This window comes from Dubosiella muris, assembly GCF_004793885.1.
Lineage (GTDB): Bacteria > Bacillota_I > Bacilli_A > Erysipelotrichales > Erysipelotrichaceae > Dubosiella > Dubosiella muris.
On record NZ_SRYG01000018.1, the window covers coordinates 1 to 56,154 of the forward strand.

The 56,154-nt window shown below is 51.0% G+C and carries 58 protein-coding genes, 1 pseudogene and 1 other annotated feature (1 of these 60 only partly in view); of the genes and pseudogenes, 42 read left to right on the forward strand and 17 right to left on the reverse strand.

Annotated features, from left to right (window positions below):
- Window positions 1-45: 45 nt before the first annotated feature.
- Together E5336_RS08735 and E5336_RS08740 are read right to left on the reverse strand one after the other, a co-directional pair.
- Window positions 46-1,200 (reverse strand): pyridoxal phosphate-dependent aminotransferase, encoded by a 1,155-nt coding sequence (locus E5336_RS08735; RefSeq protein WP_135980797.1) that lies wholly within the window; start codon window positions 1,198-1,200, stop codon window positions 46-48.
- A complete protein-coding gene (locus E5336_RS08740; protein WP_135980739.1) occupies window positions 1,200-1,694 on the reverse strand; it encodes an Lrp/AsnC family transcriptional regulator in 495 nt (164 codons plus the stop codon). Before E5336_RS08740 ends, E5336_RS08735 begins: the two co-directional genes overlap by 1 nt.
- A 159-nt stretch (window positions 1,695-1,853) precedes the next feature.
- Between E5336_RS08740 and gap the strand changes: the two genes are divergently transcribed.
- The 12 genes from gap (at window position 1,854) to rnr (ending at window position 10,591) form a co-directional block, all read left to right on the forward strand.
- Complete coding sequence (gene gap / locus E5336_RS08745; protein ID WP_135980740.1) at window positions 1,854-2,870, forward strand: type I glyceraldehyde-3-phosphate dehydrogenase; 1,017 nt, start codon at window positions 1,854-1,856, stop codon at window positions 2,868-2,870.
- Between the two features lie 124 nt (window positions 2,871-2,994).
- On the forward strand, window positions 2,995-3,171 hold the full coding sequence (locus tag E5336_RS12440; RefSeq protein ID WP_168353619.1) for a hypothetical protein: 177 nt from the start codon (window positions 2,995-2,997) through the stop codon (window positions 3,169-3,171).
- Window positions 3,168-4,505 (forward strand): cysteine--tRNA ligase, encoded by a 1,338-nt coding sequence (cysS, locus tag E5336_RS08750; protein WP_135980741.1) that lies wholly within the window; start codon window positions 3,168-3,170, stop codon window positions 4,503-4,505. The genes E5336_RS12440 and cysS overlap by 4 nt, the downstream gene beginning before the upstream one ends.
- On the forward strand, window positions 4,505-4,894 hold the full coding sequence (locus tag E5336_RS08755; protein WP_135980742.1) for a ribonuclease III domain-containing protein: 390 nt from the start codon (window positions 4,505-4,507) through the stop codon (window positions 4,892-4,894). Before cysS ends, E5336_RS08755 begins: the two co-directional genes overlap by 1 nt.
- Window positions 4,891-5,616, forward strand: a complete 726-nt coding sequence (rlmB, locus tag E5336_RS08760; protein WP_135980743.1) for a 23S rRNA (guanosine(2251)-2'-O)-methyltransferase RlmB — start codon at window positions 4,891-4,893, stop codon at window positions 5,614-5,616. Before E5336_RS08755 ends, rlmB begins: the two co-directional genes overlap by 4 nt.
- 4 nt (window positions 5,617-5,620) lie before the next feature.
- Window positions 5,621-6,226, forward strand: a complete 606-nt coding sequence (locus E5336_RS08765; RefSeq protein WP_135980744.1) for an RNA polymerase sigma factor — start codon at window positions 5,621-5,623, stop codon at window positions 6,224-6,226.
- A gap of 38 nt (window positions 6,227-6,264) precedes the next feature.
- Window positions 6,265-6,414 (forward strand): 50S ribosomal protein L33, encoded by a 150-nt coding sequence (gene rpmG / locus E5336_RS08770; RefSeq protein ID WP_135980745.1) that lies wholly within the window; start codon window positions 6,265-6,267, stop codon window positions 6,412-6,414.
- Window positions 6,415-6,425: 11 nt separating this feature from the next.
- The gene (gene secE, locus E5336_RS08775) at window positions 6,426-6,623 is read left to right on the forward strand and encodes a preprotein translocase subunit SecE (RefSeq protein WP_135980746.1); all 198 of its coding nucleotides are present in this window, start codon (window positions 6,426-6,428) and stop codon (window positions 6,621-6,623) included.
- A gap of 150 nt (window positions 6,624-6,773) precedes the next feature.
- On the forward strand, window positions 6,774-7,322 hold the full coding sequence (nusG, locus tag E5336_RS08780; RefSeq protein ID WP_277820832.1) for a transcription termination/antitermination protein NusG: 549 nt from the start codon (window positions 6,774-6,776) through the stop codon (window positions 7,320-7,322).
- Window positions 7,323-7,346: 24 nt separating this feature from the next.
- On the forward strand, window positions 7,347-8,132 hold the full coding sequence (locus E5336_RS08785; protein WP_135980748.1) for an HAD-IIA family hydrolase: 786 nt from the start codon (window positions 7,347-7,349) through the stop codon (window positions 8,130-8,132).
- 38 nt (window positions 8,133-8,170) lie between these two features.
- A complete protein-coding gene (gene secG / locus E5336_RS08790) occupies window positions 8,171-8,401 on the forward strand; it encodes a preprotein translocase subunit SecG (RefSeq protein ID WP_135980749.1) in 231 nt (76 codons plus the stop codon).
- Window positions 8,402-8,446: 45 nt separating this feature from the next.
- Window positions 8,447-10,591 carry a ribonuclease R gene (gene rnr, locus E5336_RS08795; RefSeq protein WP_135980750.1) on the forward strand — a complete coding sequence of 715 codons (2,145 nt, stop codon included), beginning with the start codon at window positions 8,447-8,449 and terminating at the stop codon, window positions 10,589-10,591.
- Window positions 10,592-10,603: 12 nt separating this feature from the next.
- Here rnr and E5336_RS08800 read toward each other — a convergent pair whose 3' ends face one another.
- Complete coding sequence (locus E5336_RS08800) at window positions 10,604-11,419, reverse strand: MerR family transcriptional regulator (protein WP_135980751.1); 816 nt, start codon at window positions 11,417-11,419, stop codon at window positions 10,604-10,606.
- A 74-nt stretch (window positions 11,420-11,493) separates the two neighbouring features.
- Here E5336_RS08800 and E5336_RS08805 point away from each other — a divergent pair, with 74 nt between their 5' ends.
- Window positions 11,494-12,117 carry a GNAT family N-acetyltransferase gene (locus E5336_RS08805; RefSeq protein WP_135980752.1) on the forward strand — a complete coding sequence of 208 codons (624 nt, stop codon included), beginning with the start codon at window positions 11,494-11,496 and terminating at the stop codon, window positions 12,115-12,117.
- Between the two features lie 41 nt (window positions 12,118-12,158).
- Here the strand turns inward: E5336_RS08805 and E5336_RS12760 are convergent, their stop codons facing one another.
- The 4 genes and pseudogenes from E5336_RS12760 to E5336_RS08820 all read right to left on the reverse strand — a co-directional run bounded on the left by E5336_RS12760 (window position 12,159) and on the right by E5336_RS08820 (window position 15,236).
- On the reverse strand, window positions 12,159-12,917 hold the full coding sequence (locus tag E5336_RS12760) for an MATE family efflux transporter (RefSeq protein WP_479682361.1): 759 nt from the start codon (window positions 12,915-12,917) through the stop codon (window positions 12,159-12,161).
- Between the two features lie 80 nt (window positions 12,918-12,997).
- Window positions 12,998-13,549, reverse strand: a pseudogene (locus E5336_RS12610) (MATE family efflux transporter); the annotation flags it as partial.
- 137 nt (window positions 13,550-13,686) lie between these two features.
- Entirely contained in the window at window positions 13,687-14,457 is a 771-nt protein-coding gene (locus E5336_RS08815) for a Cof-type HAD-IIB family hydrolase (protein ID WP_135980753.1), read from the reverse strand.
- Entirely contained in the window at window positions 14,454-15,236 is a 783-nt protein-coding gene (locus E5336_RS08820; RefSeq protein WP_135980754.1) for a Cof-type HAD-IIB family hydrolase, read from the reverse strand. The genes E5336_RS08815 and E5336_RS08820 overlap by 4 nt, the downstream gene beginning before the upstream one ends.
- A gap of 289 nt (window positions 15,237-15,525) precedes the next feature.
- Here E5336_RS08820 and E5336_RS08825 point away from each other — a divergent pair, with 289 nt between their 5' ends.
- Both E5336_RS08825 and fusA read left to right on the forward strand, forming a co-directional pair.
- Window positions 15,526-16,197 (forward strand): ankyrin repeat domain-containing protein, encoded by a 672-nt coding sequence (locus E5336_RS08825; protein ID WP_135980755.1) that lies wholly within the window; start codon window positions 15,526-15,528, stop codon window positions 16,195-16,197.
- A 12-nt stretch (window positions 16,198-16,209) separates the two neighbouring features.
- Entirely contained in the window at window positions 16,210-18,282 is a 2,073-nt protein-coding gene (fusA, locus tag E5336_RS08830) for an elongation factor G (protein ID WP_135980756.1), read from the forward strand.
- A 48-nt stretch (window positions 18,283-18,330) separates the two neighbouring features.
- Here the strand turns inward: fusA and E5336_RS08835 are convergent, their stop codons facing one another.
- Window positions 18,331-18,870 carry a TetR/AcrR family transcriptional regulator gene (locus E5336_RS08835; protein ID WP_168353620.1) on the reverse strand — a complete coding sequence of 180 codons (540 nt, stop codon included), beginning with the start codon at window positions 18,868-18,870 and terminating at the stop codon, window positions 18,331-18,333.
- 112 nt (window positions 18,871-18,982) lie between these two features.
- Here E5336_RS08835 and E5336_RS08840 point away from each other — a divergent pair, with 112 nt between their 5' ends.
- Window positions 18,983-19,843, forward strand: a complete 861-nt coding sequence (locus E5336_RS08840; protein WP_135980758.1) for a DegV family protein — start codon at window positions 18,983-18,985, stop codon at window positions 19,841-19,843.
- 9 nt (window positions 19,844-19,852) lie between these two features.
- Here E5336_RS08840 and E5336_RS08845 read toward each other — a convergent pair whose 3' ends face one another.
- The 4 genes from E5336_RS08845 to E5336_RS08860 form a co-directional block, all read right to left on the reverse strand.
- The gene (locus E5336_RS08845; RefSeq protein ID WP_135980759.1) at window positions 19,853-20,437 is read right to left on the reverse strand and encodes a TetR/AcrR family transcriptional regulator; all 585 of its coding nucleotides are present in this window, start codon (window positions 20,435-20,437) and stop codon (window positions 19,853-19,855) included.
- Window positions 20,434-21,012, reverse strand: coding sequence for a TetR/AcrR family transcriptional regulator (locus tag E5336_RS08850; RefSeq protein ID WP_135980760.1), 579 nt, complete (start codon window positions 21,010-21,012; stop codon window positions 20,434-20,436). Before E5336_RS08850 ends, E5336_RS08845 begins: the two co-directional genes overlap by 4 nt.
- A 176-nt stretch (window positions 21,013-21,188) precedes the next feature.
- Complete coding sequence (gene cptIN / locus E5336_RS08855; protein ID WP_135980761.1) at window positions 21,189-21,701, reverse strand: type III toxin-antitoxin system CptIN family toxin; 513 nt, start codon at window positions 21,699-21,701, stop codon at window positions 21,189-21,191.
- Window positions 21,702-21,964: 263 nt separating this feature from the next.
- Window positions 21,965-22,444 carry an LURP-one-related/scramblase family protein gene (locus E5336_RS08860; protein WP_135980762.1) on the reverse strand — a complete coding sequence of 160 codons (480 nt, stop codon included), beginning with the start codon at window positions 22,442-22,444 and terminating at the stop codon, window positions 21,965-21,967.
- Between the two features lie 111 nt (window positions 22,445-22,555).
- On the opposite strand from E5336_RS08860, the gene E5336_RS08865 reads away from it, so the two are divergent.
- Complete coding sequence (locus E5336_RS08865) at window positions 22,556-23,341, forward strand: nucleotidyltransferase domain-containing protein (protein WP_135980763.1); 786 nt, start codon at window positions 22,556-22,558, stop codon at window positions 23,339-23,341.
- Window positions 23,342-23,406: 65 nt separating this feature from the next.
- On the opposite strand, the gene E5336_RS08870 is transcribed toward E5336_RS08865, so the two are convergent.
- Window positions 23,407-24,624, reverse strand: coding sequence for a mechanosensitive ion channel (locus E5336_RS08870; protein WP_135980764.1), 1,218 nt, complete (start codon window positions 24,622-24,624; stop codon window positions 23,407-23,409).
- A gap of 240 nt (window positions 24,625-24,864) precedes the next feature.
- Between E5336_RS08870 and E5336_RS08875 the strand changes: the two genes are divergently transcribed.
- Together E5336_RS08875 and E5336_RS08880 are read left to right on the forward strand one after the other, a co-directional pair.
- Entirely contained in the window at window positions 24,865-26,214 is a 1,350-nt protein-coding gene (locus E5336_RS08875; RefSeq protein ID WP_135980765.1) for a hypothetical protein, read from the forward strand.
- Between the two features lie 72 nt (window positions 26,215-26,286).
- Window positions 26,287-26,811, forward strand: coding sequence for a hypothetical protein (locus E5336_RS08880; RefSeq protein WP_135980766.1), 525 nt, complete (start codon window positions 26,287-26,289; stop codon window positions 26,809-26,811).
- Window positions 26,812-26,996: 185 nt separating this feature from the next.
- Here the strand turns inward: E5336_RS08880 and E5336_RS08885 are convergent, their stop codons facing one another.
- Complete coding sequence (locus E5336_RS08885; RefSeq protein WP_135980767.1) at window positions 26,997-27,347, reverse strand: hypothetical protein; 351 nt, start codon at window positions 27,345-27,347, stop codon at window positions 26,997-26,999.
- A 217-nt stretch (window positions 27,348-27,564) separates the two neighbouring features.
- Window positions 27,565-27,663, reverse strand: coding sequence for a DUF3800 domain-containing protein (locus E5336_RS12735; RefSeq protein WP_353885359.1), 99 nt, complete (start codon window positions 27,661-27,663; stop codon window positions 27,565-27,567).
- Between the two features lie 439 nt (window positions 27,664-28,102).
- Here E5336_RS12735 and E5336_RS08890 point away from each other — a divergent pair, with 439 nt between their 5' ends.
- From E5336_RS08890 to E5336_RS08955, 14 genes are all read left to right on the forward strand, one after another.
- Entirely contained in the window at window positions 28,103-28,651 is a 549-nt protein-coding gene (locus E5336_RS08890) for a helix-turn-helix domain-containing protein (RefSeq protein ID WP_135980768.1), read from the forward strand.
- A 12-nt stretch (window positions 28,652-28,663) separates the two neighbouring features.
- A complete protein-coding gene (locus tag E5336_RS08895) occupies window positions 28,664-29,551 on the forward strand; it encodes an MBL fold metallo-hydrolase (RefSeq protein ID WP_135980769.1) in 888 nt (295 codons plus the stop codon).
- 54 nt (window positions 29,552-29,605) lie between these two features.
- A complete protein-coding gene (locus E5336_RS08900) occupies window positions 29,606-31,348 on the forward strand; it encodes an ABC transporter ATP-binding protein (protein WP_135980770.1) in 1,743 nt (580 codons plus the stop codon).
- 79 nt (window positions 31,349-31,427) lie between these two features.
- Complete coding sequence (recQ, locus tag E5336_RS08905; RefSeq protein ID WP_135980771.1) at window positions 31,428-33,206, forward strand: DNA helicase RecQ; 1,779 nt, start codon at window positions 31,428-31,430, stop codon at window positions 33,204-33,206.
- A gap of 175 nt (window positions 33,207-33,381) precedes the next feature.
- A complete protein-coding gene (locus tag E5336_RS08910; protein ID WP_135980772.1) occupies window positions 33,382-34,008 on the forward strand; it encodes an ECF transporter S component in 627 nt (208 codons plus the stop codon).
- A 131-nt stretch (window positions 34,009-34,139) separates the two neighbouring features.
- Window positions 34,140-35,021 carry a substrate-binding domain-containing protein gene (locus tag E5336_RS08915; RefSeq protein ID WP_135980773.1) on the forward strand — a complete coding sequence of 294 codons (882 nt, stop codon included), beginning with the start codon at window positions 34,140-34,142 and terminating at the stop codon, window positions 35,019-35,021.
- Window positions 35,018-35,869, forward strand: a complete 852-nt coding sequence (gene pstC / locus E5336_RS08920) for a phosphate ABC transporter permease subunit PstC (RefSeq protein ID WP_135980774.1) — start codon at window positions 35,018-35,020, stop codon at window positions 35,867-35,869. The genes E5336_RS08915 and pstC overlap by 4 nt, the downstream gene beginning before the upstream one ends.
- Window positions 35,870-35,892: 23 nt before the next feature.
- Window positions 35,893-36,744: a phosphate ABC transporter permease PstA gene (gene pstA / locus E5336_RS08925; protein ID WP_135980775.1), complete on the forward strand. Its 852-nt coding sequence runs from the start codon at window positions 35,893-35,895 to the stop codon at window positions 36,742-36,744.
- Window positions 36,737-37,483 (forward strand): phosphate ABC transporter ATP-binding protein PstB, encoded by a 747-nt coding sequence (gene pstB / locus E5336_RS08930; protein WP_135980776.1) that lies wholly within the window; start codon window positions 36,737-36,739, stop codon window positions 37,481-37,483. Before pstA ends, pstB begins: the two co-directional genes overlap by 8 nt.
- A complete protein-coding gene (locus E5336_RS08935; protein WP_168353621.1) occupies window positions 37,483-38,097 on the forward strand; it encodes a phosphate signaling complex PhoU family protein in 615 nt (204 codons plus the stop codon). The genes pstB and E5336_RS08935 overlap by 1 nt, the downstream gene beginning before the upstream one ends.
- Window positions 38,098-38,237: 140 nt before the next feature.
- Window positions 38,238-39,938 (forward strand): phosphoenolpyruvate--protein phosphotransferase, encoded by a 1,701-nt coding sequence (gene ptsP, locus E5336_RS08940; protein WP_135980778.1) that lies wholly within the window; start codon window positions 38,238-38,240, stop codon window positions 39,936-39,938.
- 57 nt (window positions 39,939-39,995) lie between these two features.
- On the forward strand, window positions 39,996-41,738 hold the full coding sequence (locus tag E5336_RS08945; RefSeq protein ID WP_135980779.1) for an ABC transporter ATP-binding protein: 1,743 nt from the start codon (window positions 39,996-39,998) through the stop codon (window positions 41,736-41,738).
- Window positions 41,716-43,488, forward strand: a complete 1,773-nt coding sequence (locus E5336_RS08950; RefSeq protein ID WP_135980780.1) for an ABC transporter ATP-binding protein — start codon at window positions 41,716-41,718, stop codon at window positions 43,486-43,488. The genes E5336_RS08945 and E5336_RS08950 overlap by 23 nt, the downstream gene beginning before the upstream one ends.
- 92 nt (window positions 43,489-43,580) lie before the next feature.
- On the forward strand, window positions 43,581-44,489 hold the full coding sequence (locus E5336_RS08955; protein ID WP_135980781.1) for a hypothetical protein: 909 nt from the start codon (window positions 43,581-43,583) through the stop codon (window positions 44,487-44,489).
- Between the two features lie 29 nt (window positions 44,490-44,518).
- On the opposite strand, the gene E5336_RS08960 is transcribed toward E5336_RS08955, so the two are convergent.
- Window positions 44,519-44,872 carry a GNAT family N-acetyltransferase gene (locus E5336_RS08960; protein WP_277820834.1) on the reverse strand — a complete coding sequence of 118 codons (354 nt, stop codon included), beginning with the start codon at window positions 44,870-44,872 and terminating at the stop codon, window positions 44,519-44,521.
- A gap of 1,101 nt (window positions 44,873-45,973) precedes the next feature.
- On the opposite strand from E5336_RS08960, the gene abc-f reads away from it, so the two are divergent.
- The 8 genes from abc-f to E5336_RS09000 all read left to right on the forward strand — a co-directional run bounded on the left by abc-f (window position 45,974) and on the right by E5336_RS09000 (window position 53,876).
- Complete coding sequence (gene abc-f / locus E5336_RS08965) at window positions 45,974-47,467, forward strand: ribosomal protection-like ABC-F family protein (protein WP_135980783.1); 1,494 nt, start codon at window positions 45,974-45,976, stop codon at window positions 47,465-47,467.
- Between the two features lie 10 nt (window positions 47,468-47,477).
- Window positions 47,478-47,679: a binding site (T-box leader), on the forward strand.
- Between the two features lie 34 nt (window positions 47,680-47,713).
- Window positions 47,714-50,326, forward strand: a complete 2,613-nt coding sequence (locus E5336_RS08970; protein ID WP_135980784.1) for a valine--tRNA ligase — start codon at window positions 47,714-47,716, stop codon at window positions 50,324-50,326.
- Complete coding sequence (locus E5336_RS08975) at window positions 50,319-50,783, forward strand: MarR family winged helix-turn-helix transcriptional regulator (RefSeq protein WP_135980785.1); 465 nt, start codon at window positions 50,319-50,321, stop codon at window positions 50,781-50,783. The genes E5336_RS08970 and E5336_RS08975 overlap by 8 nt, the downstream gene beginning before the upstream one ends.
- Window positions 50,764-51,063, forward strand: a complete 300-nt coding sequence (locus E5336_RS08980) for a hypothetical protein (RefSeq protein ID WP_135980786.1) — start codon at window positions 50,764-50,766, stop codon at window positions 51,061-51,063. Before E5336_RS08975 ends, E5336_RS08980 begins: the two co-directional genes overlap by 20 nt.
- A 129-nt stretch (window positions 51,064-51,192) precedes the next feature.
- Complete coding sequence (locus E5336_RS08985) at window positions 51,193-52,131, forward strand: DnaJ C-terminal domain-containing protein (RefSeq protein WP_135980787.1); 939 nt, start codon at window positions 51,193-51,195, stop codon at window positions 52,129-52,131.
- A 167-nt stretch (window positions 52,132-52,298) separates the two neighbouring features.
- Complete coding sequence (locus E5336_RS08990) at window positions 52,299-52,685, forward strand: hypothetical protein (RefSeq protein ID WP_135980788.1); 387 nt, start codon at window positions 52,299-52,301, stop codon at window positions 52,683-52,685.
- Between the two features lie 58 nt (window positions 52,686-52,743).
- Entirely contained in the window at window positions 52,744-53,337 is a 594-nt protein-coding gene (locus E5336_RS08995; protein ID WP_135980789.1) for a hypothetical protein, read from the forward strand.
- A gap of 101 nt (window positions 53,338-53,438) precedes the next feature.
- On the forward strand, window positions 53,439-53,876 hold the full coding sequence (locus E5336_RS09000) for a hypothetical protein (protein WP_135980790.1): 438 nt from the start codon (window positions 53,439-53,441) through the stop codon (window positions 53,874-53,876).
- A 36-nt stretch (window positions 53,877-53,912) separates the two neighbouring features.
- On the opposite strand, the gene typA is transcribed toward E5336_RS09000, so the two are convergent.
- Complete coding sequence (typA, locus tag E5336_RS09005) at window positions 53,913-55,748, reverse strand: translational GTPase TypA (RefSeq protein ID WP_135980798.1); 1,836 nt, start codon at window positions 55,746-55,748, stop codon at window positions 53,913-53,915.
- Window positions 55,749-55,880: 132 nt separating this feature from the next.
- Here typA and E5336_RS09010 point away from each other — a divergent pair, with 132 nt between their 5' ends.
- Window positions 55,881-56,154 carry the 5' portion of an esterase family protein gene (locus E5336_RS09010; protein WP_168353622.1) on the forward strand. It continues 473 nt past the right edge of the window, so the window shows 274 of its 747 coding nt (coding positions 1-274); its start codon is at window positions 55,881-55,883; the stop codon falls past the right edge of the window.

The following is a 56,154-nucleotide window of genomic DNA, read 5'->3' on the forward strand; positions in this document are numbered from 1 at the left end:
ACGCGGCGTAAGAACCAAAAATTTCTTACGCTGCGTTTTCTTTTTTTAAATGCGCTTCAGGAAGGCCTCAATGCGGTCACAGCCCTCTTTAATGTCATCCAGGGAACATGCATACGACATTCGCATGAATCCTTCTCCATGCTCGCCAAATGCGTTTCCGGGGACACAGGCGACATGCTGGTCTTCGAGAAGACGGGAACAAAACGTTTCGCTATCCAGTCCGGTTCCGGAAATGTTAGGAAATACGTAAAAAGTCCCTTTCGGCATATTGGTTTTTAAGCCCATCCGGTTAAGCCGGCTTACCAGCAAATTACGCCGGTTCAAGTACTCCGCTTTCATGCTAGACACATCCGGAAGTCCATGAAGAAGCGCTTCGATCGCGGCGTATTGCGCCGGTGTAGGAGCGGACATGATAATGTATTGATGAATCTTTGTCATTTGCGAACTCAAAAACGGATTCGACAAAACGTAGCCTAAACGCCATCCGGTCATCGCGAAGGCTTTGGAAAAGCCATTGATGACAATGACCTGATCACGAATTTCAGGGAACTGCGCCAACGACGCGAATTCGCCATCAAAAGTAAGCTCCGCGTAGATTTCATCGGAAATCACGTAAATTCCGGCTTCCAAAATGATGGGCACGAGCTTTTCATAGTCTTCGCGCGTCATGACCCCTCCGGTTGGATTGCTTGGAAAATTGAGGATGATCGCTTTTGTTTTAGGGGAAATCGCCGCCAGCAGCGCTTCCGGTTTGAGCTTAAACTCGTTTTCCTCTGTCAAGGTAATCGGGACCGGGATCGCTTTCGCCATTTCCACAGCGGGTAAATACGCCACATAGTTTGGATCCATGACGATGACTTCATCGCCTTCCTCCACCAAGGTGCGCATCGCCAAGTCGATGCCTTCCGATCCGCCAACAGTCACGACGATTTCTTTTTCGGGATCGTAAAACTGGTTGTAGCGCACTTCGTGAAATTCCGCGATCAGTTTTCGAAGCTCCAGCAAGCCGCGGTTGGCTGTATAGTGCGTTTTGCCTTTGGAAAGGGAATACACCGCGTTTTCGCAAATGTGCCACGGCGTGTCGAAATCGGGCTCGCCGACACCAAACGAAATCACGTTTTCCATCGTGTTGGCCAAATCAAAAAATTTTCGGATTCCACTCGGCTTCAGCTTTTCGATCGTTGGGTTGATTGGCTTCATCATGGAGTCACCACCAATCGGTTCGGCTCATCGTTTTCGGCGTCTTTCATGATGATGCCGTTGGTTTTGTACTGCTTGAGAACAAATAAGGTTTTCGTGCTGCGCACATCTTCCACGCAGGCGATTTTGTCTGAAACAAAGCGGGCTACTTCAAACATCGTTCTACCTTGCACCAGGCAGAGGAAGTCACAGTCGCCCGACAACAAGTACATCGTGTCGATTTCGGGGTAATTGGCGATTTTCATCGCCGTTTTGTCGTATCCTTTATGGCGTTGCGGCACGCAGTCCACTTCGATAAAAGCCATGACTTTTTCATTTTTCAAAGCCCGGTTGTAGTTGATGACCGTGTGGTAGCCGCAAATGATCTTTTCGTCTTCCAGGCGCTGTATTTCTTCTTTGACTTCGGTTTCCTCTTCCAGAAGAATGTCCGCCAGATCACGCGAGGTGAGTCTCGCGTTGTTTTCAAGAAGGTCGAGCAGGACATTTGTGTTCATATAAATTCCTCCTTTTTCAATCATTTTACATGATTTACATTTATTGTCAAAACTTTGCATATGAACTTGAAAACGCTCTCAATTCCCCGATTAACATTGACAATTAATTCACATACTTCTATAATTACAGTGAATTAAATAAAAGGAGGATTTACTGACATGACAGTAAAAGTTGCAATCAACGGTTTTGGACGTATCGGACGTTTGGCGTTCCGTCAAATGTTTGACGATCCGAACTATGAAGTAGTTGCGATCAACGATTTGACGAGCCCGGATATGCTGGCCCATTTGTTGAAATACGATTCGACACAGGGAACTTACAAATTGGCCGACACAGTAGAGGCTGGTGAAGATTCGATTACAGTTGACGGAAAGAAAATCACCATCTACAAAGAAGCAGACGCTTCCAAACTGCCTTGGAAAGATCTTGGTGTAGACGTAGTTCTTGAATGTACAGGATTCTACACTTCGAAAGCAAAAGCACAGGCTCATATCGACGCTGGTGCGCGTAAAGTCGTAATTTCGGCTCCAGCCGGAAACGATCTTCCTACAGTTGTTTACAATGTTAACCAGGAAGTATTGAAACCATCGGATCAGATCATCTCTGCGGCAAGCTGCACGACGAACTGCCTTGCTCCTATGGCAAAAGCATTGAACGATCTTGCTCCAATCAAAGGCGGAATCATGACAACGGTTCACGCTTACACTGGCGACCAGATGACTTTGGATGGTCCTCAGAGAAAAGGCGACAAACGTCGTAGCCGCGCGGCAGCTGTAAACATCGTTCCAAACTCGACAGGTGCTGCCAAAGCGATCGGTCTTGTTATTCCTGAATTGAACGGAAAACTGATCGGTTCCGCACAGCGTGTTCCTGTTCCTACAGGTTCGACGACTTTGCTCGTTGCAGAAGTTGAAGGCGCCGTTACTGTTGATCAAGTAAACGAAGCCATGGCCGCTGCACAAACTGAATCTTTCGGATACAACACGGAAGAAATCGTTTCGAGCGACGTTATCGGTATGAAATACGGATCCCTGTTCGACGCAACACAAACAATGTGCACGCCTACAGGAGACGGAAACACACTTGTTCAGGTCGTTAGCTGGTACGACAACGAAAACTCCTACACGAGCCAGATGGTTCGTACAATCAAATACTTCTCTGAATTAGGCGACTAATTCCGGGTTGGAGATTGCTTAAAAGGCATCGAATCGTTCTCGATGCCTTTTTTTTGCCGTGGAACCATTCTTGAAAAATGAAAGGGACTAAGGTATTCTAAAAGAATGAATGTGAGGTCAGATTATGCCGTTAAAACAACGATTAACCGATGAAGACCGCGACGAGATCACCAAAGACGTGGACGATCTTGACGCCAATTATATCCAACAAATGAAAGAAGCTGGAATCGACGAAGATCTGCTCCAGCAATTTAAAGATTTAACAATCGAACTCGGACAGGAAAGAGGGAATAAAGGATGAAGCTTTACAACAGCTATACTCAAACGATCGAACCGCTTCAGCCAATCGAAGAAGGAAAGGTTTCCATGTATGTATGCGGACCTACCGTGTACAACTATCCACACATTGGCAATGTGCGTCCGATCATCGTATTCGATACATTGAAAAAGGCGCTTCAGGCGCAAGGAATGGACGTGACCTACGTGTCGAACTATACGGATGTCGACGACAAGATCATCAACACCGCGATTGAAAACAACACGACCGAAAAAGAAATCACCGCCAAGTTTATCGAGGCGTACGACCAGACCCGCGCCGACCTCCATGCCGACCGCCCGGATGTCGCGCCCAAAGTCACAGACACGATGGACGAAATCATCGCGTTTATCCAAAACCTCGTTCAAGCCGGCGCCGCCTATGAAGTGGATGGCGATGTGTATTACCGCGTCGATTCCAACGAGAAGTATGGCGAGCTTTCTCACCAAAAAGTCGAGGACTTGATGGTAGGCGCGCGCATCGACGAAAACGAGAAAAAGGAAAACCCACTGGATTTCACCCTTTGGAAAAAAACGGATAAGGGCATCCAATGGGACTCGCCTTGGTCGAAAGGAAGACCGGGATGGCATACGGAATGCGTCGTCATGATCAACGATGTGTTCCAGAAGCCGCTGATCGACATTCATGGCGGCGGACTGGATTTAAAATTTCCGCACCATGAAAACGAAATCGCGCAAAACGAGTCGCTGCACCACACGCATCTGGCGAACATGTGGGTATACAACGGAATGATCAACATCGACGGAATCAAAATGAGCAAGTCGCTCGGCAATGTCTGGTGGGCAAAAGATCTTATCGCTCTGTATGGAGGAAACGTGATTCGCTGGGTTATGATTTCCGCCCAGTACCGCGCTCCGTTGAATTTGAATGAAAAAGCGTTTGAAAGCGCACAAAAAGAGCTTAAAAAGATTTTCACGGCTTACAAGCAGGCCAAGATCCTGCTGCAAGTCAACGAGGAATCCACAACCGATGCGACGCTGGACAGCGGACTGTGGCAACCGTTTATCGACGCGCTCAACGACGATTTAAACACGCCAAATGCAATCACAGCCGTGCTGGAATGCGTGAAAAAGATCAATCAGACCCAGCGTCAGAAGCCGCTGGATTGCGCCGCGCTGGCCGCGCAAACCGCGACGCTGGAAAAGATGATGGACGTTTTAGGCATCTGTCTGGAATTTGTGCACATGACGGCGGAAGACAAAGCCGTTTACCGGGCGTGGAAAGAAGCCGTCCAGGAAAAAAACTACGAACAAGCCGATTTGTACCGGGCCCAGCTGCTGGAAAAAGGGATTCTCTAATGGAAATCGTTACCGAAAACGCCACGAGTCTTGCCTGGATGGGGGACGCGGTAATGACCTTGGCGGTGCGTCGTCATTTGCTTGATCTTGGATTTTCCAAAGCCAACGTTCTGCAAAAAAAGAGCGCGAAAATCAACAGCGCCAAAGGGCAGGCGGCCATTTTGGCCCAGCTGGAGAAAGAGAATTTTTTCAATGAAGAGGAAAAGGAAATCCTTCGACGCGGACGGAACGCCACGATCCACTCGAAGGCGAAAAACGCCGACGGAAAGACGTATCTGCGTTCTACAGCGCTGGAAGCCGTGATCGGATACTTGTATTTGTACAAACACGAAGATCGAATGGACCAGCTCATAAAACGCATCATAGAACTAGGAGATACAATACAATGATCGTATATGGGAAAAACGTTTTTAATCAAATCAAAGAAGATCCTCAACAAATCCAGGAAGTGTACGTTTTAAACAACATCAAAGACCAGAGCGTGCTGAAGGCGGTTCGCCAGCTGAAGTGCCCGGTCAAGACCGTGTCGCGAAAAGAGCTGGAAAAAATGACAGACCAGGGCATTCACAACGGAATCGCGGCCAAGGTAAAAGACATCCCCACCTACACGCTCGACGAGCTGCTGCAACGAAAAAAAGGAGATCGTCCGGGATTGTACGTGGCGCTTGACAACATTCAGGACCCGCACAATGTAGGCTCGATTTTGCGAAGCGCCGACTGCACCGGCGTGGATGGCGTCATTTTATGCAAACACAACAGCGCTGGTCTGACGCCGACCGCCATCAAGGCGAGCACGGGAGCGGCCTACACCGTCCCGGTCGCCATTGTCAACAACCTCTCCCAGGCATTAAAACAAATGAAGGAAGCCGGTTATTGGGTGGCAGGCGCCGATATGGACAACGCCCGCGATTATCGCGAAGGTATGTACGACTCCCCGACCGTGCTTGTGATCGGGTCCGAAGGAAAAGGCATTTCACCGCTGGTCAAAAAGCAATGCGACTATATGGTCAAACTGCCGATGGTTGGCTCGATTTCCTCCCTGAACGCTTCGGTTGCCTGCGCCGTGCTCCTCTACGAAATTTTGAATCAGCGCCAGCCGGTCAAGAGGTAGTCGTTTGAAAGACAACATCAACGAGCTGATTTACCGTTATTTCCAAAAAGACGAGGAAGCGCTGGCTGAATTGATCGCCATGTTGCGTCCGGGCGTGATGAACGTGTACCAAAAAAAGATGGAATACAAAAAAACCGAGCCGGTTTACCGGGAGGAGTTTTTGAGCATGGCCGATTTGCTTTTGGTCGATTGTCTGGAAAAATACCGGTACGACCACAAGGTGTCGTTTTTAACGTTTTATTTGCGGGCGCTCCACAATCGCCTGATTGACGCGGGCCGGACGGCGTTTCGAAACGATCCGCTCCTCACGCAGGAGCACATCGTGTATTTGGACCGGCGTCCGGGTGAGGACGCCAGCGTTTCCATGCAGGATCTGATCGAGGATCGCAGCGCGAGCAGCGGCAGGCTGATCACAAGCAAAATCAGCCTGGAGATGGCTTTGGAAAAAATTGATTTGAAGCCGCTTCAAAAGCAGGCGGTTCGAATGTATTTGGATGGATATTCGCAGCGGGAGATCGCGCGTCATTGTGGTTGTTCAATCAAGTCCATTCGACGGCTCCTGGAAAAATTTGAAGCTTTCAGTCGCCAGGAATTGACAGTGGATGAATAATCATTGTATATTATTATGATGTAAGGAGCGTGATTTATATGGCTGAAAAGGTTACTTTGACTTGTACAGAATGCTTTTCGAGAAATTACTCGACTTCAAAAAACAAGAAAACAAGCACGCAACGTCTTGAAATGAGAAAGTTTTGTCCAAAATGCGGGAAGCACACTTTGCACCGCGAAACGAAATAGAGGGAAAGATCATGAGCAACGAAAAAAAAGAATGGACGTATTCTCCAAAAGGAGTCTGGTCCGAATTGAGAAAGGTCCAGTGGCCTACGTTTAAAGAATTGATGGGAACAAGCGGTTCCGTGATCCTGTTCACGGTTTTATTTGGCTTGTACTTCTTTCTTTGCGAGCTGGCGTCGTCCAGTCTTGTCAGCTGGATCGTAGGACTCTAAACCAAAGAGCGCCGACCGCGCTCTTTTTCGAATGGAAAAGAAAAAGGGAATCCATATGGATTTTTCCATGAATACGATATAATGGAAACGGTCAAGAAGCAGCCGGCTGAAGACGAGGCTGCATGAATATAAGGAATGGAGCAGAACAACATGGATAGTAATTTAAAAAAAGAGTGGTATGTCGTCAACACATACGCAGGACAGGAAAACCGCGTAAAGGAAAATCTGGAGCGCCGTATTAAAACAATGGGCCTGGAAGATTCCTTGTTTCAAGTCGTTGTCGCCGAGGAAAAAGTAACGGAATACAAAAACAACAAAAAAGTGGAAAAGACTCACAACTTGTTTTCCGGGTACGTGCTCGTGCAAATGATCATGACCGACGAGGCGTGGTACGTCGTGCGAAACACGCCAGGCGTGACCGGATTTATCGGATCCAGCGGAAAGGGCGCCAAGCCGTTCCCTGTTTCGCAGGAAGAAATTGATTCCGTTCTTTCCAGACTTGGAAAGCTGGAGCACAAACGGGAAGTCGACTTCAAGGTAGGCGACACCGTTCGTATTTTGCGTGGTGGTTTTGAAGACTCCGAAGGTGAAATCGTGGCGATGAACGACGAAAAGGAAGAAGCAACCGTTCTCGTGATTTTCGCCAACCGCGAAACGCCAACCGACATTTCCTATGCCGATATCGAGAAAGTCGCCTAGACTTTCTTTTTAGGGAGAGTGAACATGAAGACAATCGTATTGGACCTGGATGGAACGATGTATCGGGGGACGCAGCCCATCGAAAGCGCCAAAGCGTTTATCGACCTGTGCGCGGCCCGGAATGTTCCGTATGTGTTTTTGACAAACAACTCGATGCGCACGCGCCAGGAAAACGCCCAGCACATGCTGGACATGGGCTATGAGCATGTGGAAGCCGGCCAGTTTTTCAATTCCGCGATGGCGAGCGCCCGCTACGTGCGAAAAAGTGAAACCGGACGAAAAGCTTGTTTTATTGGAAAAAACGGCATGAAAGAGGCGTTGCTGGACGAAGGGTTTGAACTCGTCGACCACGATCCGGATTTCGTGTTTATCGGATTAAACAAAGAGATGGACTACGCCGGATACTCGCGAATGCTTGGTCATCTTTTGAACGGAGCGAAACTGATTGGCACGAATACCGACCGCATCCTGGCCAAGGAAAACGGCTTCGAGGTCGGGAACGGCTCGGTCGTCGCGCTTTTTGAATACGCCACCGGGCAAAAGTCGCCGCAAATCGCCAAGCCGTACGCGCCGATTCTCGATTTATGTCTGGAGCATTTCGGACTGGACAAGGAAAGTATCATCCTTGTGGGCGACAACTTGGAAACCGATATTGCTTTGGGGTACAATACGGGTGTAGAAACGTTTCTTGTCGAAACGGGTGTCCATCGTCGGGAAGACGTGGAGCGCCTGGGAATTTATCCGACCCACGTCGGTCAAAGTTTAATGGATTTTGATTGGAATTGGCTGGAAAACGACGAGGAATGCTGATACAATTAGAAAGTTAGTGGAAAGAGTGGAATAAAACTATGGAACAAACATTAGACATACTATTAATGGTCTTATCAGGAATTATTATTATTTTGACACTGCTTCAAGGTGGAAAATCCGATGGTCTTTCTTCCGCGTTTACCGGAAGCGGGGACTTGAACTTGTTCGCCGTGACAAAAGAACGAGGACCGGAAAAGGTTATCAGCCGCGCCACACTCGTGTGCGGGATCCTCTTTTTCGCACTTGTTATCGCACTGCAAATTGTGTAATTCAAAAGGCCGGCAGGCCTTTTTTCTTTGAAAAGGAGGAACATCATGCGTCAGGAAATCAATGCACTGCTACAAAAAAATGAAAAGATGACGCTTCAACAAATCGAGCAGGCGCTCGATTTGCATACAAGCGCCCAAATCAAGGAATTGATGGAAACGCTTCAAACGCTTGAAGATGAAAGAAAAATTTATAACGACCACACCCATTATATTTGGATCGACAACGACCAGTATTTTATTGGGCGGGTCAAAGACGTTTCGAAATTCGAGCTGGCCATCATCAATCCGGAAGGGAAAATTTACGTTCCAAAATCCAACGCGAAAGATGCGTTTGACCGCGACGAGGTTCTTGTCCACAAGACAAAAGAAGGCAATCGGGTCGTTCACATTTACTCGCGTGGCGTGAAAAACATCACCGGAACGTTTTATCGGGACCGGGATGGATGGCGCTTCCGCTCGGATGTCGATTTGCATACCTCCTTTAAAGTGACAAACCTAAAACAATTCTCGTTGTCCAACAACGTGAAAGCGGTCGTGGAAATCGAAAAATACTCGCGTCCGCTGGAAGTGAAAATCATTCGACTCATCGGCCCGGCCAACGAAGCCGGCGTCGATGTGACCGCGCTGCTTTACGAAAACGAAGTCCGTCAGGAATTCCCGGAACCCGTCATTGAACAAGTCAAAGAAGTGAGCGACCATGTGACGGAATCCGAATGCCAAGGACGAACCGACTTCAGAGATTTGCTGACCGTCACCATCGACGGCGACGATTCGAAAGACTTCGACGACGCGATCTCGCTGGAAAAAACGAAAGACGGATACCGTCTGTATGTCCATATCGCCGATGTATCCCATTATGTGCAGGAAAACAGCGCGCTCGATCAGGAGGCGTATTTGCGGGGAACGAGCGTGTATGTCGTGGACCGCTGCGTCCCGATGCTTCCATTTGAGCTAAGCAACGGCATCTGCTCCTTGAACCCGGACGTGGATCGCCTCACCTTGTCTTGCGTGATGGATATCGACAACAACGGAAAAGTCGTCAAATACGATATCGTGCCTTCCATCATCCATTCCGACAAACGGTGTACCTACAACAACGTCAACCGTGTGCTGAAAGGGGACACGGAAGTGCAGGCGGAATACGCGGACGTCAAAGAAATGCTGCTGAACTTTGAACAGCTGACGAAGCTGCTTCAAAAACAAACGAAAAACCGCGGCTCAATCAACTTTTCAACGAAAGAGCCGAAAATTATTTTGAATAAAAAAGGAAAGCCAATCGACGTTCAGGTCAAAGAGCGCGGCTACGCCGAGCAAATGATCGAAGAAGCGATGGTGCTCGCCAACGTGTGCGTGGCCAACTATTTGAACCAGCACAAGTTCCCGGGCGTGTTCCGGGTTCACGAAAAACCAGATCCGGAAAAAGTCGAAACGCTGTATCAAATCGCGAAAGTGTTCAATGTGCCGGCTGATTTGCCAAAAGATGTCAGCGCGTTGGAAATCCAGCGGTTCCTGGAAACGATTGACGACGAAACAGCGCAAGAAGTGCTTTCGCTTGTCGCGCTGCGCACGATGCAAAAAGCCCGTTACGACGCGGACTGCATCGGTCATTTCGGATTGGCGCTCGACGAGTACTGCCATTTCACGTCGCCGATTCGCCGTTACTCGGATCTAGTCGTGCACCGGATGCTGCGCCGTTACTGCTTCGACAAAAACAAGGACGCCCGCCAATACGAGAAGGACAAGCTGAAAGTCCGCACGCAATCCGCCCATATTTCTGAAAAGGAAAAAGACGCGGTCAACGCGGAACGGACGGTCAACGACTACAAGATGGCGCAATTTATGGAAAACAAAATCGGACAGAAGTTTTTAGGAACGATTATCAGCGTCATGAATTTTGGTTTCTTCGTTGAACTGGATAACACGATTGAAGGTCTTGTCCCAATGCATACGCTCATGGACGACTACTATAACTACGACGAGGATACGATGTCGCTTGTTGGCGAAAACAACGGCAAAGTATTCCAAATCGGGCAAAAAATCAACGTGCTTTGCACCGATGTGGACGCCGCCAAAGGACAGGTGACGTTCGGAATCGAACAAAACAGCACCCGCAAGGCGAAGGAAATTCCATTTGAAAAGAAATTTCCAAAACGGGGCCGTGAAAAAGCCAAAGCCGGCGCGAAACGCTAAAAAAGACCACGCTTAGTCGTGGTTTTTTTCATGGAGGATCGGAATGAAAATGCACGTCACATACTCGTCCATGGAAGCGATGGCGAACTCGTTCAAGCCAAACTCGTACGCGTTGGTGCCAAGGGTGAGGCGGTTGGCTTTCACGAACGAGAGAATGCGCTCGTAAAACGAGGGCAGCTCGTTCCAGTCGCCTTTGTGGCACGCGAAGACATAGGGACCCTCAGGAAGGGACACGCATTCATGATCGGGCGCGTCGTCCAGCGCGATCGAGTAAATGCCGTCGTAGGTTTGCCAGTCGTGCGCCATGATCTTGTTGACGCGGATGTACTCGCCCATGCCCATGCGGATTTGCGCGCTGCCCCAGTTTTCTTTCGCCAGCGCGTACACTTGTTCGATGTCGTTTTGATCGTAGTGGAACGGGAGCACGCGCAGCCGCATAGCCGGAAGCGTTCGGACCTCGATGGTGGAATGGACAAGCTGATCATAAAACGAAAGACGGCGTTTTAAAGACTCGAGGACGTTTTGCGTTTCTTTGAGTTTTCGAATGGCCGCTTCCACCTCGGTTTGTTTTTGGGTGAGGATGGAAAGCAAGGCGTCGGCGTTGGGATGGCGCTGGTACGCCCGAATCTCGTCGATGCGCATGCGCAGCTCTTTGAGCATCTGGATGTATTCAAAGTCGATATTTTGCCGGAAATCGTACAGGCGGTAGCCGTTTTCACTTTTCGTGTTGGGCGAAAACAAGCCGATCTCGTCATAGTAATGCAATGTGCGCTTATTGACATCGTGCAGACGGGCGAATTGGGAAATCGTCATTTTTTTATCGTTCATCTCTGTTTCTCCTCTTGACTTTACAGTTACTGTAACCTTTATGATGGGTTTGTCAAGAAAAAGGAGGATAAACGATGGCAGTTTATTTTAGACAATACAAGGAACAGGATTTCGAAGCGCTCGAAGACATTGTGCGAAAGACGTGGCACTACGACGATTTATGCTCGCCCAAAACGGCGAAACAGCTTGCGCGCGTCTTCCTGACGAGCTGTTTGACGAACTACACGTTTTCGCGGGTGGCAATCGTGGACGGGGAAGTGCAAGGCGTGATTTTGGTCAAAGACGCGGCGAGCCACCGGCCAACGTTTCAAAGTTGCTGGCGGCAGTCCATGGCGATCTTTCGACTGCTTCTGAGCGCGGAAGGAAGAAAAGTCATGGACATTTTTGGCTCGGTCAGCCGTGTGGACGAGGAGCTGCTAAAGGAAGCCGGAACGAAATACGCCGGCGAGCTGGCGTTGTTCGCGTTGAGCGAGTCGTGCCGGGGACAGGGCATCGGGAAAAGGCTGTACGAGGAAGGGATGCGTTATCTTTCGTACAACGGGGTGGACAACTTTTACTTGTTTACGGACACGTCGTGCAATTATGGCTTTTACGAGCATCAGGGCTTGAAGCGGCGCGTCCAGCGGCAAAAGGAAGTTGTCGTCAACGGGATGAAGCAGGGGATGAATTTCTTCATTTACGACAACGTGCAAGGATAGGAAAAAGCTGTGCGCAACGAGGCGTACAGCTTTTTGCCTACTCAATCGGAAGATAGCTGGCGATTGATGCGCCAAACCGCGACCGCCACAAAACAGCCAGTCACCGCGTCGGCAAGCGGCATGGAGAACAGCAGTCCCGTCAATCCAAAAAAGCAAGGAAGCAGCAGGGCGAAACCAATACCGAACACGAGTTCGCGTAAGATAGAAAGAATCGTGGATTGCCACGCTTTGCCCATCGCCTGCAAAAAGATGAATACGGCCTTGTTAAGACAGGCGATCACGATCATGCTAAAATATATTCGAAACGCGCGCAAAGCGAAAGTCGTGTAATAGACGCTTTCGTTGGCGCTTCCAAACAACCGAGCAAGCGGACGCGGAAACAGCTCGGCGACGCAAAACGCCGCGATTCCCACCACGGCTTCGGCAAAAAGAAGCTTGTGGAGAAGCTGTCGGACCCGGTCATAAGCGTTGGCTCCCATATTGTAGCCAACGATTGAATGCATCCCGCCGCCATGCCGATGACAATGCTTATAACGATTTGGAAAAACTTCATGACGATTCCAATGACGGCAATCGGGATCTGGGCGTAAGCAGGATTGGAGAAAACCGGATCGAGCGCGCTGTATTTGCCCGCCATACGGTTGATGACGGCCATGGAGGCGACAATGGAAATTTGCGCAAGAAAGCTCGTCATGCCAAGCTTCAGCGTCCGGAAAATGATCTTTTTTTGCAGGCGAAAGCTCGCCGCAACCAGCTGGATGGTTTGGAAGCGGAGCGCGTAGCCAAACGACAGAAGGCATGTAACGGCTTGCCCGAGAATGGTTGCCATGGCCGCTCCGGCCATGCCCAGATGGAAAGCGAAAATAAAAATCGGATCCAGAACGAGGTTGATCAGCGCGCCGGAAATGGCGGCCATCATGGCGAAGCGCGGACTGCCGTCGGCGCGGATAATGGGATTCATCATTTGTCCAAACATATACAGCGGGATCCCCCAGGTAATGATGGAAAAATATTCTTTGGCGAAAGTGAAGGTGCGTACGTTGACGGCACCGCCAAACATTTTTAAAATCGAGTCGCCAAGCCACAAATATGTCGCAAGAAGAAGCAAAGAGAGAACGGTGTTGACAACGATGGAATTCCCGACAGACACCGCAGCCGATCGTGGCTGCTTGCTTCCAAAAGCGATAGACAAAAAGGCGCAGCAGCCATCGCCAATCATGACGGAAAGCGCCAGCGCGACGACTGTCAACGGAAAAACGACCGTATTTGCCGCGTTGCCGTACGAGCCTAAATACGTGGCGTTGGCGATGAAAATCTGGTCGACGATGTTGTAAAGGGCGCCAATCAGCAAAGAGAGAATGCAGGGAAGCGCGTAGGCGCGCATGAGGACTTCGATTTTCTCCGTCCCAAGAGCAGATTGTGAATGATTCATAAAACCTCCTAAAACGCAAAAAAGCGCAAGCCTGACTAGACTTACGCAAATTTTTTTTTGCTACATGTACCCATTTTATAGCATAAAGCTACATGTACCCATTTTATAGCATAAAAAATGCAGGATTTCAATTTTTTTCAATCGGGAAGCAACCCAAAATGACGCAGCGCGAAGGCCACGCCTTCCTCTTCGACGGTTCGCGTGACGTAATCGGCCGCGTTTTTCAATCCTTCCATCGCGTTGCCCATCGCCACGCCGATACCAGCTTTGCGAAGCATATCCAAATCGTTGAGGCCGTCGCCAAACGCAATCGTCTCCGAAGGCTCGGCGCCAAAATGGCGGGCGACTCGAAGGAGTCCCTGGTCTTTGCCACCATCCTTTGGGATGACGTCCAGACCATAGTCGCACCAGTACGTCACTTTTGTTTGGCGGGTTGCCGGTAAAAGAACCGGCGCGTCGTCGTAGTGCATGCCGACTAGGATTTGATACACCGTCTCCTGGCGCATTTGCTCAAAGCGCGCCAAGTCGACGAGGGAATCGTTGTTGACGTAGCGGCGCAAGTTGGCGTTGGCGAAATTGATCGCCATGCCGTTTTCGGTCGCGAGGCAGACGCCGTATCCTGCCTGTCGCGCGTTGGCGATCACCTGCTCGACTTCCTGCGGATCCATCGGAATTTGAAAGACGCACTCGTCGTTGGCGAAAAACATTTGGCCGTTGAAACATAAAATCCCGTCAAATCGGACATTGTCGAATACGGGAACGACGGAAAGCGGCCGGCCGGTGGCGATGACGAGCTTCACTCCGTTTTTTTGCAGCGCGTTCAAGGCGCGGGCGCAATCGTTTGAAAGGCGGGAAGCGCCAAAGGGCAGCAGCGTGCCGTCGATATCGAAAAAAGCGACTTTGATCATGCGAGCACCTCGAAATGGCGCAGCGCGTAGGCGATCCCGTCCGCTTTGACAGAACGGGTCACAAAGCGAGCCGCCTGCCGGACAGCCGGGGTCGCGTTGCCCATGGAAACCGGAAGACCGACGGCTTGCAGCATTTCCAAATCGTTGTCCCCGTCGCCAAACGCCATCGCCTCGGCTTTGGAAAACCCGAAATACGCCAGAACCTTTTGGACGCTTGCGCCTTTGGAACTGCCTTTGGGAACGAGATCGCTTGCGGTTGGGTACCAGCCAACCATGTCAACGCTTTCTAGTCCGTCGAGAAGAGTTTCTTTTTCCGTAACCGGCATGGCGATCATGCCTTGGTAAATCGGCTGGTCGAGAAACGTTTCCAAATCACGTTCCGGCTCGATGACTTCGCAATGCTGGCGGGCGATCGCCATGTACTCTTCCAAGAGCGGATCGAAAAAAGGGGCGCGCATTTCCTGTTTGGCGGCGAATAAAACCGGCTTGCCGTTTTTTTGGCTCCAATGGCGCAGCTTTTCAATGTCGGCGGGGGAAATCGTGGTTGCGTGGACGATCGTGTCGTGCACGAAGGCGAGGGAACCGTTAAAATGAATCGAAGCGTCCCATTCCACACCGGGGAAGCGGGGCGTGGCGTAAGGCGGCCGGCCGGTGGCTACGACGATTTTGACGCCTTTGTCTTGCAAGGCGCGCAAGGCGAGCATGGTGGAGGCAGACGGCATGTCGGCGCCGTAATCGAGCAGCGTGCCGTCCATATCGAAAAAAACGATTTTGATCATATCTTTTCCTTCTTTCTTGACTTTCAGTCGGTTTCATTATACAGAAAAAAAGTTTGGCGAGCCATATGGTGGAATCGGTAAAAAAAATGTCCTTTCCCGCTCTTGATTTGACGCCAGAATGAGAGCGGTTACAATAGAACCAGTAACAGGAAGAGGTGGTTAAAATGACAAAATACAATGTTGCGAACACATCGAGAATCAATGAAACCGCCTCTTTTTTGAGGCCATAACTGGGATGCGACCAAACCATTCCAGTTTTTTGTTGGAACGTATAGGGAGGAACACAATCATGGATCAAAATTTTAACAAAGTATTTTGGGACGCCTGCGCAAATGGCGATTTCCCGATGGTATGCGCGCAAATCAAGACCGGCGCGGATGTCAACTACCAAAACGGCGACGGCAGAACGGCGCTCATGCGCTCGGCGAAACGCGACCGCAAAGACGTCGTGCAGGTGCTGATCGACAATGGCGCGGACGTGAACGCCTCGGATAATAAAGGAAAGACCGCGCTTATGGCCGCCGCGAAAAAAGGAAACAAAACCATCTGCAAAGCGCTGCTCGATGCCGGCGCGGACGTGAACGCCAAAGACGACAACGGGCGCACGGCGCTGATGCGCGCGGCTCTTCTCGGGCAGGATCGCTGCGTGGAAACGCTGCTGGACTACGGAGCGGACATCAACGCCCAGGACGAGGCAGGACGAAGCGCGCTGATGGAGGCGTGCATCGCGTTCAAACGGGATACGATCGCGATGCTGCTCGAGCGCAACGCGGATGTCAACTTGTTCGACAACAACGGCTGCACGGCGCTGATGCGCGCGGCGTACGGGGGATACCCGTCGCTTGTTGAAAAGCTGCTCGCCTTTGGCGCGGACAAAGATATGGAAGACAAACAAGGAAATGTGGCGCTCGATTACGTGCGCGAACATTGCAGAGCTCAACTTGAGCCGATCTTGAAATAGGAGGAAACCATCATGAAAGACTATTTGAGTTCTGAAGTTAGAAACGTAAGTGTCGTAGGACACAGCGGAGCCGGCAAGACGTCGGTTTTGGAGGCCATGCTTTATTATACCGACGCGACCGACCGGTTCGGAAAAACGAGCGAGGGAAGCTCGCTGATCGACTTTGACGCCGAAGAGATCCGGCGCGGCTTGTCCGTCTACACGTCCATCGTTCCGATCGAATGGGACGGCTGCAAAATCAATTTTATCGACACACCGGGCTATTTGGATTTTATCGGCGAAAAAGAAGCGGGCGAAAAAGTCGGCGACAACGTGCTGATCGTCGTGGACGCCAAAAATCCATTGGAGCCAGGCACGCGTATTTCCTTTAAAAAGGCGATCGCGGACAAGAAGCCGACGATTTTCTTCATCAACAAGCTTGATGAGGAACACACGTCATTTGAAAAAGCGTATTCCGCTCTGCATGAGGAATTTGGAAAGAGCGTCATTCCGTTCGAGGTGCCAATCATTGAAAATGGCGTCTATGTCGGAACGGTCAACATTTTAAAAAACAAAGCGTGGTATCATCACGGACCGAAAGCGTCGGATTCCGTGGCGCAGCCGGTTCCGGAATCCATGCTGGAGGAAGTGGCGATGTACAAAGACCAAATCGCCGAGGCGGTCGCGATGGGCGACGACGAGCTGATGGAAAAATTTTTCTCCGGTGAGGAATTTACCGACGCCGAGTTGACGCGCGGCGTGCGCATTGGCGTTCGCAATGGCGAAATCATTCCGGTTTTCTCCGGCTCCGCGATTGAGTCGCGCGGAATCGGACGATTAATGGATTTGATCGTGACGTATTTCCCGACGTATTCGGAAAAAGGCCTTTACACAGCCACCACGCCAAACGACGTAAAAGTCGAGCTGCTGACGACCGAGCAGGAAGTGCTGACCGCACAAGTGTTCAAGACGATCGTCGATCCTTTTGTCGGACGGATCTCGTACATTAAAGTGCTTTCAGGCGTGCTGGCTTCGGATTCGAGCGTCGTGAACGCGAACAACGGCAAACCGGAAAAAATCGCCCAGATCTTCATTATCAAAGGAAAGCATCAAACCGCGACTGGAAAACTGTTCACGGGCGATATCGGTGCCTTGACCAAGCTGCAAAATACGCAAACCAACGATACGCTTTGCGAAAAAGGCAAACTGCTGATCGCGGATCCGATTTCGTTTACCGAGCCGCTTTACGGGCAGGCCGTCACGCCGAAAACGAAAAATGACGAGGACAAGCTAAGCAATGGTCTGGCCCGCCTTCAAGAGGAAGATCCGACATTCAAAGTCGTACAAAACAAGGAAACGAAGGAAACCGTCATGTATGGTATTGGCGATCAGCATCTGGAAGTGATTGTCAACAAGCTGAAAAACAAATTCAAAGCCGACGTCCTGCTGTCGGATCCAAAAATCACATATCGCGAAACGATCACGAAAACCGCGATCGGCGAGGGGCGCCATAAAAAACAATCCGGCGGTCATGGACAATTCGGACATGTGTTCGTTGAATTCGCGCCGAATCCGGACGCGGAGGAAATGGTTTTCGCCGAAAAGGTGTTTGGCGGCGCCGTTCCAAAACAATACTTCCCGGCTGTGGAAACGGGACTTCGCGAATGCACGGCGGAAGGAACGCTGGCCAACTACAAGATGGTCAATGTGAAAACGACGTTGCTTGATGGAAAATACCACGATGTCGATTCCAGTGAAATGGCGTTCAAGCTGGCGGCACGGCTGGCGTACAAGGACGCGATGGAAAAATGCCGTCCGATCCTGCTTGAGCCGATTATGAACGTGACGGTCCGGGTACCGGATGAGTACACCGGCACGATTATCGGCGACTTGAACAAACGCCGGGGCGCGATCATGGGCATGACGCCGGATGAAAACGACCAGATCATCGAGGCGCAAGTGCCAATGGGTGAAATGGCGCGCTACTCCGTGGAGCTTCGCTCCATGACGCAAGGTCTGGGAACGTACACGATCGAAATGGACCGCTACGATCCGGTTCCGGACAACATCGCGCAGCGCATTATCGCAAACGCGAAAAAAGACTAAGACGAAAAAAAGACGAATCAAAAAGCATTCGTCTTTTTTTGGTGGAGATTAATGGCCAAACGCTTTCTCGCAAATGGCATGCGCTTCCTCGATCAAGTCATTCAATGGCTTCTTTCGACCGCCGTCCTTCCACGCGATGTACAGATTATACAGCATTCCGACGTAGGCGGTCAGTTGGATTTGCAGCTGCGGATCGCGTTGCGGATTCCAGATTTTCCAGGCCAGCGCGGTGAGTTCGTTTAAAAAGAGAATCCCGAAGCCGCATTGAATCAAGCCGTCGATGAAGTCGCGGTACTGATCGAAGTAACGCAAAGAGTGGGCGACGTGGAGAGAGTCGTAAAACGTGCCGCCATGTTGTTGTCCGTTGGCGTGGGTTTGGATATAGTCGCCTAAAATGTCGTGAATGTACGAGGTCAGCACTTCCTCTTTGCTCGTGTAGTTGCGATAAAACGTGACGCGGGACACACCGGCCTTGGCGGTGAGCTCGGAAATCGAAATCGAGGAAAACGGCTTTTCCTTGATGAGTCGCAAAAGCGCCATCACAATGCATTCCCGGGAAAATAAATTGCGCTGGTTTCTTTTTTCCATGTTACACAATCCTTCCTTTCTGTTACTGTTCGCGCGGATCGAATTGAAAATCAATGTGTTCACTGATACACTTTGTAACATATAAAAAAGAAAATGAAAAGAGGAATAGACAATGCGTTACGCAGTAGTGACAGATACGAACAGTGGTTTTACAAGCGAGGAAGCGAAGAAGCACGGTATCGAGCTCATTCCGATGCCAGTCATCATCGACGACCAGACGCGCTATGAAGGCGTGGACATCGACGAGGCAACGTTTTACGACTGGCTTGCTTCCGGACAAAAAGCCACGACGTCCCAACCCGCTCCCGGGGATGTCCTGCGGCAGTGGGATGCGCTGCTGGAAAAAGGCTATGACGCCATCATCCACATTCCAATGACTTCGGGCTTGAGCAATTCCTGTCAAACCGCCACGATGCTCGCCCAGGATTATGATGGAAAAGTGGTGGTGGTGGACGACCACCGGATTTCCATTCCGCTCCAGGAATCCGTTCTCAAAGCGAGAAGGCTGGCCGATGAAGGGATGGATCCGCAAGAAATTAAAAAGATTTTGGAAAGCGATGGATTGCGTTCCTCGATTTATCTGGCGGTCAACACGCTGGAATATTTAAAAAAAGGCGGCCGGATCACGCCGGCGGCGGCTTTGCTTGGCTCCGTGCTTGGCATCAAGCCGATTTTGACGATCCAGGGGGAAAAGCTCGACACGTTTTCCAAGGCGCGCAGCATGCGACGCTGCAAAACGAAAATGATCGAAGCGCTAAAAAAAGACTATGAAGAAAGGTTTTCCATGTTCGACTGGAGCGAATTGTGTGTCGGCGCCGCCGGAACGCGGCTGAGCCAAGCCGAAATCGACGAATGGACCGCCATGCTGCAGGAAGCGTTTCCGAAAACCGTGGTTCGATACGCCCCGCTTTCTTTAAGCATTGGAACCCACACGGGACCGGGTGTCGTGGGATGCGCGATCTGCCTAAAATAAAAAGACGTCTCAAAACGTCTTTTTTTGCTGATGGTCGTCGACTTGCAAAATCGCCGCGAAATCGGCGCGGCATCGGTCGATCAAGTCGAACGCGCCATTGGACATGCACCATTTCAACGCGTAGCCAAGACCGACGTTTCGGCAAGTCAAATAAAGAAGCGCCGGATCACTCGGATTTTTGATTTGTCCTGCTTTCTGGCCTTTTTGAATGGCCTCGATCGTCATCGTGCGGGCTTCGCTCATATAAGGCGGGGCCTCGCTTTTTTCATTGAAATTCAGGATCCAGTAGCGGGAATAGAGCCCGGGTCCCAGCCGGACGCTTTTCTGCATCGTAAAGGTCAATCCGGTGCAAACGATTTCCCAGTAATTGGTCGGGTCCATCGCCCGGATGCAGGCACTCAAATCCTCCACGGTCCCGCGAAAATAATATCGAAGAAGCTGCTCCTTCGAAGTCACGTATTTATAAAACGTCGGTTTGGTGATCCCGCAAGTTTTGCAGATGTCCATGACGGATACCCGGTCGTAGCCCTCTTTAAGGAACATCGCCAAAGCGGTTTGGATAATCAGATTTTTTTTGTCTTCCTGTTTGTTCATCGCACCTCCTCCGGTTCGGCACAAAGAATGGCTTTGAGCCCACTTTGAAACAAATTGTTCATACTTTGGTCAGGATCGGCATACATGCACCGGTAGGCGCCATTGCCAAACGAAAGGGCGATGAGGGAGCTCATCAGGCGATGCGGATCAGACGGATTTTTGATTTGTCCGCTTTCCTGTCCCAGGCGGATCAAATCCTCGATCCACGCGTTGAACCGGAACACGTCGTTGAATGCGCCTTGATATTCTTTCAAGTTGGCGGCGAAGACTTCGGTATACAAGTCGATACCCAATTCCTCCGTATGAAAATAATAAAGATCAAACACGTCGATAATTTGCTGTAGATGATCCGTCGAAGAACCGATATGAAACCATTCCTCCGGGATTTGCGCAGTCAAAGTCGAAGAAAAGTACTTCAAAAGACTGTCTTTTGAATCAATGTACTTGTAAAAGGTCGGTTTCGTGATGCCACAGGCATTGCAAATGTCCATTACCGAGACGGATTTATAGCCCTTTTCACGAAACAGATCAAAAGAAGTGTCAATAATGCGTTGCTTTACGTTGTTTCTTTGCATAGGGGTTTACCTCGGTAAAGTTCTTACCTGTACCTATTTTACCACAGTTAATTGCGAATGAAAACGGAAGAATTCATGGAGTGAAAAAACTTTTCATTTTATGAAAAATGACATAGAAAAGAGAGATCATTTCAAACGACAAAATGGAAAGAGCGAAAACAAACAAAGCGCCCTCATTAAGCGGAAGGCGCTTTGCTTGTTTTCGCTCTTTCGAGCATGTCGTGTTTGATCTTCATTACATTCGAAAATGTGATTCGCTTTCCCTGGCCTTCCAGCAAAAGGATGCGGCGGACTTTCTTGGAAAGTGTTTTCTCAAGCCGATACGGGATCCGTACCGGATAATGGTTGTGATCCATATATTCGTTTTCGATGTAACGTGACGTGATCGGACACATGTTCTGAATCAAAAATGCGCATTCATGACCGAGAATATCTCCAAATACGATCGTGTCGCAACGACCGAATTTTCTTTTTTTCTCTTCTGCGATCCGTTTATATTTCGATATTTTAGAAGAGATAGGGATGAACCATAAGATCTCAGGGTCTGTGGAATCGCGCAAGGCAAAATATGCCGGACGATCATGGACAGCGTTGTTGACGATGATCTTGTTCGGCATCAGACCGGCTTCCGGAAAATCCCGGAAATACGAGTCTTTCATGAAGTAAAAATGATTCTCTTCAACAAACATCGGTAAATCTCCTGGAAGAGCTTCATAAAGAAGCTCTGCATGTGACCACGAGCATTTGTATGCCGCGTCTCGTGCAGCGGCTCACATTTGAACACGAGCATTTATCCATCGCGTCTCGTGCAGCGATACACATGCGGGACCGGAGTCCCATTTTTATTATACTGTGTTTTCGCTCCAAGAAAAGCGGTTTTAAATGAAAAGTTACAGTTTTATTTAATAAACCGAAGTAAAGCTCAGAATTGGTATGATCAAAAAGATACATTTCAACCCTGCGAAGCGGAGTCCTGCAACGCGTCAATCGCCAAAACAAGCATGAGAAGCGGCAACGCGTCTTCCTCCCGCTCGTAATGGATAGAAAAATGGTCGCTCAAGTGCCAAAGCTCGGTTTGAATCGTGCCAACGAGCCCTCCGGCATCGTCGCGCACCTCGTAATCCCAGCCCCACACATTGCCATCCGCCTGCCAGCCCATGTAATTCATAACGAGCTTGGGCCGAAGCAAGGTAAGCTTTTGCTGAATCGTCCCCAGCTTCTCCCCGTTGCGGATGATTTCAAAGCAGGGCAGCAAGGACAGGAAAGCCTGATGGACCAAACCAACCGGCTGGCCATTTCCGTCATAAATCGTGAGTTTCCGGGTCAGAGAAGGCGAGCCTTTGATCGTATACGCGATCGTTCCATCCTCACGTGCCACGTCGTACGTTCCCCATAAAGAAAAAAGCTTTTGCGCGATGTACAAAGAACGCAATTTACCACCACCTTTTTCTCCATCATCGGCGATAAAAGGTGTCTTGTCAAATTTTTTTCTTCAAATCCGGAAGAAAAGGTATAATAAAAGGCAAACAAAGGAGGAGAAAAAATGAAGGAAAAGGAAGCGTTTTCGGAACTTGTCGACCGGTTTCGCGCGTGTGAAAGCGTGGAAGCCATCGGGCTTGGCGGCTCGAGAGCGACCGGAAAGGCGGACGCGGGCTCCGACTACGATCTTTACGTCTACGTTCGCGCCGATATCCCGATCGCGCAGCGTGAAGTGATCTTCGCCGGTTTGTTCCAGATCATGGAATACGACAACACGTTTTGGGAACGGGAGGACGACGGCGTTTTCACGGACGGGACGCCCATCGACATTTTGTACCGGCGTATCGACGACCTCGATCAGAGCGTGCGGCACGTCGTGATCGACCACCAGGCGCAAAACGCCTACACCACGTGTTTGTGGAACAACCTTCTCAACACGAAGATCTTGTTCGACCGCCATGGACGACTTGCCGCTCTGCAAAAAAAATACACGGTGCCATATCCTGCCGAATTGAAGGAAAACATCGTTCGCCGGCAAAAGGCGCTGTTGTTTGACGGACTGCCTAACTACGCCGGCCAGATTAAAAAGGTGATTGCGCGCCGTGACACGCCCGCGATAAATCACCGGGCGGCCGCGTTCGTGGAGTCGTACTTCGACTTGCTGTTTGGACTCAATGGAACGACGCATCCCGGAGAGAAGCGGATGCTGCGCGAAGCCAAAAAGCTGCCAGTCGTCCCGGAGGCGTTCGAAACCGACATCGAGTCGTTGTTTGCGGACTTGTTCGTCGATTTTGACGCGGCCATCCACGATCTCGAGCGGATCGAGCGGCGGCTGAAAGCGATTTTGTAAAAGAAAAGGACGGCCGCGACGGATCGTCCTTTTTCGATGGTAAAAAGATAGGAAATCAAGAAGATTTATTTGTCTTCGTCGATTTTTTTCGGAGCCTCTTCGATATCCAGTTTTTTCTGGAAGTGGCTCAAAACGTTTTTCGCGAAGTCGCGGCCACCGACGCCAAACGAGATCGCGAAGGCGATGCCGAGGGCGAGAATGGCGATGACAAACGCGCTGTCAACCAGTTCCTTGGCGATGCCGAGTTCATTCAAAATCATGAACGCGCCAATCGTGTAAATCAGGTACTGAACCAAAATCGCCAGCGAAGGATGTTCGTTGTTTCGAAGCGCTTTCGAGCAAATGCCCGCGATAAAGACGCAAGCGATCAAAATCAGGAAGGCGCTTAATGCGTATGGCATGTAGTCGATGACAGCCAGGCCGATGCTTGTCAGGATACCAAGATGCAGGGCGCTAAAGCTTTCAACGACAAAGAAGATAACCAAAATGACTTCGACTGTTTTTCCTGTAACTTTCGAAAGGATGAAGTTTTTATTTTTGGAACCCATCAGGTTCTCGACTTTGGCATCCAGTCCGGACGCCTCGATTAGACGGGCCACGATGTTGCCAATAAACTTCGACAAAATCCAGCCAATGACGATAATGACAAGGGCCGCGAAAATGTTCGGAATGTAGTTGAAGATAATGCTCAGCATCGCGATGGCCGGATCGGTAATCGCGCGGATGTTCAGCACATACAACGCCGCGATAATGATCGGGATCAAAATGAGAACATAGACGATGTACGCGATCGTGTTGGACAGTTTGCCTTGGTCGTCCACCTGGATACCGGCAAGATTTTGGAGCTTGTTGATTTCCAGCTTATTTAAAACCGGGATCAAAAGTTCGCGGACGAGTTTGGCGATATAGAAGCCAACCCACAATACGATGACGGAACCAATGATGTTTGGAACATAAACCCATACGTTATTGAGCATGTTCAAAATCGGCGCTGAAACCTGCGTCATGCCCAGCGTTTCAAAAATACCAGGAACAAAGAGCAGGAACACGATTAGCTGCGCGAGTTTGGCAATCAGCTCAATCGCTTTCGCCCCCTGATTGCCTTCGCCTTCTGGCGACTTGGCCTGGGCGAGTTTCGTTTTCGACAGCAGCTTCACGATAATCGACTTCACGATCGCCGCCACGATAAAGGCGACGATCAAAAGGATGACAGCTTTGACAGCTGCGCCCAAATCTGTTTCAAAGAAATGGGATACATCGGAATAAGCGTTAATTTTTAGCATATTATTTACCTCATGTTCGGTTTTCAAAGAGCGCTCTGACGAATTGTCTTCGTGTTGTTCACATAGACCTTAAGGTTGATTTTACATTAGCATGATATTTGCGGTTTTTTCAATTTTGATGCAATGCGGAATGATTGTGGGAGACAAACTTTTAAATTTCAAAACATTTTGGTATAGCCGGCCATAAGTAGCAAGCTAGAAAAAGCGGGCGATTCCCGTTAAAATAAAACCATGAAACTTATGCAGTCAATTTCTCTTCACCAAATCACGAACTGGCGGCGGGCCATCGCCGTGTTCGGGATTCTCGTTCTTTCCGGAACCGGCTTGACGTGTCTTGTTTTGCCGGAGTTCAACGCCGACATTTTTTTGTATGTGTGCGCCGCGATTTGCTCGCTTTCCGCGCTGTTCGTCTGGTATCAGGCATTCGTGAAAAAAAGGGGATTCGTTTTTTTGGAAGCGGCCTTGATCACGGCGTTCACGGTTTTTTTATGGATCCACCGCCAGTCGGGGGAAGTCGTCATCGTCGGCGTGTTCGCGGTTTACCTGCTTGTCAACGTGGTGGCGTTTCTCGTGCAAACCGTGTTGGACTTGCAGGACAAAGCGGCCTCCTGGTGGTACGACGCCTTGCGGCTCATCGTCTACGCGCTGCTGTTGTTCGCGACCATTCGCAGCGGCTTGGGCTCGCTGAAATACATTCAATACATTGTCGGCTTGTATTTGATCGTCCAGGCCGGACAGCTTTATTTTGAGATGGTTTCGTTTTCGCATCCTCAGTCGACGCGCTACTACTCGTTTCGACACTGGAGCTCGCTGCCCGTCGCGCTGGTCGCCGTCTTGCCGTTTTTCGTGCTGGAAGTCATCACGCACGCCCAGCTTCAAATCAAACCGGAACGGAAGGCGGAACGAAAAAACGAGGAGCCGGTCGATTTGCGCGTCTTTGTCCATACAGGCCTGTCGGGCGTTCATGTGTTCGGCCACATGACGATTGCCTACGAAGGTATGACGTATTCATACGGCAACTACGATACCGCCAACGAAAAGCTGTTTCGCTCGATTGGACCGGGCATCTTGTTTTTGTGTCCAGATCGCGACTACATCAACAACACGTGTCTGTACGAGGGGGTGACGATGTTCGAATATGGCTTGACGCTGACCGAAGCTCAAAAAAAAGAGCTACACGCGCTGATGGATGAAATCCACGAGCAGACATACCATTGGCAATCGCCTTACGAGCAAGCGCTCCAAGCCGATCCCGACACGTCGTTTTCCGCCTATGAAAACGACTACGCCAGCCGGTTGTGGTACCGGACCGGGAGCCAGTTTTACAAGTTCAAAAGCGGGGAATGGAAGACGTATTGGATCCTTGGCACGAATTGCTCGCTTTTCGCCGCCGACTTGCTCAATCGAATCGACCCGGCGATTCATGGCAGCAAAGGCATTGTGACGCCCGGCGAGTTTTGGGAATATTTCGAGGAAGCGTTCGCGGATCCCAAAAGCAATGTCATCTACAAGGCGTGGCATTCGAGCAGCGATCCTTCCACCTTGTACGACTTGGGCGACGAAAATCCGGTCCGGGACGCGGATTCCTGATTTGAGAATCACTTCATTGGTGTTTCCCGGTTGAGTGCACTACAATAAAAACAACGATGGAGGTAGGAGCATATGGATTACGAACAATACAAAGACGATAAAAAAGAAGTAAGAGCCGACGAAAAAGCGGCGATCGACGCAGCGCGCGAACAACGCAAAGACGGCAAGGAAGCCGAACGCGACGAAATCAAAGCGGCACGCGATGAACGAGACGCGGAAGTCGATCTCGCAAAAGAAGACGTTAAAACGGCGCGCGAAGCCAAACGTGAAATCGCGAAAGAGGATCGCGAAGAAATCCGTCAAGTCCGCAAGGATACGCGCGGGGAAGACCGGGAAACGCGCCGCGAGGAAATCGACGCCGCCAAGGCCGAGAAAAAAGCGGAAGTCGACTTGGCTAAAGACGGCATTAAAGTCGCCAAAGACGCCGAGCGTGAAATCCGCAAGGAAGGACGCGAGGATCTGCACGATATGAAGGAAGCCGCTCGCGAAGGATACGAAGAAGTCAAGGAAAATGTCCGCGACGAAATCAAATCCGCACGCGAAGCAGCTGAGGAAAAAATCAAGGATCTCAAAGACGAATTCAAAAAAGACGAATAAATCTTTATGAAAACGACCAGACGGACGTGCGCCGTCTGGCTTTTTTTCGTTCGATGCAAAGGTGTGAATTGCTGAATGGACTGCCCTTGTTATGTTTGACAAAGACGCGTTTGTTTTATCGTCTTGAATTTACGCTTTAAAAGTTTTTTCTGGCCTGAAGACGATTGAAATTTATATGTATTGATTTATATCTTTTTTGATTTGACGACTCTGAAGTAATTTTTCTTGAAATCTCTATTTGACTTGAAGAATCTTTTTTCTGAATTTGACATTTTGTTTTGCTCGATTTTTCGGGCAATGAGTTCAAAAGTGTATACTACATCGGCAGCTTGAAATAATTTATAGTTTTCAGGAGATACTTTTTCTTTAAATTTTATTGTTTTATCTGGAAAAACTGTACTGAAAACAGAGCATAATATTTTTGTTACTTGGGACTGCCCTCTGTCGTAATAAATGATTAAATTGTCAAATTCATTTAGGTAATTTTTATTTCTGCAAAGTGAGGAAGTTAAAGATTTGGATAGTTGAGAAATCATATCAAGTTCATTCGTGTAGTTTTTTTTCTCAAACTCTATAATGGAATAATGAATTTTCAATTTTTTTAAAAAGAAATAAAATTGGTTTAATAGCTGGATTCTTTGGCCAATATGTAAATGTTTATATTCTTTTTCTCGGCGGAAGACAATGGTTAGGAAAACCGAAGTTCCGTAAATCGAAATTGAGTCGTTCTACAGGGGAAGAAATATCAATATTTTAATTGTGATAAATCAAGGCTATTAGGTAATAAGGAGAACAAGGGTCATATTTACCAAAATCACCTGATTCATCAACAAAGATGCTAAGTTCTTTCATTCTCTTTCCTTTCTTAAATTAAAAATAGCGGAGAACCTCTCCGCCATCTGGTGGGACCTAGACCTTTCGGACAGCCCGAATGGTATTTCTACCTGTGTTTTTAATGTATCATGTAGTGATAATAATATCAAATCAATGGAGATATAAGAAAAAACGCCTTTCGACGAATATTTTTGATCGTTGTGCTTGTTTCAGTTGTTAAAATAATAATTGATTAGCAATTCTGTTCTCTTCGATTTAAAGATTTCAAATCGCAAAAAGGAAACGCGAACAATCATTGGAAGCTACACGCCCCCCCAGGTATCTGAAATAAGCGCATGAGATGGAGAAGAGGGTACATGACGACTGGTTTGGATATTCACGAACTGGTTTTTTCTTTTCTCTTCTTTTTATTCAAAATATATAATAATATAGAATATAGATAAGAAAGGATATAATCATGAGTAAGAAACCGGATTTTATTGGCACACGGGTACGTCAAATTCGTCGAAGCAAGGGCTGGACGCTGGACACCGCCTTCCGTCAATGCGGTGTCAGCGCCGTGATGCTTGGAAAAATCGAACGTGGCGAGGCGTCGCCCACGATCCAGACGCTTTGGAAGCTGGCGACCGGATTTCGCGTGCCCCTCACGACACTCATCGAGCCCGAACCGCGCGCCATCGAACTGGCCACGCCGGACCAAACAAACGCCATCGAGGAGGAGGCAGGCGCCATGATGGCGTGTCCGTTGTTCGCCTATGATCCAATCCAAAACTACGAGATGTTTTGGATCCGGTTCGCGCCCGGATGCCGGCATGCATCGTCCGCCCACGACCAGGGCGTCGTCGAGCTTGTCAGCGTCATCGCCGGCACGCTTCAAATCGAGCTGCCGGAGCGAACCGTCATCGTGCACCCCGGCGAGGCGGCGCGCTTTTCGGCCGATGTCGAGCATACGTACGAAAACATCGGCGACACGGATTGCGAAGTGTACGATCAAATTTTTTATTAGGAGGAAGGGAATATGGAAATCAAACAACTGGGGGCGAACACGTTTTACGTGCCGGGCCCGACCAACATCGGCTTGTGGAGGCAAAACGAAACCGACGTGTACTTGATTGACGCCGGTAACGACAAGGACGCGGGACGCAAACTCAAAAAGCTGCTCGACGCCCACGGGTGGACGTTGAAAGGCATTTTATGCACCCACTCGAACGCGGACCACATTGGAGGCAACGCCTATTTGCAGCGGCAGTATGGATGCCCCGTGTTTTCGGCGGGGATGGAAAAAGCGTTCATTTCGCATCCGGTGCTCGAGCCTTCGCTGCTCTATGGCGGGTTTCCGTGCAAGGCGCTACGTCACAAATTTTTGATGGCCAAGCCAAGCGATGTCGTCGACGTGTCGAATCCGGGCTTTCCAAAGGAAATCGAGATCATCGCGCTCCCGGGCCACTTTCTGGATATGATCGGGTTTCGAACGCCCGACGATGTCCTGTTCGTTGCCGACTGCCTGTCCAGCGAGGAAACCTTGTCCAAATACAAAGTCGGCTTTATTTACGACGTGAAAGCGTACAAGGAAACGCTGGAACAGCTAAAAACGGTCAAGGCGAAGTGGTTCGTTCCAAGCCACGCCGCCCCGGCCGCCGATTTGCGGTCTTTGATTCAATGTAATTTAGACGTCGTACAGGAAATCGAAACGACGCTTTTGGACATCCTTTCCGACTGGACTGGCTTTGACGAAGCGCTAAGGCGCCTGTTCGACACCTATGGTCTAGTCATGAGCATCGAACAATACGCGTTGGTCGGCAGCACGATCCGCTCTTATTTGGCGTATTTCGCCGACGAGGGAAAGGCGGTTTACCGCTTTTCAAAAAACCGGATGGAATGGAAACGCCACGAAGGCGCGCGATGAAATCCGCCTTGCAAAAGCTTGCCTTTTTTTGGATAATGGTTCACGAGGTGAATTATGAAAACCATTCGTCATTTTATTTCGTATTATCGACCTTATAAAGTCGTTTTTTCCATCGACTTGCTGTGCGCGCTAACCATCTCGATCATCGACATCGTGTTTCCGCTGATTTTGGATTACTGCTCGACGACGCTGTTCGCGCAGGACGCCACCCACATTTTGCGACTGGTGGGATTTGTCGCGCTCGGTCTGGTTTTGCTGTATGGATTGCGCAGCGTGTGCCGCTACTATGTGTCGGCCCAGGGCCATATCATGGGCGCGCGCATGGAAAGCGACATGCGCCGGGATTTGTTCGAACAATACCAGCGACTGTCGTTTTCTTACTATGACCGGCACAATACCGGCATCATGATGTCGCGCGTGACGAGCGATTTGTTCGACATTAGCGAGTTCGCCCATCATGGACCGGAAAACTTGTTTATTTCCCTGGTCAAAGTCGTTGGCAGCTTTCTTATTTTGTTTTTTATCAACTGGAAGCTTGGACTCGCCTTGCTGGCGGTCACGATCGTCCTCTTCGTTTTCTCGCTTTTTCAAAACAAGAAAATGAAGCGCGTGTTCATGGACAACCGCCGCAAGATCGGAGAGGTGAACGCCTCGCTGCAAGATTCGCTGGCCGGCATCCGCGTCGTGCAGTCGTTTGCCAACGAGGACAAGGAGCGGCGCAAGTTCGAGATGTCCAACGGCCGCTATCTCGACAGCAAAATCGACAACTACCGCATCATGGGCTGGTACTATGGCGGGACAAACTTTTTGCAAGGCCTGCTCTATGTCACGATCATCGTATGCGGAGGGTATTTGATTGCCAAAGGGCAAATGAGCGCCATCGAGCTGGCGACGTTCGCTTTGTACATCAATGTCTTTGTTTCGCCGCTTGAAATTTTGATCGAGTTCACCGAAATGTTCCAAAAGGGATTTTCGGGCTTTAAACGATTCGAGGAAGTCATCGACGAGATTCCCGAAATCACGAACGCGCCGGACGCCAAGCCACTCTCGGATGTCAAAGGCGTCATTGATTTCGAACACGTCGGCTTCTCGTACGAAGACAACGAAACGATTTTGGACGACGTCAACATCCACATCAAAGCGGGACGAAAAGTCGCGCTGGTCGGCCCAAGCGGTGGCGGAAAAACGACGCTTTGCTCGCTGATCCCGCGCTTTTACGACGTCAGTCAGGGCCGCATCCTGATTGATGGCAAAGACATCCGCGCCGTGACGCTCGAGTCGTTGCGCCAGGCGGTCGGCATCGTGCAGCAGGACGTGTATTTGTTTGGGGGAACGATTCGTGAAAACATCGCCTATGGAAAAGACGGCGCAAGCGACGAGGAAATCGTCGCGGCCGCCAAAAAGGCGAACATCCATGACTTCATCCTGTCGCTGCCCGACGGCTACGATTCGTACGTGGGCGAGCGGGGGACCCGCTTGTCGGGCGGGCAAAAGCAGCGCATCGCGATCGCCCGGGTGTTTTTAAAAGATCCGAAAATCCTCGTGCTTGACGAGGCGACGAGCGCGCTGGACAACGAAAGCGAGCGCGTCATTCAAGCGGCGCTGGACGAGCTGGCCAAAGAGCGGACGTGCATTACGATCGCGCACCGGCTGAGCACGATCAAAAACGCCGACGAAATCATCGTCATCGACGACGAAGGCATCAAGGAGCGCGGCAGCCACGACGAGCTCATGGCCGAAAACGGGATTTACGCCAACTATTACCGGCTCCAGTTTCAGGATCGGGAAGAGCGGTAAACGCAGGAGGACGCTCCTGCTTTTTTTTCGCCACGATCTTGCGGTATAATGAAAAAACCGAAATCAAAGAGGAGGCGCTATGAAATACGACGTATTGAAAAAACAGTTTGGCTACGACACGTTTCGACCCGGGCAGGAAGAAATTATCGACGCCATTTTAGCCGGACAGGACACGCTAGCCATTATGCCGACTGGCGCGGGCAAGAGCTTGTGCTATCAAATTCCCGCCCTCATGCTGCCGGGAATCACCCTTGTTGTCTCCCCGCTCATTTCCTTAATGAAAGACCAGGTCCGCTCGCTCAATCAAAACGGGATCCGCGCCGCGTATTTGAACAGCACCCTCACCCCGGGGCAGTACGCCAAAGCGCTCGCTCTGGCGCAGCGCGGCGAATACAAAATCATTTACGTGGCGCCGGAACGACTGGAAAGCGCGTCGTTTTTGCGCTTCGTCGACCAGGCCGACATTTCCATGGTCGCCATCGACGAGGCGCATTGCGTGTCCCAGTGGGGCCAGAACTTTCGCCCAAGCTATTTGCGCATCAAGTCGTTTTTTGAAACTCACAGTAAGCGCTGGCGTTTTTGCGCGTTTACCGCGACCGCGACCGCGCAAGTCGAGCGCGACATGATCGAGCTTTTGGGCATGCGCGATCCGCAAGTCGTCAAAACGGGATACGACCGGAAAAACTTGTTTTTCGCGGTCGAGTACCCGGCCAACTCGTTTTCGCGGCTGCTTGAACTCGTGCGCCAGCGCTCCAGCCAGAGCGGAATCATTTACTGCATCCGCCGCAAAGACGTCGAGATGCTGTGTGAAAAGCTCCAGCAAGCCGGCGTGCCGGCCACGCGCTACCACGCGGGGCTGTCCGATGAGGAGCGCAACGCCAACCAGGAAGACTTTATTTTCGACCGCAAGCCGGTCATGGTCGCGACCAACGCCTTCGGCATGGGAATCGACAAGCCGGATGTACGTTACGTGATTCACTACTCCATGCCTTCGTCGCTGGAAAACTACTATCAGGAAGCGGGCCGGGCGGGCCGGGACGGACAAGCGGCCGAGTGCATTTTGTTTTATCACGCCAAAGACGAGCGGGTGCTCCGGTTCTTTATTGAAAACCAGGATTTTGACGGCGTGGACGAGGCGGAAAAAAAAGAGCGGATCGCCAAGGACTGGCGCCGTTTCGAAGCGATGAAAAACTACGCTTTGTGTCCCGACTGCCTGCGCCACGCCATTCTGGCGTATTTTGGCGAGCCGTCCCCAACCCGGTGCGAGGCTTGTTCCAACTGTTTGCATGAATACGAAACGGTGGAAATATCCGAAAGCGTCCATACGATTTTGGGCGCGATCAAAAGCGTGCGGCAAAAGTTCGGGGCTACGCTTGTGCTTTCGCTTGTCAAAGGGAGCCGTTCGCAAAAAATCGAGCAGTACCATTTGGACCAAAGCGCGTTTTATGGCAACTTGTCGGGCTTTACGATGCGCCAGCTGCAAGACATCTTGCGATTCATGGTGCAGGATGGGCTGGTGGAGACGACCAACGACACGTACCGCCTGCTGAAAATCACGCCCAAAGGCAACGCGTTTTTCAAGCAGCCGGCTTCGCTGACGATGCGTCAGTACAAAAAAGCCGAAGCGGCCCAGGCGGCGGCCGACGACGTGTTCGAAGGATTGCGCGCCATTCGCACGCGGCTGTCCAAAAAATACCGGGTGCCGCCTTACGCGATTTTCAACGACCGCACGTTGCGCGAAATGGCTTCCGCCCGTCCGCAAAACAAAGCCGAAATGCTGGCGATCAGCGGGGTGGGCGAAGTCAAATACAAAAAATTCGGCCGCTACTTTGTCGCTTTTTTCCAAAACGAGTCGTGAAAGCGGTTTCATCCTCGATTTAGCGGGAATGCGCGTTGATTTTTCACTTCGTTTTTTTTATACTGGACGAGGTGGTTGTGAAATCGTGATCAAGTGACACGAAGTTCAAAAAACGACCAGACAAAAGATTTTTTTATTACATCGCATCCATACAGAGCGAGAGTAGGAGGTAAACATGAAAAAATCGAAAAATTTGAAAAAGATGACGTTGTTCGCCATGTTCATCGCCATCGAGATGATGCTTTTGATGACCCCGTTCGGGTACTTGCGCATCGGGCCGATCAGCGCCACGCTCATGCACATTCCTGTGATTTTGGCGGCCGTGTTTCTGGGCACCGGCTATGGTGCGGCGCTGGGCTTGATTTTTGGAATCACGTCGGTCATCAACGCGACGATGCAGCCGGGGATTACGAGTTTCGTATTCTCGCCATTTGTCACGATTGGCGGCATGAGCGGCAACTTCCTGTCCCTGGTGATCGCGATCGTTCCCCGCGTGCTGCTTGGCGTCATTGCCGGCCTCACGTTCCAGCTCTTTTCAAAAAAGCTCAAATGCTCCACAAGCGCCGCGCTGGCGGCCGGCATCGCGACGGCGTGCCATACGGTTTTGGTGCTTGGCATGATCGTGCTTTTCTTTGGCGCCGACTATTCGAGCGCGGTTGGCATCGCCCAAAACGCCCTGATTGGCGTCATGGCCTACACCGTCGCCACGAACGGCTTGTTCGAGCTTGTGCTCGCTTCGCTGGTCGCCCTGGCGCTCACCAAGGCCATTCCGGTGTACTCGATTCATCCTGTCAAAGCGTAAGTCGTGAATTTTCACGGCTTTTTTTTGTGTCCGGATTTAACGCACGTTTAACACAACGCAGGAAAGGGCTTAACGTGGTTGCTGATACAATGAATGCGTGAAAGTGGATAGAAACATTGGAAAGGAACCTTATGAATCAAAGTCTGAAAAAAAGGATTTTCACAATCTTCGTTTTAGGACTGGGAATTTGCACCGGATGCGGCGTGCAGGCGCAGGAAAAGCGCGCGTTCGATCCGGACGCCACGATGCACGCGCTGACGCGAGAGGATGGCTCGGGAACCCGGCAGGCGTTTGCCGATTTGTTTGCATTGCGTGATGAAAAGGGAGTGGACGCCATCCATCCAGGCATCGCGGTCACGAACGCGACCTCGGTCATGATGATGTCGACAGCGGGCGATCCGTACGCGATCGGCTATACGTCGCTTGGCGCCATGAACGACATGGTCAAGCCTGTCGCTATCGACGGGGTGCGCGCGAGCGTGCAGACGGTTGAAGACGGAACGTATCCGATCGCCCGGCCGTTTTATTTGGCCATCAAAGACGATTTGCCGCCCGCCGGCGAGGAATTCGTCGAATTCGTGTTAAGCCGGGAAGGCGAAAACATCATCGCCAAGCAAGGCTATGTCGCGACGGGAACGGATTTGCCGTTTCAAACGAGCCATCCCCAAGGCTCGATCATGGTGACGGGCTCCAGCTCGATCGCGCCCGTCATGGAAAAGCTGAAGGAGCGCTACGCGCAAATCAACCCGAAGGCGGAAATCGTCGTCCAGCAGTCGGATTCCTCAAGTGGATTGAGCGATGTCGCCAACGGAACCGCCGCCATTGGCATGTCGTCCAGAGCGCTGAAGCCTTCGGAATTAAAACGCGGCCTCACGCCAATCGCGTTCGCGAAAGACGGCATTGTCGTCATCGTCAACCCGGCCAATCCGGTTGAATCGCTGACGATGGAACAAGTCCGCTCGGTGTATCGCGATCCGCAACAAACGTGGCGGGCGCTGGAGAACCACAGATGAGCGCCTGGAAGGAAAACGGCGCGAAGAGGATATTTCAAATGGCGGCGGGGATGGCGGTTGTCGCCGTCTTTATGATTTGCGGCTTTCTTTTCGCCAATGGTTTGCCGGCCATTCACGAAATCGGCTGGCTGAACTTTTTGTTCGGCCAGGTGTGGAGGCCAGGCGCGGAACAGTTTGGAATCTTTCCGATGATTGTCGGAACGGGCGTGGTGACGCTGGGTGCGCTAGTCGTCGGCGCGCCAGTCGGGGTGTTGTGTGCCGTGTTTCTTGTGTACTATTGTCCAAAACAGCTGCAAGCCCCGATGAAGGCGATCGTCAATTTAATGGCGGGCATTCCTTCGGTCGTGTATGGCTTTTTCGGCCTCGTTGTTTTGATTCCGCTGTTGCGTCATTGGACGCAAACGAGCGGGATGAGCGTGCTGGCGGCCGCCATCCTGCTTGGAATCATGATTGTTCCCACGATCATTTCCGTGTCGGAAACCGCGTTGCACGCGGTGCCGCAAACCGTGTACGAGGGCGCGCTGGCGCTGGGCGCGACGAAAGATCGCGCGGTGTTTTTCACCGTGCTGCCCGCGGCGGGCAGCGGGATCTTTTGCGCCATTGTGCTTGGCTTGGGTCGGGCTGTTGGCGAAACGATGGCGGTCATGATGGTTGCCGGAAACCAGGCCGTGCTTCCGAATGGATTGCTGGGCGGGGTCCGGACGCTTACGAGCAACATCGCGATGGAGATGGGATACGCCGCGGATTTGCATCGGCAGGCGCTCATTGGCACGGCGGTCGTGTTGTTTGGCATGATTTTGGCGATGAACGCGTTGATGGCGTGGGTAAAAAGGAGGATCGCGTCGTGAAATCGTTGACCGAGGACCATAGGATGGTAAAGAAAATTCAATCAAAAAAAAGAAAAAGGATCTCGTTTGGTCAAATCGTCGTTTGGACCAGCGCGCTGCTGACGGTAGGGATCGCCCTGGCGATTGTAGGAATCATCTTCTGGAAGGGGATTCCTTATTTGACGCCTTCGCTGTTTGCCTGGACGTATACCAGCGACAACGTCTCGCTGATGCCCGCGCTTGTCAACACATTGCTCATGCTCGTGGTTTCGCTGTCGATCGCCTTGCCGGTTGGGGTGGCGGGCTCGGTATATTTGGTGGAGTACGCCGCGCCGGGAAACCGGTTCGTCCACCTTGTCAACTTGATGGTGGACACGCTGGCGGGCATTCCCTCGATCGTCTATGGCTTGTTTGGCGCGCTGTTCTTTGTCCAGTTTTTTGGCATGGGTTTGTCGTTGCTGGCAGGCGCTCTCACTTTGTCGATCATGGTGCTGCCCACGATCATGAAAACGACGCAGGAGGCGCTTCGCGAAGTCCCGGCGTTGTATCGCGAGGGAAGCTATGGCCTGGGGGCCGGCAAGCTGCGGACGATTACGAAAATCGTGCTGCCCGCCGCGCTGCCCGGTATTTTGTCGGGCGCGATTTTGGCGGCCGGCCGGGTGTTCGGCGAGTCGGCGGCGTTGATTTTTACGGCGGGAACGCTGGCCCAGGTGGCGGGAAGCGTCACGGATTCGGCGCGGACGATGGCGGTTCATTTGTACGCGTTGTCGCAGGAAGGTCTTTTTTTGAATGAAACATACGCCAGCGCGGCGGTTTTGATCGTCGTGGTGCTGCTTATGAATGGCTTGGCGTCGTGGCTGGCGAAAAAAGCGGAACGGAGAAGAGAGCATGGATAAAATCAAAGTGGAAGGGCTGAATTTGTTTTATGGAAGCTACCAGGCGCTCAAGTCGATCGACTTGACGATTCGCGCCAGGGAAATCACGGCGCTCATCGGGCCTTCCGGGTGCGGCAAATCGACGCTTCTCAAAAGCATCAACCGGATGAACGACTTGGTGGAAGGCTGCCGGCTGGAGGGCACGATCGAGGTCGACGGGCGCAACATCGCCGATTTGGATGTCAATGGACTGCGCAAGCAAGTGGGAATGGTGTTTCAAAAACCCAATTTGTTTCCGATGAGCATTTATGACAACATCGCGTACGGACCGCGTACGCATGGCGTCAAAAACAAAAAAGAGCTGGATCGTATCGTGGAGCGCTCGCTGCGCCAGGCGGCGATTTGGGACGAAGTCAAAGACAATTTGAAAAAGTCGGCTTTGGCGCTTTCGGGCGGACAGCAGCAGCGCCTTTGCATTGCCAGAGCGCTGGCGATCGAGCCGGATGTGCTTTTGATGGACGAGCCGACAAGCGCGCTGGATCCAATCTCGACGGCCAAAGTCGAGCAGCTGGTGCAGACGCTAAAAAAAGAGTACACGATCGTCATCGTGACGCACAATATGCAGCAGGCGCTGCGGATCGCGGACCGGACGGCGTTTTTCTTGCAAGGCGAGCTGGTGGAATGCGACCAAACGGACGTCATTTTCAATTCGCCAAGCGACGCGCGGACCGAAGACTACATTCGGGGACGGTTTGGTTGATGGTGATGGGGAAGGATCGTCTGGATGGACTGGATGAGCGTGTGGTGGGAATGGGAATCGAAGCAGGAACGATGATGATGGACGTGTTTCGGACGATGAATGGCAGCGCCACGCTCGACTTGCCGGCATTGCGGCGGCGGGATATCCGGCTGCACGACTTGGAGCAGGGTATTGAAAACCGGTGCGTGCAGCTTTTATTGAAGGAAAACTTGTTTGGTAGCGATTTTCGCCAGGTGGCGGGCGCCTTGAAAGTCATTCACGATTTGGAGCGGATCGGGCACCAGTCGCTACATGTCGGCCAGATTTTGGCGCAAAACGAGGATCCGGTTTTGTATTGGCAAACCGGCTTGCACTGGATGGCGCACCATAGCGCCAAAATGGTGCTGGAGGCGATGGTGGCGTTCAAAAACAGGGACGTGCAGCTGGCGCGGCGGATCATCGCTTTGGACGCCGAGGTGGACGCGCGATTCGAGTCGGTGAAACAGGCGTTGACGCGTACGGGACAACTGGCGCCGGATCGGGTCGCCAACGGCGTGCTGATTGCCAAATATCTGGAGCGCATCTCGGATCACGCGGTCGATATTTGCCGGCGCCAGCTCGTTGAGGGCGCGTAAAGAATGCGAAGTCGTTCTTTTTTTTGCGGCTTCGTTTGCGCCAATTCTTCGATTTAAGAATTGTGTGGGTTCGTAAAAAGTGTTAAAATTAGGCTAAATGATAGCGTTTGAAAGCGCTTGATTATAGGAGGAAATAAAGCATGCTAAAAGGGATTGCGGCAAGTGCTGGTGTGAATGTCGCGAAAGCGTACAAGCTGGAAGCACCGGTAGTTGTCATTGAAAAAAAGGCGGGAGAGCCTGTAGAGGAAATTAAAAAATTCGACGATGCCTTGGCGAAAACAGTAAAAGATATTGAAGGCGTCAAGGAGCGCGCGGCGAAGCGGCTGAGCGAAGAGGAACTCGCGGTATTCGATGCGCATTTGATGATGGCAAACGATCCGGAATTCGCCGGACAGATCAAGTCGATGATCGAAAACGAGAAAGTGAACGCGGAATACGCGGCGGACACGGTGGCAAACCAGATGGTCGCGATGTTCGAAGCGATGGATAATGATTATTTCCGGGAAAGAGCGGCGGACATCAAAGACGTGACGTTCCGTTTGAAATGCAACCTGCTCGGTTTGCAGATCCCGGATTTGACGGCGATCGACGAGCCGACGATCATCGTGGCGCACGATTTGACGCCAAGCGACACGGCGCAGCTCAACGAATGGGTCAAAGGGTTCGCGACGGCGATTGGCGGAAAAACATCCCACTCGGCGATCATGGCCAACTCGCTGGAGATTCCGGCCGTGGTTGGATGCTCGGGCGTTCTCGAGGCGGTTCAAACCGGCGACGTGATCGGTCTGGACGCGCTGGATGGTTTTGTGTATGTGAACCCGGATGAGGAAAAAGTGAAAGAGCTGGAGGAAAAAGCGGCTCGTTATGCAGAGGAAAAAGAAGCCCTCAAAGTATTAGTCAACGCGAAGTCCATCACGACGGACGACCACGAAGTGGAACTGGCCGGAAACATCGGTGGTTTCAAAGACGTGGAAGGCGTTTTGAAAAACGGCGGCGAAGGCGTCGGCTTGTTCCGTACGGAATTCCTGTACATGGACAACGACCACTTCCCGACAGAAGAAGAGCAGTTTGAAGCGTACAAGCAAGTGCTCGAAGGCATGGAAGGCAAAAAAGTCGTTGTCCGCACGCTGGATATCGGCGGCGACAAGAAGCTTTCGTACTACACGTTCCCTGAGGAAATGAACCCGTTCCTTGGATACCGGGCCATTCGTCTGTGCCTGAAGGAGCAGGATATTTTCCGTACCCAGCTGCGCGCGCTTTGCCGGGCGTCGGTGTATGGCAAATTGTGTATCATGTTCCCGATGATCGCGACGATCAACGAGTTCAGACAGGCCAAGGCCATTTACGAGGATGTCAAGGCGGAACTGATCGCGGAAGGCGTGCAAGTGGCGGACGATATTCAGGTTGGTATGATGGTTGAAATTCCGGCCGCGGCGGTTTTGGCGGACGAATTCTCGAAATACGCGGATTTCTTCTCGATCGGAACGAACGACTTGATCCAGTACTCGATGGCGGCCGACCGGATGTCGGAAAACGTATCGTACTTGTATCAGCCGTACAACCCTTCGATTTTGCGCTTGATCAACATGACGATCAAAGGCGCGCACAAAAACGGCCGCTGGGTCGGCATGTGCGGCGCGATGGCGGGCGAGCCATACGCGGTACCGATTTTGCTCGGTCTTGGACTGGATGAGTTCTCGATGTCGGCGACGCAAATTTTGAAGGCGCGCAAAGTCGTGACTTCGCTCAGCTACGCGGAAATGCAGAAGCTCGCGGATCATTGCCTGAATCTGGATTCGGCGGAAGAAGTGCTGGATTACGTGAAAAGCGTTGTAGACTAAGAATTTGACTTTGGATTTTAGAGGGACGAGCCGTCCCTCTTTTTTTAGGAGAGAGCGATGAAATTAATTTGGCAATTTACAAGAAAGTACAAGAAGCTGCTGCTCCTTGATTTTGTGTCGGTGTTTGGCTTCGCGTTGGCGGAGCTTGGCATCCCGACTTTGATCGCGCAGATGATCGACCAGGGAATCAACCGGGACGATCCTTCGGTTTTGTACCGCTTTTTTGGGATCGTGGTGTTGATCTCGGTGTTGGGGGTTTGCGGAACGAGCTTGCTGGCGTATTGCTCGACGCGCATTAGCACGAACGTGACGTACGACATTCGCGAGGCGGTGTTCAACCATACGATGCGGTTTTCCCACGCCGAGATGGAGAAATTCGGCGTGGCGAGCATGATTACGCGAACGAACAACGACGCGTATCAAATCATGGTGTTTTTGCAGACGATTTTGCGCAGCGCGATGCTGGCGCCCGTCATGATCGTCGTCAGTTTGCTTCTGGTGACGATGACGTCTTTGCCGCTGGCGACTATCGTGTTCGCGACGATTCCCGTCATTGTGGTTGGGGTCGTGCTGTTCGCGAAGTTTTCGGCCCCGCTGTCGGAAAACCAGCAAAAATCGCTGGACGCGATGAACCGGATCTTGCGGGAAAACCTGTCGGGTATCCGGGTCATTCGCTCGTTCAACAACGAGCCGTTCGAACAAAAGCGGTTTGCCAAGGAAAACGAGTGGTACACTTCGCAGACGACGCGGCTGTTTAAGATGATGTCGTGCACCGATCCTTTGTTTTTCTTTATGATGAATTTGGCGACGATCGCGATCTACTACCTTTCGTCTTTGATGCTTGGAAGAGGAGCGATTGAAATCGGACAAGTCGTGGCGTTTATTGAATACTTGTTCCACGCGATGATGTCGGTTCTTGTTTTTTGTATGGTGTTTATGATGTATCCGCGCGCCAATGTTTCGGCTAAGCGGATCGAGGCCGTGCTGGAAACGAAAAGCACGATCGTTTCCGGGGCGCAACGCATCGGACGCATCGAGGATATCCGACTCGAGCATGTTTCGTTTTCCTATCCCAATGGCGAGGAAAACGTGCTGACGGACATTTCATTTGAAGTGAAGAAAGGCGAAAAGCTGGCGGTCATTGGCAGCACGGGGTCTGGAAAAAGCACGCTGGTGAAGCTGCTGGCCCGTTTCTACGATCCGACCAAAGGCCGGATTTTGGTGAATGGAAAAAACATTCGCGATTTGGACTTGTCCTCGTTGCGCAGCGAGATGGGCTTCGTTTCCCAAAAGCCGCATATGTTTAAGGGCTCGATTCACGACAACATCGCGTTTGGCTTGGAGCAGGCGTCGTTTGAATCCGTCCACGAGGCGGCGACAATCGCGCAGGCGGCGGATTTCATTTTGGAACGCGACGAGCAATACGAGGAGGAAATCGCGGAGGAAGGAACGAACTTGTCTGGCGGCCAGAAGCAGCGGATCTCGATCGCGCGGGCGTTGTTAAAGAAGAGCGGATTGTACATTTACGACGATTCGTTTAGCGCGCTTGATTTTAAGACCGACGCCAAACTGCGGGCGGCGCTGGAGCCGATGCGGCCGGATTCGATTTTTATCGTGGTGGCGCAGCGGGTTTCCACGATTTTGGACGCGGACAAGATTCTCGTTTTGGACGAGGGGCGGATCGTGGGGTATGGATCGCATCCGGACTTGTACGATTCGTGCGCGGTGTATCGCGAAATCGTGTTGTCGCAGCTAAGCGAGAAGGAGGTGCGCGCGTATGCCGAAAAAACTGACCTTTAAACAATGCCTTGTTCACTTGTGGGGCTTTTTAAAAGACCACCGCGTCAAGCTGCTGACGGGGTTGTTTCTCGTTTTGGTCATGCAGGTGATTTACGCCGTCATGCCAAGTATCGAAGGGATGATCACGACTCAGCTTCAGCTGGATGTGACGCAAATGGCCAAAGGCGTGCCGGGGGCGCATATTCAGATGAACGTGATCGTCCGCATTCTTTTGATGTTGCTTGGCGTGTATTTGATTAAAATCACCAGCCAGCTGGTGAGCGCGTTTTTGCTGACGGACTCCATTCAAAAAACGATGGAGGACATTCGCGATGCCATCGAGAAAAAAATCAACCGGCTGCCGGTTTCCTATTTCGACGCGCAGGAAACCGGCGACTTGCTCTCGCGCATCACCAACGACGTGGAAACGGTGTCGAACGCTTTGCAGCAGACGTTGTCGCGCGTCATTGGCGCGGTGTGCACGTTTGTGTTCGTTTCGATCATGATGTGCACGATCAATTTGGTGATGACGCTGATGGTGTACGTGGCGCTGCCGGTCATCGCAATGATTTCGTTTGGCTTCGTGAAAAAAAGCCAGCCGCTTTTCGACACCCAGCAGCAGTCGCTGGCGGATTTGAACGCGACGATCAACGAATTGTATTCGGGTTTCAACGAGATCGTCATTTACGATCAGCAGGAAAAAGCGAAAGACCGGTTTCAAAAAGCGAACGAGGCGATGCGGGAATCGGGCTTTAAGGCGTTGTTTTTGTCCGGCCTGATCGGGCCGACGACTTCGTTGGTGACGTATGTGACCATCGGGTGCGTGGCGCTGTATGGTTGTTTGCAAGTGCTGGCGGGCGTCATCACGTTAGGGCAGCTTCAGGCGTTTATTCGCTATATTTGGAACATCAACGATCCGATCGCCCAGCTTTCGCAGCTGTCCAACCAGGTGCAGTCGGCGTTTTCGGCAATGAACCGGTTGTTCACGTTTTTGGATATGGACGAAGTCATGGACACGCAAGGCGAGCCGTTTCACGAACCGATTCGGACAATCGACTTTGAGCGGGTGCGGTTTGGATATGGTCAGGAGCCGTTGATGCGCGATGTCAACATCCATGTCGAGGCGGGGCAGACGATCGCGATTGTCGGACCGACAGGCGCGGGAAAGACGACGCTGACGAACTTGCTGCTGCGCTTTTACGAGATCGGCGGCGGCGCGATCAAAATCAACGGGCGCGACATTCGAACGATGTCTTATCACGATTTGCGCGACTTGTTTGGGCTCGTCCTTCAAGACGCGTGGCTGTTTGAGGACACGATTGAGCAAAATCTGAAATACGGCCGGCACGAAGCGCTGCGCTGCGAAGTGGTGGAGGGAGCCAAGCAGGCGAATGTCCATCATTACATCCGCACATTGTCCAATGGATACGATTCGCTAATCAACGAATCGGGTTCCAACATTTCCCAAGGGGAAAAACAGCTTCTGACAATCGCCCGCGCGCTTATCAAGGATCCGAAGATCCTCATTTTGGACGAGGCGACAAGCTCGGTAGATACCCGGCTGGAAAAAAGGCTTCAGAGCGCGATGGATGTCGTGATGCGAAACCGGACGAGCTTCGTGATCGCGCACCGGCTGTCCACGATCGTCAACGCTGATTTGATTTTAGTTATGCAGCATGGCGATATCGTGGAAAGCGGCACGCACGAGGCGCTGCTGGAAAAAGGCGGCGAATACGCGAAGCTGTACAACGCGCAATTCGCGCAGGAGTAGACAAAAGAGTCCAAGTGGACTCTTTTTTTGAAAATAAACTTTTTTTGAGAAAAAATGTCCCTTTTGTCCTCTCTTTGTCGTATATAATATATATGAAAGAGAAAAATAAAAAAGAACGGAAAAGCCTGCGCCGGCAGCAACGGGCGTACGACCGTATGGCGAAACAATGGCTTCGGGACACCCGGCTTTTGTCGTATTTGATCAAAGACGGCGTGCCGCGAATGGCTTCGGACCCCATCGAAGCCATTCGCGGCTATATCGAAACCGACACCGATCAAATCCCGTACGCGTCGGGCGAGATCGCATTTAGCTCGGGCGCCTACGTCGAGCCTGACCTGTTGTTTGGCATGAAAAAGAAATCATGGCAGGCGTACGGCAACGCGGATTTTCAAAAGGACATGCCTAAAGCGTACGATCTGGAATCACGAAAGAACTTGTATGTGGCCGCGATAGTGTGCAACCAGGTGGGAAAGAAAGTGGACTACAACGCGCTGCGGTCGGTGTATTCGATGTGGGTCGTCAACGATTTCCGGATCAAAAAAAGCGAGCTGGAAATCAAAAAGGAATGGATCGAGAAAACAGAAGGTAGCCAGGTGACAAGAAACGAGCCAAAGGAGGGCATGATGAACCTGGCGACATTCAAAATCGGAAACGAGATCCGGGAAGACGACAAGGATTCACTGAAAGTGCTGCATTATTTGTTTAAGTGCGAAGAGGAAAAGAAAGCCAACGAGAAATTGAGAGCGTATGGATTCACAATGGAAGAAGACCAAAGGAGGGTGAGGAAAATGTGCAACTTGAGCCAGGGATTGATTGAAAAAGGAAGAGAGGAAGGACGAAATGAAGGGCGAAAAGAAGGCGCCGTGAAAGCGTCGGTCGACGCCATCCGGCGCTTCTCCAAAAAATTCAACATTCCGATCGAGGAGGCGTATCAAACGCAGGCCGAAGGGCTGACCCGTCAGCAGGCGCGAATCGTCCGGTCGCGTTTAAATTTGAAATAAGACAAACAAAAGAGTCCGCAAGGACTCTTTTACTGTTGCTGCTGGTCGAGAACTTTGGCCGCGTAGGAGCAAACGGGAACAAGGGTGAAGCCATGCTCTTTCGCTTTGCGCGCGACCATCATGACGAGTTCGCGGGCGATACCGCGACCGCCAAATTCGGGCTGGACTTCCGTATGCGTAATGATCCAGCGGTCGCCGTCGACCTGGTATTGGCATAAACCAATGAGCTGGCCGTCATTGTAGGCGGCGGACCGGCTTTTTGTCCCTTCAAATACGTATTGAATCATGTTTTTTACCTCTTCTTCTAACGATATTTTACTCCGGCAAGAAGAAGGAAGGGAACCGGATGCCCGAATTAAAAGAGTCCTTTCGGACTCTTTCATGTTATTGGATGAATGTTTTCTCGTCCTTCTATATGTACCACGTTTTGATGTGGATTTTTCTCTTCCTGTTTTCGCATGCCCTGGACTTATTCTTTTCGCTTGGTTATCGCGTCCATCTTTCCTTTCAGATGCTTTCGCTTGTGACGATTGATCTTCTTCATCATTCGTATCCGCCTGCTGCCATTTTCATGCTGTCGATCGGTTTGGATTCCTTTATATTGTCATTGTGCTTGATGAGATTTCCTCCTCATCTTTTTTAATGAAAAGATTTCCGTTTTCGATCGTTGTTGACGTTTCATTTTAGCGACTTTTGTGTCGAGGAAGTTTGACGATTTTTCATTCGATCCGACATAGATCTTTTTCTATGCGCCCGGCGAATACAACTTGTTAAGTGTTTGCCAGGGGATCAAATTACTTCGCCTATTGGGTTTGATTCGTTCCGTGTTCACACGCTTTGGAATCCTGCTTCTTCCATTTTTTCATTGACTTTCCGGCTGTTCCTTTCGAAATCTCGTCTTTCTTTACAAACAAGATCTGCTCATTCGATTTGTTGATCGTTCAATGCCGTTTCCGTCTTTTTCTTTTGATCTCTTCAATCCGGTTTTTTGAATTTCGCTTGTTGTAACGAGAGTTTTTCCCTCATCTCATTCTTTCCAAATCGGCTCGTCAAGATCGTTTTGTTCATTTTAGCGACTTTTGTGTCGAGGAAGTTTGACGATTTTAATGTTGATCCTTCATAGAATTTCTCTATGTTTTAACCGTTTTTTTCTTGCCGTTTCTTTTGGCACCTTCATCATAACAGCCCGTTTTCATGATGACAAGAAACTGGAAAAAGTGGCCCTAAAACTGGAATTTTCATGAAAAACAATGGATTTTCGGACTTGCCATTCCGCAAATCATTCCGTATACTACGTTTGAAAGAGGTGAGAAGATGTTGAATGGTTCTGTTTCGAAAAAAATTTAAAAACAGAAAACTTCCATCTTTTTACTATGCCAAATCAAAGGATCGTAAAGCCGATCCGTTTTTCAAATTCAAATCAGTTCACAAAAGACCGCCGAAGTTTTCTTCGCGGTCTTTTGTGTTATTGGAGGTGAAAAACTATGGCGATGATTACCGTCAAACATTTAACGTTTCAATATGAATCCATTGATGATCCCCTTTTCCAAGACGTGTCCTTTTCCATCGACACGAACTGGAACTGCGGACTCATCGGAAAAAACGGCAATGGAAAAACGACCCTTCTAAACCTGCTTTGCAAAAAACTTTCCGGAACCGGAACGGTCGACTGTCCCGTCCCGGTTGAAATTTTTCCTTACGCCATTGCCGATCCATCCCGGGTCACGACCGACGTTTTAGAGGATGTGTCCGGCGCGCAGCCATGGCAAATCCAAAAGGAATGCGCCCGGCTCGAATTGCGCTCCGATCTTTTATGGCAGCCATTCGAGACGCTTTCGCAAGGAGAAAAAATCCGCTGTATGCTAGCCGCCCTCTTCTTAAAAGAAGGCGCGTTCGTGCTACTCGACGAGCCAAGCAACCATCTTGATGAAAAAGGGAAACAAATTCTCGGCGCCTATTTAAAATCCAAGCGTGGGTTTCTGCTTGTTAGCCACGACCGCAAACTGCTCGATGACTGCGTCGATCACGTCGTCGCCCTGACACCCCAGGGCGTGGACGTGCGAAAAGGGAATTTCTCCGCCTGGCATCTCGATCATGAAAACATGCTCGCCAAAGACCGGGCTGAAAACGAGCGGCTCCGCCATGAAATCAAGCGGCTGGAGGCTTCAGCCCGTATGGCCGGCAGCTGGTCGAATGCCAAAGAAAAACAAAAGATCGGCGCCGCCGACAAAGGGTTTGTCGGACACAAGGCTGCCAAACTCATGAAACGCTCCAAAGCCATCGAAGCCCGAAAGGAAAAAGCCGTCGAGGAAAAGCGAAAGCTCATCAAAAGCGACGAGCAGCCCGAGACGTTGCGCATCCAAACACGCGACTATAAAAAATCGACGTTGATGCACTTGACACGCGTTCGCGTCGTCTATGAAACCTGGTCGACGCCAAGCCAGACGTTTTCGATCGGGCAAGGCGAGCGGATCCGGCTTTGCGGTGCCAACGGGTCGGGAAAAAGCAGTCTGCTTAAAGCGATCGTCGGACAATGCCCGTATGAAGGGACAATCGAGGCAAGCGCTGATTTAACGGTTTCCTATGTCGCCCAAACCGTGGAAGAGGCGCAAGGATCCATTGAACGCTACATCGCGCGCTACGCCATCGACCGGACTTTGTTTATGACGATTTTACGCAAGTTTGGCTTTTCCAGAGCGGAACTGACCCATCCGCTTGAAGCGCTTTCCGCCGGCCAACGGCGAAAAATCATGCTGGCCCGCAGTTTGTGCGAATCCGCCCACCTCTACGTGTGGGACGAGCCGCTCAACGATTTGGATATCGACAGCCGCGAACAAATCGAACGCATGCTGCAAGAAAGCGGCTACACGATGCTGTTTGTGGAGCACGACACCATGTTTTCCCAAAGCGTGGCCACGAAAGAAATTGATTTTGACGAAAAAACAAACGAGGAGGTTCACATTCAAAAAACGATGTGATAGACTATTGGAAACGGCGTTGAATAAAAGGAGTAGTCTGGACGGATTGATAGAGAGTCTTCGGGTGGTGGAAGAAGATATGAAAGGCAGGCGAAGGTAGTTTAGGAGCCGTTCTCTGAGCTTAGTAGGAGAAACCGTGCGACCGCGTTAAGGTCTTGAGGCATACGTCCGTATGCGAATTAAGGTGGTACCACGTGCAGCACGTCCTTAGGGATGTGCTTTTTTTTATTTGGAAAGGAAGAGAGTATGCTAGAACCAAAATACGACCACACGAAAGTGGAGGAAAACCGCTATGACCAATGGATTGACCAGGGGTATTTTACCGCGGGGGATTTGACGAAGAGCCCGTATTGTATCGTCATCCCGCCACCCAATGTAACTGGCAAGCTCCATCTCGGACACGCCTGGGACACGACGATCCAGGATATCTTGTCGCGCTACAAGCGCCTGCAAGGCTTTGACGTGCTGTGGCTGCCCGGTATGGATCATGCCGGCATCGCGACGCAAGCCAAAGTCGACGCCCGCCTCAAAGACGAGGGAATTTCCCGCTACGACATCGGCCGCGAGAAATTTCTGGACCGGGCGTGGGAGTGGAAGGAGGAATACGCCTCCACCATTCGCAAACAGTGGGCCAAGCTTGGCTTGTCGCTTGACTACACGCGCGAGCGCTTCACAATGGATGAAGGACTGTCGCAAGCCGTTCGCAAAGTGTTTGTCGACCTGTACAACGACGGGCTGATTTACCAGGGCGAGCGCATCATCAACTGGGATCCGCAAGCCCGCACCGCGCTGAGCAACATCGAAGTTGAGCACAAGGAAATCATGGGCCACATGTATTACTTCAAATACAAAGTTGTGGAAACCGGGGAAGAACTCGTCATCGCCACGACGCGCCCGGAAACGATGTTCGCCGACCAGGCGATCTTCGTTCATCCAGACGACGAGCGCTACAAGCACCTGGTTGGCAAGCACGCCATCAACCCGGCCAACGGACAGGCGCTGCCAATCATGGCCGACGACTACATCGACATGGAATTTGGAACGGCCGTCATGAAATGTACGCCGGCTCACGACCCCAACGACTTCGCGCTCGCGAAAAAATATGGACTCGACATGCCGATCTGCATGAACGACGACGGCACGATGAACGCCATGGCCCACAAGTACGAAGGCATGGACCGGTTCGAATGCCGCGAGGCGCTCGTGGCCGATTTTGAAAAGGACGGTGTGGTCGACCACATCGAGGAGCACCCGCACCAGGTCGGGCATTCCGAGCGCACAGGCGTGATCGTGGAGCCGTACTTGTCGAAACAATGGTTTGTCAAGATGCGCCCGCTCGCCGACGAGGTGCTCAAAAACCAGCAAGGCGAGCAGCGAATCTCGTTTGTGCCGGAACGCTTTAACCACACGTTCGAGCAATGGCTGGAAAACATCGAGGACTGGTGCATTTCCCGCCAGCTGTGGTGGGGACATCGGATTCCGGCATGGACGAACAAGGAAACCGGTGAAATTTATGTCGGCATAGAAGATCCGAAAGATCCGGAAAACTGGATTCAGGACGAAGACGTGCTCGATACGTGGTTTTCCAGCGCGTTGTGGCCGTTTTCCACACTCGGTTGGCCGGAAGAAACAGCCGATCTGAACCGGTATTTCCCGAACGATGTGCTCGTCACCGGATACGACATTATTTTCTTCTGGGTGGCGCGCATGGCGTTCCAGACCCGCTACTGCATGAACAACCGGCCATTCAAAGAAGTGCTCATTCACGGCTTGATCCGCGATCCGCAAGGGCGCAAAATGTCGAAGTCGCTTGGCAATGGCGTCGATCCGATGGACGTGATCGCCGACAAGGGCGCGGATGCGCTGCGCTTCTTCTTGACGACCAACTCGGCGCCGGGACTCGACTTGCGCTACGACGAAACAAAAATCGACGCGTCGTGGAACTTCATCAACAAGATTTGGAACGCGTCGCGCTACGTGCTCATGCAGCTGGATGGGCAGGACTTGCCTTTGCGTGTCGACGACTTGACGCCGGCGTCGAAATGGATCTTGGAAAAGATGAACGAAACGATCGAGAGCGTGACCGTCAATATGGATCGTTACGAGTTGTCGATCGCGGGCAACGAGCTGTACAACTTCGTATGGAACGACTTCTGCTCGTGGTTTATCGAATTGTCCAAGCCGGCGCTGCGCAGCGACAACGCGGCCGAAGTGGAAAGCACGAAAGCGACGCTGGCGCTCGTGCTCAAAAACATTTTGATTTTGCTGTCGCCATTCATTCCGTTTGTCGCCGAGGAAATTTATTCGAATTTGCCAAACGCCGACGATTCGATCAACACGGAAGCGTGGCCAAAACCTGTCGACGTGAAAATGAGCGCCCAGGAAATGGACCGGATGGAGATGCTGATTGGCGCCATCAGCGCGGTGCGCGAAATCAAAAACGAATACCACCTCAAGCCTTCGGAAACGATCGAAATTTCCTTGCACGATGAAAAAGGCGCGGCCATCGAGCTGCCGGAAAACCTGAAAAACCTGCTCGAAGGCATGGCGCATGTGCAAGTGTGCGCCCAGCTGCCAACCGAGGATGTGCTGTCCCGGACGATCGACCACGCGATTTTGACGGTCGCCATGGCGGATCTCATTGATTTGGAAGAAGAGAAGGCAAAATGGGAAAAGGAAATCGTTCGTCTGGAAAAAGAAGTGATTCGTGGAGAAAAGATGCTTTCGAACCCAAGATTCGTGGAGAAGGCACCAAAGGAAAAGGTCGATGCGGAGAAAAACAAGCTGTCCACGTATCAGGAACAACTCGCGATCGCGAAAAAACAGCTAGCTTCGATCGAGAAAAAAATCAATGGATAAAAAACAAACACAGCCTGAATTGTCCAATGAGCGGAGATACGAGCTCATGCTTTTGATCGTGCAGCGTATTCGAAAAGCCTGGAAGGATCAGCTGAAGCTGTATCCGACGATGAAATCCAAGGATCTGGATATGCTGGCGTACATTTATACCGCGAAAACGCCTATCACGATGCAGGACCTGGCGTCCTATTTAAAGGTATCCGCGGCCGCGGTTTCGCAAATGGTGGCTTCTTTGGAAAAAAAGCGGATTTTGCGCAAGACGCCAAGCGAAGTCGACCATCGGATCAACGAGTTGTCGCTTCATCCGGAACTCGTCGAATCCATCGAGGAGGACCAGCGTCATATGGCGGCGCTTCTGCGCGAATTCGAAACGTTTTCGAATCATGAATTTGATTTGGAGGCGCTGTTTGAACGCGTCCTTGCCTTTGCCGAGCAGCATGAAAAAGATTCTGTTTGATTGCGAATCGGTAAAGGATCCGTACGAGTTCTTGCGCGAGGCGCTGGAAATCGAGCCGATGGACAAGGCGCAGCTGAAGCGCCGGATCCTTGGGTTTCGAACGCCGGCGATCGTGGAGGTGGAGCACCGGTTTGAAGGGGTGAAACGATGGAGCGAGTTCATCAATTTTTTGGAAGAAGTTTCGCAAAAGAACCGGTTTCTCTACATTGTCTGGGGCCCGAAAAAGGTGGAGAACCTCATTGCCGAAGAACAAATGGGGCAGGTTTTGAAGCCCGGTTGACATTTTCTTGTCCGCTTTGAAAAAAGCGGACTTTTTTGGTGGAAGCGTGTGAAACTCCATCCGGACTTGATTGTGCTAAAATAAAAAGGAATCAGAGATCATTAGGGATTTTTCTGGAAAGGATCAAGTATGACACAAGGATTGTATGAAGTATTGGGGATCTCGAAAGGCGCGACCGAAAAAGAGATCAAAAGTGCATATAAAAAACTGGCGAAAAAATACCATCCGGACTTGAACAAAGGCCCGGAAGCGGAAGCGAAGATGAAGGAAATCAACAAGGCGTATGAAATCTTGTCGGATCCGAAAAAACGGGAAATGTACGATGAATTCGGTGAAAAGGCGATCGAAGCCGACTTCAACGAGGAAATCCTGAATTCCTATAAATATTCCTGGTCCAACCAGGGACAGCAAGGCGGATTCGGACCAGGAAACGGATGGCCGTTTGGTTTCGACGACGACTTCCTCAACAACATGTTTGGCGGCCAGGGCGGCGCGGGCCGGGGCTCCTTTTACCAGGACTACTCGCCACGTCCGATGAAGGGGGAGGATTTGAACGCCACGATCAACATCGACTTTATGAAAGCGGTGCAAGGTGGTCCGGAAACGGTTTCCTTCACCATCAACGACGGCGTCAATCCGCCAAAGAACGTCACATACGAAGTGAAGATTCCGCAAGGCATCCGCGAAGGACAAAAGATTCGTTTGTCCGGAAAAGGACTGGCCGGTTTGAATGGCGGACCGGATGGCGATTTGTATTTGAACGTCCACATTCGTCCGGATCAAACGTTCCGGCGTGAAAACGAGGATATCTACGTGGAAATTCCGGTTGACTTTACGGACGCGCTGCTTGGAGCGAGCATCGACGTGCCGACTATTGACGGAACGGTTTCAATCAAGATCCCGGCCGGAACGCAGCCTGGACAAAAATTCCGTCTAAAAGGCAAAGGGGTCAAGACCGCCAAGGCGACAGGCGACGAATACGCGCAAATCAAAGTGACGCTGCCAAAAGAAATGAGCGACGAGCAAAAAGAGCTGATCGAAAAATTCAAGGCGACCCAAAATCAATAGTTCGCGACAGACTTCGAAAGAGGTCTGTTTTTTTTAATAATTATTCCAAATTCTCCCATAAAATAATTTATTTAGATTAATTGATAAAAACAACATAGTCACGTATGATGTATGTAGTTAAGCAAGACTTAAACGAACGGGAATCACAAAGAGAGGAGATTCTTTTTATGTTCATTCCTTATTTAGAAAAAAGAAAACGGGAGAATCCAGCCGCGAACCGCCGGCAAATCGACTTGCACGACAACCGGATGGCGGCGTTTGTGCCGGTGTGCACGCTGCTGCTTTTGTTGCTAGGCACCTCGGTTTTCTCCCTTGCGACCGTGCAGGAGTGGTTTCGGCCGCGATACTTTATGACGGGCACGTTCTTGTTTTTTTGGCCGATTTGGTCGTATTGCCGCGGACTGTTCATGTTCGCGAGCGTGCTCGTCGTGCAAACACTCATCGTCGTCTCGGGATTCATGCTTGGCATGCCGGGAACGCTGGCGGTTTTTCTTTACATTTTTATGCCTGGGTGGCTCGCTTTCAAAGACGCGTATCGTGGTTTTTTTCACTGATTCCGGTTTTTTTGGAAACAATCGTGTATACTGGTGAACAGAAGGATGTGATGAAACAATGAATGGATGGGCTCAGCTTGGCGTGATTTTGCTAATTGGCGTCGTCATTTACTCCGTCGTCAAGCGAATCGTCCAGACCCGGACGGAAAACCAGTACATGCAGTGGTTTGGGGAAGGAAAGTTTGACCGGATTCTGGCCTCGATCGACTCGTGGAAAGGAAAGTGGCTGTTTCCACTGTACAACCGCGACCACCTCAAACTGCAAGTCGCGCAAATGACCAACGACAAAGAGCAAATCGACGCGCTGCTGGACAAAATGCTCGCCATGAAGACGACACCGGAACAGCGCAAGGAAATCGTCATGCGCGCGTTTGAATACTTCATATACGAGCAGGACCGGCGCAAAGCCAAACCGCTTTACCAGGAAATCAAGCAGCACTTCGACAAGAAGACAGCGCACCGCGCCAGGCTCATGTACGAAGTGTATATTACCCATAAAGGCGATTTGGTCGACGAGCTGCTCGAACTAGCCAAAACAATTCCCGATTCCGAAAAGGGAACGTGCTATTTGCTGCTGGCGCAGTCCTACAAAAACAAGCACGATGACGAAAAACAGCGCGAATACGAGCAGCTTGCCAAACAATACCTCTAAAGATCCGAAGACGGGTCTTTTTTTTCGCCAAACCGACAAAACCGTCATGATTTCACCTGGATCGTTTTTTATACTCTTGAAGAAGGAAAGGAGGTGGGAGCATGCGAAAGCTGACTTTGTGTGCCGCAGTCGTGCTGCTGGCAGGACTGGGCGGCTGTTCGAAAGCGGAATGGCTCGAAACATACAACGCCGTCGTGGAAACGACTGGCACGCTCGCGCTCGATCCGGATGGAAGCCTGGTCGGAGATCGCAAGCTGGAGGATTCGTATCAAGGGACGTATTCGGCTTTTTACAAGGATTTCAGTGGTGTGGAAACGATATTTGGCGGCACGTCGATCGAGGCGCAGACATTGCGAATCGAGGCGGTGGCGCAAGGGGAAAGTGGAAATTTGGAGATTCGCTGGCAAAAAGGGGATCAAAGCGAAGTGCTTGGTGAAGGGGAATCGTTCATTCAAACGATCGAGTGCGAGGCGGGAACGAATTTGATCGAGATTGACGCCAAGCATTTTACCGGCGCGCTGGAATTGCGCGTACAATAAAAAAAGAGTCCGCTTTCGCAAGACTCTTGGTTGGGTTTATCCGTTTTTCTGCGCCATTTTCTGACGGTACAAGTTTCTGCGATCTTGCGCTGTCAATCCTTTTTTGCGGATACGAATCGCGTCCGGCGTCACTTCGACAAGCTCGTCATCGTTGATCCATTCCAGCGCCTCCTCCAAAGAGAACACGCGTGGCGGCGTCAGGAACATGCCTTCGTCGCGTCCGCTGCTTCGGATGGCGGTCAGCTTCTTGTTTTTGAGCGGATTGACATCGAGGTCGATGTTTTTCGCCGACTCGCCGATAATCATACCTTCATACACATCCGTCTGCGGCGAGATGAACAGCTGCCCGCGTTCCTGTAAATTCCACAACGCATACGTCATGGCCGAACCCGTTTCCGTGGAAATCATCGCACCCTGCATACGCTGCGTGATCTCGCCCTTGTATGGCTCGTAACCCGAAATCCGGCGCACCAGCGTGCCTTCGCCGTGCGTATCGTTGATAAACTGCGTCCGGAAACCAAGCAAGCCGCGGGTCGGCGCGGTATACGTGATTTTAACGTAGCCGTTTTCCTCTTCCATGTCCTGCATGATGCCTTTGCGCAAGTTCAGCTGGTTGATAATCGTGCCCTGGTATTCGGCAGGCGCGATGCACACGACTTCCTCGACTGGCTCGACTTTTTGCCCGTTCTCATCGCGGTGCAAAATGACTTCCGGCTTCGAAACGGCCAGCTCGTACCCTTCGCGGCGCATGTTTTCGATCAGGATCGAAATGTGCAGCTCGCCACGGCCGCTGATTTTAAAGCAGTCGGCGCTCTCGGTCGGCTCGACTTTCAAACCGACGTTGACTTCCAGCTCTTTTTCCAGACGCTCCTTCAAGTTTCTGGACGTCACGTATTTTCCGGATTGTCCGGCGAAAGGAGACGTGTTGACGTGGAAGTTCATTGACAACGTCGGCTCCTCGATTGCGATGTGGTCCATCGGCTCCACGTGGTCCGGATCGCAAATCGTGTCGCCAATCGAAATGTCCGGCATGCCGGCGATGACGACGATATCGCCCGAATGGGCTTCTTTGACCGGCGTTCTCGAAAGGCCTTTGTAGACGAAAAGATTCGAAATCGACTCCTTCTTTTCCAGCCCTTCCTGATTGCAGCGGATGTACGGCTGGCCCGGCTTCAACGTGCCTTGATAGACGCGGCCGATTCCTAAGCGGCCAATGTACTCGTCGTAAGCGAGTGCCGAAACCTGCATTTGAACGGGTTCCTCGTCCAAATCGGGATACGCCTCGCAATGTTTGAGAATCGTGTCAAACAGCGGGTCGATATTTTCGCTTGGCGTGTCCATATCGTACTGAACGATCCCTTCGCGCGCCACGCCATACAAAATCGGGAACTCGAGCTGCTCGTCGTTGGCGTTCAAGTCGAGGAACAGCTCGTACACCTCGTCCACGACTTCCTCGGCCCGCTGGTCTTTTTTGTCGATCTTGTTCACGAGCAGGATCGGCTTCAAACCGATTTCCAGCGCCTTGGACAACACGAACCGCGTTTGCGGCATTGGGCCTTCGCTGGCGTCCACCAGCAGGATGACGGTGTCGACCGTCCGGATGATCCGCTCCACCTCGCTGGAGAAGTCGGCATGGCCCGGGGTGTCGACAATGTTGATTTTTACGCCATCGTGAATGACGGAACAGTTTTTTGAATAAATCGTGATTCCGCGCTCCCGTTCCAAATCGTTGGAATCCATGACGCAGTCCACGACTTCCTCGTTGTCGCGGAACACATCGCTTTGGCGCAAAAACGCGTCGACCAGCGTACTCTTGCCGGCGTCAACGTGGGCAATCACAGCTATATTTAAGATTTTTTCTTTTTCAGGCATCGTTTCACTCGCTTTCATAATTTTTAGCACTGCCATTATACTCTTTGCCTGCTAAAAACACAACGAAACCCACTCAAAACGAAAGAATCGCCATTGTATGGTATAATGGCACCGGGAAAGGAAAGGGTGAGAATGATGCAAATTCGCTATTTTAAAGAATACTCCCGGTTTCTGAATCGGGATATGGAATTCAAAATGTATGGCCACGCTGGCCGTTTATGCCTGGTCGTGCCTTGTCAGGATGGACGTTTTTTTGAATGGGAGGACCGGCACATGTTCGAGCTCCTTCAAGATTTGATCGACCAGGGCCGCATTCAATTCGTGACCGTCGATTCCGTCGATCTGGAATCGTGGTCGAGCTTTGACGCCACGACGCCGCGCATGGAAAAACAGGAAAACTGGGTGC

Excerpts from the sequence above, each read along its gene's own strand:
- E5336_RS08970 (WP_135980784.1), top strand. The coding sequence starts at position 47,714 with ATGCTAGAACCAAAATACGACCACACGAAAGTGGAGGAAAACCGCTAT.
- E5336_RS08870 (WP_135980764.1), bottom strand. The coding sequence starts at position 24,624 with ATGCTAAAAATTAACGCTTATTCCGATGTATCCCATTTCTTTGAAACA.
- E5336_RS08890 (WP_135980768.1), top strand. The coding sequence starts at position 28,103 with ATGAGTAAGAAACCGGATTTTATTGGCACACGGGTACGTCAAATTCGT.
- cptIN (WP_135980761.1), bottom strand. The coding sequence starts at position 21,701 with ATGTTTGTTGAAGAGAATCATTTTTACTTCATGAAAGACTCGTATTTC.
- E5336_RS08865 (WP_135980763.1), top strand. The coding sequence starts at position 22,556 with ATGAAGGAAAAGGAAGCGTTTTCGGAACTTGTCGACCGGTTTCGCGCG.
- ptsP (WP_135980778.1), top strand. The coding sequence starts at position 38,238 with ATGCTAAAAGGGATTGCGGCAAGTGCTGGTGTGAATGTCGCGAAAGCG.
- E5336_RS08755 (WP_135980742.1), top strand. The coding sequence starts at position 4,505 with ATGGAAATCGTTACCGAAAACGCCACGAGTCTTGCCTGGATGGGGGAC.
- E5336_RS08815 (WP_135980753.1), bottom strand. The coding sequence starts at position 14,457 with ATGATCAAAGTCGCTTTTTTCGATATCGACGGCACGCTGCTGCCCTTT.
- rpmG (WP_135980745.1), top strand. The coding sequence starts at position 6,265 with ATGGCTGAAAAGGTTACTTTGACTTGTACAGAATGCTTTTCGAGAAAT.
- rnr (WP_135980750.1), top strand. The coding sequence starts at position 8,447 with ATGCGTCAGGAAATCAATGCACTGCTACAAAAAAATGAAAAGATGACG.
- typA (WP_135980798.1), bottom strand. The coding sequence starts at position 55,748 with ATGCCTGAAAAAGAAAAAATCTTAAATATAGCTGTGATTGCCCACGTT.
- E5336_RS08990 (WP_135980788.1), top strand. The coding sequence starts at position 52,299 with ATGTTCATTCCTTATTTAGAAAAAAGAAAACGGGAGAATCCAGCCGCG.
- E5336_RS08785 (WP_135980748.1), top strand. The coding sequence starts at position 7,347 with ATGAAGACAATCGTATTGGACCTGGATGGAACGATGTATCGGGGGACG.
- E5336_RS08825 (WP_135980755.1), top strand. The coding sequence starts at position 15,526 with ATGGATCAAAATTTTAACAAAGTATTTTGGGACGCCTGCGCAAATGGC.
- E5336_RS08950 (WP_135980780.1), top strand. The coding sequence starts at position 41,716 with ATGCCGAAAAAACTGACCTTTAAACAATGCCTTGTTCACTTGTGGGGC.
- E5336_RS08900 (WP_135980770.1), top strand. The coding sequence starts at position 29,606 with ATGAAAACCATTCGTCATTTTATTTCGTATTATCGACCTTATAAAGTC.
- nusG (WP_277820832.1), top strand. The coding sequence starts at position 6,774 with ATGGATAGTAATTTAAAAAAAGAGTGGTATGTCGTCAACACATACGCA.
- abc-f (WP_135980783.1), top strand. The coding sequence starts at position 45,974 with ATGGCGATGATTACCGTCAAACATTTAACGTTTCAATATGAATCCATT.
- E5336_RS08980 (WP_135980786.1), top strand. The coding sequence starts at position 50,764 with ATGAAAAAGATTCTGTTTGATTGCGAATCGGTAAAGGATCCGTACGAG.
- E5336_RS08800 (WP_135980751.1), bottom strand. The coding sequence starts at position 11,419 with ATGAACGATAAAAAAATGACGATTTCCCAATTCGCCCGTCTGCACGAT.
- E5336_RS08960 (WP_277820834.1), bottom strand. The coding sequence starts at position 44,872 with ATGAAAGAGTCCGAAAGGACTCTTTTAATTCGGGCATCCGGTTCCCTT.
- E5336_RS12735 (WP_353885359.1), bottom strand. The coding sequence starts at position 27,663 with ATGAAAGAACTTAGCATCTTTGTTGATGAATCAGGTGATTTTGGTAAA.
- E5336_RS08835 (WP_168353620.1), bottom strand. The coding sequence starts at position 18,870 with ATGGAAAAAAGAAACCAGCGCAATTTATTTTCCCGGGAATGCATTGTG.
- E5336_RS08945 (WP_135980779.1), top strand. The coding sequence starts at position 39,996 with ATGAAATTAATTTGGCAATTTACAAGAAAGTACAAGAAGCTGCTGCTC.
- E5336_RS08985 (WP_135980787.1), top strand. The coding sequence starts at position 51,193 with ATGACACAAGGATTGTATGAAGTATTGGGGATCTCGAAAGGCGCGACC.
- cysS (WP_135980741.1), top strand. The coding sequence starts at position 3,168 with ATGAAGCTTTACAACAGCTATACTCAAACGATCGAACCGCTTCAGCCA.
- E5336_RS08845 (WP_135980759.1), bottom strand. The coding sequence starts at position 20,437 with ATGAACAAACAGGAAGACAAAAAAAATCTGATTATCCAAACCGCTTTG.
- E5336_RS08840 (WP_135980758.1), top strand. The coding sequence starts at position 18,983 with ATGCGTTACGCAGTAGTGACAGATACGAACAGTGGTTTTACAAGCGAG.
- gap (WP_135980740.1), top strand. The coding sequence starts at position 1,854 with ATGACAGTAAAAGTTGCAATCAACGGTTTTGGACGTATCGGACGTTTG.
- recQ (WP_135980771.1), top strand. The coding sequence starts at position 31,428 with ATGAAATACGACGTATTGAAAAAACAGTTTGGCTACGACACGTTTCGA.
- pstB (WP_135980776.1), top strand. The coding sequence starts at position 36,737 with ATGGATAAAATCAAAGTGGAAGGGCTGAATTTGTTTTATGGAAGCTAC.
- E5336_RS08935 (WP_168353621.1), top strand. The coding sequence starts at position 37,483 with ATGGTGATGGGGAAGGATCGTCTGGATGGACTGGATGAGCGTGTGGTG.
- E5336_RS08895 (WP_135980769.1), top strand. The coding sequence starts at position 28,664 with ATGGAAATCAAACAACTGGGGGCGAACACGTTTTACGTGCCGGGCCCG.
- E5336_RS08820 (WP_135980754.1), bottom strand. The coding sequence starts at position 15,236 with ATGATCAAAATCGTTTTTTTCGATATGGACGGCACGCTGCTCGATTAC.
- E5336_RS08740 (WP_135980739.1), bottom strand. The coding sequence starts at position 1,694 with ATGAACACAAATGTCCTGCTCGACCTTCTTGAAAACAACGCGAGACTC.
- E5336_RS08805 (WP_135980752.1), top strand. The coding sequence starts at position 11,494 with ATGGCAGTTTATTTTAGACAATACAAGGAACAGGATTTCGAAGCGCTC.
- E5336_RS08880 (WP_135980766.1), top strand. The coding sequence starts at position 26,287 with ATGGATTACGAACAATACAAAGACGATAAAAAAGAAGTAAGAGCCGAC.
- rlmB (WP_135980743.1), top strand. The coding sequence starts at position 4,891 with ATGATCGTATATGGGAAAAACGTTTTTAATCAAATCAAAGAAGATCCT.
- E5336_RS12440 (WP_168353619.1), top strand. The coding sequence starts at position 2,995 with ATGCCGTTAAAACAACGATTAACCGATGAAGACCGCGACGAGATCACC.
- E5336_RS08975 (WP_135980785.1), top strand. The coding sequence starts at position 50,319 with ATGGATAAAAAACAAACACAGCCTGAATTGTCCAATGAGCGGAGATAC.
- fusA (WP_135980756.1), top strand. The coding sequence starts at position 16,210 with ATGAAAGACTATTTGAGTTCTGAAGTTAGAAACGTAAGTGTCGTAGGA.
- secE (WP_135980746.1), top strand. The coding sequence starts at position 6,426 with ATGAGCAACGAAAAAAAAGAATGGACGTATTCTCCAAAAGGAGTCTGG.
- E5336_RS08915 (WP_135980773.1), top strand. The coding sequence starts at position 34,140 with ATGAATCAAAGTCTGAAAAAAAGGATTTTCACAATCTTCGTTTTAGGA.
- secG (WP_135980749.1), top strand. The coding sequence starts at position 8,171 with ATGGAACAAACATTAGACATACTATTAATGGTCTTATCAGGAATTATT.
- E5336_RS08885 (WP_135980767.1), bottom strand. The coding sequence starts at position 27,347 with ATGATTTCTCAACTATCCAAATCTTTAACTTCCTCACTTTGCAGAAAT.
- E5336_RS12760 (WP_479682361.1), bottom strand. The coding sequence starts at position 12,917 with ATGCCTTCTGTCGTTTGGCTACGCGCTCCGCTTCCAAACCATCCAGCT.
- E5336_RS08910 (WP_135980772.1), top strand. The coding sequence starts at position 33,382 with ATGAAAAAATCGAAAAATTTGAAAAAGATGACGTTGTTCGCCATGTTC.
- E5336_RS08735 (WP_135980797.1), bottom strand. The coding sequence starts at position 1,200 with ATGAAGCCAATCAACCCAACGATCGAAAAGCTGAAGCCGAGTGGAATC.
- E5336_RS08995 (WP_135980789.1), top strand. The coding sequence starts at position 52,744 with ATGAATGGATGGGCTCAGCTTGGCGTGATTTTGCTAATTGGCGTCGTC.
- pstC (WP_135980774.1), top strand. The coding sequence starts at position 35,018 with ATGAGCGCCTGGAAGGAAAACGGCGCGAAGAGGATATTTCAAATGGCG.
- E5336_RS08875 (WP_135980765.1), top strand. The coding sequence starts at position 24,865 with ATGCAGTCAATTTCTCTTCACCAAATCACGAACTGGCGGCGGGCCATC.
- E5336_RS08955 (WP_135980781.1), top strand. The coding sequence starts at position 43,581 with ATGAAAGAGAAAAATAAAAAAGAACGGAAAAGCCTGCGCCGGCAGCAA.
- E5336_RS08850 (WP_135980760.1), bottom strand. The coding sequence starts at position 21,012 with ATGCAAAGAAACAACGTAAAGCAACGCATTATTGACACTTCTTTTGAT.
- E5336_RS09000 (WP_135980790.1), top strand. The coding sequence starts at position 53,439 with ATGCGAAAGCTGACTTTGTGTGCCGCAGTCGTGCTGCTGGCAGGACTG.
- pstA (WP_135980775.1), top strand. The coding sequence starts at position 35,893 with ATGGTAAAGAAAATTCAATCAAAAAAAAGAAAAAGGATCTCGTTTGGT.